This window comes from Streptomyces speibonae (genome assembly GCF_984686075.1).
On sequence record NZ_OZ480260.1, the window covers coordinates 4,754,805 to 4,810,893 of the forward strand.

The 56,089-nt window shown below is 67.4% G+C and carries 53 protein-coding genes and 2 pseudogenes (2 of these 55 only partly in view); 36 read left to right on the forward strand and 19 right to left on the reverse strand.

The window, feature by feature from the left end; genetic code table 11:
• The 3 genes in view from AC5L3C_RS21585 to AC5L3C_RS21595 are tightly spaced (at most 4 nt apart) and all read right to left on the reverse strand, a layout consistent with a single transcriptional unit that may run on beyond the window.
• On the reverse strand, window positions 1-2,109 hold the 5' portion of the coding sequence (locus AC5L3C_RS21585; RefSeq protein ID WP_493650391.1) for an amino acid adenylation domain-containing protein. 2,940 nt of this gene lie to the left of the window's left edge; only the first 2,109 of its 5,049 coding nucleotides appear in the window; the start codon lies at window positions 2,107-2,109; its stop codon lies off the left edge, out of view.
• A gap of 4 nt (window positions 2,110-2,113) precedes the next feature.
• The gene (locus AC5L3C_RS21590; protein ID WP_493650392.1) at window positions 2,114-2,347 is read right to left on the reverse strand and encodes an MbtH family protein; all 234 of its coding nucleotides are present in this window, start codon (window positions 2,345-2,347) and stop codon (window positions 2,114-2,116) included.
• Window positions 2,344-6,348, reverse strand: a complete 4,005-nt coding sequence (locus AC5L3C_RS21595) for a non-ribosomal peptide synthetase (protein ID WP_493650393.1) — start codon at window positions 6,346-6,348, stop codon at window positions 2,344-2,346. The genes AC5L3C_RS21590 and AC5L3C_RS21595 overlap by 4 nt, the downstream gene beginning before the upstream one ends.
• 1,135 nt (window positions 6,349-7,483) lie before the next feature.
• Here AC5L3C_RS21595 and AC5L3C_RS21600 point away from each other — a divergent pair.
• The 16 genes from AC5L3C_RS21600 (at window position 7,484) to AC5L3C_RS21675 (ending at window position 21,847) form a co-directional block, all read left to right on the forward strand.
• A complete protein-coding gene (locus AC5L3C_RS21600) occupies window positions 7,484-8,233 on the forward strand; it encodes an acylneuraminate cytidylyltransferase family protein (protein ID WP_493650394.1) in 750 nt (249 codons plus the stop codon).
• A gap of 53 nt (window positions 8,234-8,286) precedes the next feature.
• Entirely contained in the window at window positions 8,287-8,547 is a 261-nt protein-coding gene (locus AC5L3C_RS21605; protein ID WP_493650395.1) for a phosphopantetheine-binding protein, read from the forward strand.
• Window positions 8,544-9,797 (forward strand): class-II aminoacyl-tRNA synthetase family protein, encoded by a 1,254-nt coding sequence (locus AC5L3C_RS21610; RefSeq protein ID WP_493650396.1) that lies wholly within the window; start codon window positions 8,544-8,546, stop codon window positions 9,795-9,797. The genes AC5L3C_RS21605 and AC5L3C_RS21610 overlap by 4 nt, the downstream gene beginning before the upstream one ends.
• Complete coding sequence (locus AC5L3C_RS21615) at window positions 9,782-10,933, forward strand: acyl-CoA dehydrogenase family protein (protein WP_493650397.1); 1,152 nt, start codon at window positions 9,782-9,784, stop codon at window positions 10,931-10,933. Before AC5L3C_RS21610 ends, AC5L3C_RS21615 begins: the two co-directional genes overlap by 16 nt.
• Window positions 10,917-11,633 carry a glycosyltransferase family 29 protein gene (locus AC5L3C_RS21620; RefSeq protein WP_493650398.1) on the forward strand — a complete coding sequence of 239 codons (717 nt, stop codon included), beginning with the start codon at window positions 10,917-10,919 and terminating at the stop codon, window positions 11,631-11,633. Before AC5L3C_RS21615 ends, AC5L3C_RS21620 begins: the two co-directional genes overlap by 17 nt.
• Window positions 11,634-11,657: 24 nt before the next feature.
• Window positions 11,658-13,052: a coproporphyrinogen-III oxidase family protein gene (locus AC5L3C_RS21625; protein ID WP_493650399.1), complete on the forward strand. Its 1,395-nt coding sequence runs from the start codon at window positions 11,658-11,660 to the stop codon at window positions 13,050-13,052.
• Window positions 13,053-13,075: 23 nt separating this feature from the next.
• Complete coding sequence (locus tag AC5L3C_RS21630) at window positions 13,076-13,582, forward strand: DinB family protein (RefSeq protein ID WP_493650400.1); 507 nt, start codon at window positions 13,076-13,078, stop codon at window positions 13,580-13,582.
• On the forward strand, window positions 13,579-14,391 hold the full coding sequence (locus tag AC5L3C_RS21635) for a sugar phosphate isomerase/epimerase family protein (RefSeq protein ID WP_493650401.1): 813 nt from the start codon (window positions 13,579-13,581) through the stop codon (window positions 14,389-14,391). The genes AC5L3C_RS21630 and AC5L3C_RS21635 overlap by 4 nt, the downstream gene beginning before the upstream one ends.
• A 149-nt stretch (window positions 14,392-14,540) precedes the next feature.
• Window positions 14,541-15,353: a hypothetical protein gene (locus AC5L3C_RS21640; protein WP_493650402.1), complete on the forward strand. Its 813-nt coding sequence runs from the start codon at window positions 14,541-14,543 to the stop codon at window positions 15,351-15,353.
• Window positions 15,350-16,393 carry an NAD(P)-dependent oxidoreductase gene (locus AC5L3C_RS21645; protein WP_493650403.1) on the forward strand — a complete coding sequence of 348 codons (1,044 nt, stop codon included), beginning with the start codon at window positions 15,350-15,352 and terminating at the stop codon, window positions 16,391-16,393. The genes AC5L3C_RS21640 and AC5L3C_RS21645 overlap by 4 nt, the downstream gene beginning before the upstream one ends.
• A complete protein-coding gene (rpiB, locus tag AC5L3C_RS21650) occupies window positions 16,390-16,944 on the forward strand; it encodes a ribose 5-phosphate isomerase B (protein WP_493650404.1) in 555 nt (184 codons plus the stop codon). Before AC5L3C_RS21645 ends, rpiB begins: the two co-directional genes overlap by 4 nt.
• Entirely contained in the window at window positions 16,941-17,915 is a 975-nt protein-coding gene (locus AC5L3C_RS21655; RefSeq protein WP_493650405.1) for an ABC transporter ATP-binding protein, read from the forward strand. Before rpiB ends, AC5L3C_RS21655 begins: the two co-directional genes overlap by 4 nt.
• Window positions 17,916-17,974: 59 nt before the next feature.
• Window positions 17,975-18,712 carry an ABC transporter permease gene (locus AC5L3C_RS21660; RefSeq protein ID WP_493653963.1) on the forward strand — a complete coding sequence of 246 codons (738 nt, stop codon included), beginning with the start codon at window positions 17,975-17,977 and terminating at the stop codon, window positions 18,710-18,712.
• The gene (locus AC5L3C_RS21665) at window positions 18,712-19,485 is read left to right on the forward strand and encodes an ABC transporter permease (RefSeq protein WP_493650406.1); all 774 of its coding nucleotides are present in this window, start codon (window positions 18,712-18,714) and stop codon (window positions 19,483-19,485) included. Before AC5L3C_RS21660 ends, AC5L3C_RS21665 begins: the two co-directional genes overlap by 1 nt.
• Window positions 19,486-19,561: 76 nt before the next feature.
• Window positions 19,562-20,863 carry a condensation domain-containing protein gene (locus AC5L3C_RS21670; RefSeq protein ID WP_493650407.1) on the forward strand — a complete coding sequence of 434 codons (1,302 nt, stop codon included), beginning with the start codon at window positions 19,562-19,564 and terminating at the stop codon, window positions 20,861-20,863.
• Between the two features lie 183 nt (window positions 20,864-21,046).
• Complete coding sequence (locus tag AC5L3C_RS21675) at window positions 21,047-21,847, forward strand: HARBI1 family protein (protein WP_493653965.1); 801 nt, start codon at window positions 21,047-21,049, stop codon at window positions 21,845-21,847.
• A 513-nt stretch (window positions 21,848-22,360) separates the two neighbouring features.
• Here AC5L3C_RS21675 and AC5L3C_RS21680 read toward each other — a convergent pair.
• Complete coding sequence (locus AC5L3C_RS21680; RefSeq protein WP_493650408.1) at window positions 22,361-22,684, reverse strand: helix-turn-helix domain-containing protein; 324 nt, start codon at window positions 22,682-22,684, stop codon at window positions 22,361-22,363.
• Window positions 22,685-24,390: 1,706 nt separating this feature from the next.
• Here AC5L3C_RS21680 and AC5L3C_RS21685 point away from each other — a divergent pair.
• From AC5L3C_RS21685 to AC5L3C_RS21695, 3 genes are all read left to right on the forward strand, one after another.
• The gene (locus tag AC5L3C_RS21685) at window positions 24,391-24,969 is read left to right on the forward strand and encodes a TetR/AcrR family transcriptional regulator (RefSeq protein ID WP_493650409.1); all 579 of its coding nucleotides are present in this window, start codon (window positions 24,391-24,393) and stop codon (window positions 24,967-24,969) included.
• 111 nt (window positions 24,970-25,080) lie between these two features.
• Window positions 25,081-25,575, forward strand: a complete 495-nt coding sequence (locus AC5L3C_RS21690) for a hypothetical protein (protein ID WP_493650410.1) — start codon at window positions 25,081-25,083, stop codon at window positions 25,573-25,575.
• Window positions 25,576-25,621: 46 nt separating this feature from the next.
• Window positions 25,622-26,503, forward strand: coding sequence for an alpha/beta fold hydrolase (locus AC5L3C_RS21695; protein WP_493650411.1), 882 nt, complete (start codon window positions 25,622-25,624; stop codon window positions 26,501-26,503).
• Window positions 26,504-26,575: 72 nt separating this feature from the next.
• On the opposite strand, the gene AC5L3C_RS21700 is transcribed toward AC5L3C_RS21695, so the two are convergent.
• From AC5L3C_RS21700 to AC5L3C_RS21715, 4 genes are all read right to left on the reverse strand, one after another.
• Window positions 26,576-27,856, reverse strand: a complete 1,281-nt coding sequence (locus AC5L3C_RS21700; protein WP_493653967.1) for a hypothetical protein — start codon at window positions 27,854-27,856, stop codon at window positions 26,576-26,578.
• A gap of 420 nt (window positions 27,857-28,276) precedes the next feature.
• Entirely contained in the window at window positions 28,277-28,771 is a 495-nt protein-coding gene (locus AC5L3C_RS21705) for a DUF6644 family protein (protein WP_493650412.1), read from the reverse strand.
• Window positions 28,768-29,466 (reverse strand): hypothetical protein, encoded by a 699-nt coding sequence (locus AC5L3C_RS21710; RefSeq protein ID WP_493650413.1) that lies wholly within the window; start codon window positions 29,464-29,466, stop codon window positions 28,768-28,770. Before AC5L3C_RS21710 ends, AC5L3C_RS21705 begins: the two co-directional genes overlap by 4 nt.
• Before the next feature lie 513 nt (window positions 29,467-29,979).
• Complete coding sequence (locus AC5L3C_RS21715; RefSeq protein ID WP_493650414.1) at window positions 29,980-30,231, reverse strand: hypothetical protein; 252 nt, start codon at window positions 30,229-30,231, stop codon at window positions 29,980-29,982.
• On the opposite strand from AC5L3C_RS21715, the pseudogene AC5L3C_RS21720 reads away from it, so the two are divergent.
• Both AC5L3C_RS21720 and AC5L3C_RS21725 read left to right on the forward strand, forming a co-directional pair.
• A pseudogene (locus AC5L3C_RS21720) lies at window positions 30,163-30,456 on the forward strand (VOC family protein); the annotation flags it as partial. The gene AC5L3C_RS21715 and the pseudogene AC5L3C_RS21720 overlap by 69 nt on opposite strands.
• A gap of 312 nt (window positions 30,457-30,768) precedes the next feature.
• A complete protein-coding gene (locus AC5L3C_RS21725) occupies window positions 30,769-31,740 on the forward strand; it encodes an ABC transporter permease (protein ID WP_493650415.1) in 972 nt (323 codons plus the stop codon).
• Between the two features lie 96 nt (window positions 31,741-31,836).
• Here the strand turns inward: AC5L3C_RS21725 and AC5L3C_RS21730 are convergent, their stop codons facing one another.
• Window positions 31,837-32,466 (reverse strand): TetR/AcrR family transcriptional regulator, encoded by a 630-nt coding sequence (locus tag AC5L3C_RS21730; protein WP_493650416.1) that lies wholly within the window; start codon window positions 32,464-32,466, stop codon window positions 31,837-31,839.
• 120 nt (window positions 32,467-32,586) lie between these two features.
• On the opposite strand from AC5L3C_RS21730, the gene AC5L3C_RS21735 reads away from it, so the two are divergent.
• Genes AC5L3C_RS21735 through AC5L3C_RS21750 form a run of 4 tightly spaced genes read left to right on the forward strand, consistent with a single transcriptional unit; the run spans window position 32,587 to window position 38,001 of the window.
• Window positions 32,587-33,261, forward strand: a complete 675-nt coding sequence (locus AC5L3C_RS21735) for a (2Fe-2S)-binding protein (protein WP_493650417.1) — start codon at window positions 32,587-32,589, stop codon at window positions 33,259-33,261.
• The gene (locus AC5L3C_RS21740) at window positions 33,261-34,241 is read left to right on the forward strand and encodes an FAD binding domain-containing protein (protein ID WP_493653969.1); all 981 of its coding nucleotides are present in this window, start codon (window positions 33,261-33,263) and stop codon (window positions 34,239-34,241) included. The genes AC5L3C_RS21735 and AC5L3C_RS21740 overlap by 1 nt, the downstream gene beginning before the upstream one ends.
• Window positions 34,238-36,451 (forward strand): xanthine dehydrogenase family protein molybdopterin-binding subunit, encoded by a 2,214-nt coding sequence (locus AC5L3C_RS21745; protein WP_493650418.1) that lies wholly within the window; start codon window positions 34,238-34,240, stop codon window positions 36,449-36,451. The genes AC5L3C_RS21740 and AC5L3C_RS21745 overlap by 4 nt, the downstream gene beginning before the upstream one ends.
• A 20-nt stretch (window positions 36,452-36,471) precedes the next feature.
• On the forward strand, window positions 36,472-38,001 hold the full coding sequence (locus AC5L3C_RS21750) for an aldehyde dehydrogenase family protein (RefSeq protein ID WP_493650419.1): 1,530 nt from the start codon (window positions 36,472-36,474) through the stop codon (window positions 37,999-38,001).
• Window positions 38,002-38,162: 161 nt separating this feature from the next.
• Here AC5L3C_RS21750 and AC5L3C_RS21755 read toward each other — a convergent pair whose 3' ends face one another.
• The 4 genes from AC5L3C_RS21755 to AC5L3C_RS21770 all read right to left on the reverse strand — a co-directional run bounded on the left by AC5L3C_RS21755 (window position 38,163) and on the right by AC5L3C_RS21770 (window position 40,905).
• Complete coding sequence (locus AC5L3C_RS21755) at window positions 38,163-38,729, reverse strand: MFS transporter (RefSeq protein ID WP_493650420.1); 567 nt, start codon at window positions 38,727-38,729, stop codon at window positions 38,163-38,165.
• 225 nt (window positions 38,730-38,954) lie between these two features.
• On the reverse strand, window positions 38,955-39,644 hold the full coding sequence (locus AC5L3C_RS21760) for a GntR family transcriptional regulator (RefSeq protein WP_493650421.1): 690 nt from the start codon (window positions 39,642-39,644) through the stop codon (window positions 38,955-38,957).
• A gap of 68 nt (window positions 39,645-39,712) precedes the next feature.
• Window positions 39,713-40,291, reverse strand: a complete 579-nt coding sequence (locus AC5L3C_RS21765) for an NAD(P)-dependent oxidoreductase (RefSeq protein ID WP_493650422.1) — start codon at window positions 40,289-40,291, stop codon at window positions 39,713-39,715.
• The gene (locus AC5L3C_RS21770; protein WP_493650423.1) at window positions 40,288-40,905 is read right to left on the reverse strand and encodes a TetR/AcrR family transcriptional regulator; all 618 of its coding nucleotides are present in this window, start codon (window positions 40,903-40,905) and stop codon (window positions 40,288-40,290) included. The genes AC5L3C_RS21765 and AC5L3C_RS21770 overlap by 4 nt, the downstream gene beginning before the upstream one ends.
• 308 nt (window positions 40,906-41,213) lie before the next feature.
• On the opposite strand from AC5L3C_RS21770, the gene AC5L3C_RS21775 reads away from it, so the two are divergent.
• From AC5L3C_RS21775 to AC5L3C_RS21785, 3 genes are all read left to right on the forward strand, one after another.
• The gene (locus tag AC5L3C_RS21775) at window positions 41,214-41,693 is read left to right on the forward strand and encodes an ATP-binding protein (protein ID WP_493653970.1); all 480 of its coding nucleotides are present in this window, start codon (window positions 41,214-41,216) and stop codon (window positions 41,691-41,693) included.
• Window positions 41,694-41,991: 298 nt separating this feature from the next.
• Window positions 41,992-43,032, forward strand: coding sequence for an alpha/beta hydrolase (locus AC5L3C_RS21780; RefSeq protein ID WP_493650424.1), 1,041 nt, complete (start codon window positions 41,992-41,994; stop codon window positions 43,030-43,032).
• A gap of 3 nt (window positions 43,033-43,035) precedes the next feature.
• The gene (locus tag AC5L3C_RS21785) at window positions 43,036-43,509 is read left to right on the forward strand and encodes a Rossmann-fold NAD(P)-binding domain-containing protein (RefSeq protein ID WP_493650425.1); all 474 of its coding nucleotides are present in this window, start codon (window positions 43,036-43,038) and stop codon (window positions 43,507-43,509) included.
• Window positions 43,510-43,652: 143 nt separating this feature from the next.
• Here the strand turns inward: AC5L3C_RS21785 and AC5L3C_RS21790 are convergent, their stop codons facing one another.
• Entirely contained in the window at window positions 43,653-44,816 is a 1,164-nt protein-coding gene (locus tag AC5L3C_RS21790) for an ISAs1 family transposase (RefSeq protein WP_493650426.1), read from the reverse strand.
• Window positions 44,817-45,096: 280 nt separating this feature from the next.
• Between AC5L3C_RS21790 and AC5L3C_RS21795 the strand changes: the two genes are divergently transcribed.
• Window positions 45,097-45,627 carry a sigma-70 family RNA polymerase sigma factor gene (locus tag AC5L3C_RS21795; RefSeq protein WP_493650427.1) on the forward strand — a complete coding sequence of 177 codons (531 nt, stop codon included), beginning with the start codon at window positions 45,097-45,099 and terminating at the stop codon, window positions 45,625-45,627.
• Between the two features lie 422 nt (window positions 45,628-46,049).
• Complete coding sequence (locus AC5L3C_RS21800) at window positions 46,050-46,370, forward strand: hypothetical protein (RefSeq protein WP_493650428.1); 321 nt, start codon at window positions 46,050-46,052, stop codon at window positions 46,368-46,370.
• 126 nt (window positions 46,371-46,496) lie between these two features.
• On the opposite strand, the gene AC5L3C_RS21805 is transcribed toward AC5L3C_RS21800, so the two are convergent.
• Window positions 46,497-47,651, reverse strand: coding sequence for an XdhC family protein (locus AC5L3C_RS21805; protein WP_493650429.1), 1,155 nt, complete (start codon window positions 47,649-47,651; stop codon window positions 46,497-46,499).
• A 418-nt stretch (window positions 47,652-48,069) separates the two neighbouring features.
• Entirely contained in the window at window positions 48,070-48,240 is a 171-nt protein-coding gene (locus AC5L3C_RS21810; protein WP_493650430.1) for a hypothetical protein, read from the reverse strand.
• Window positions 48,241-48,758: 518 nt separating this feature from the next.
• Here AC5L3C_RS21810 and AC5L3C_RS21815 point away from each other — a divergent pair.
• Both AC5L3C_RS21815 and AC5L3C_RS21820 read left to right on the forward strand, forming a co-directional pair.
• Window positions 48,759-48,881 (forward strand): annotated as a pseudogene (locus AC5L3C_RS21815) (IS982 family transposase); the annotation flags it as partial.
• Between the two features lie 65 nt (window positions 48,882-48,946).
• The gene (locus AC5L3C_RS21820; protein WP_493650431.1) at window positions 48,947-49,396 is read left to right on the forward strand and encodes a hypothetical protein; all 450 of its coding nucleotides are present in this window, start codon (window positions 48,947-48,949) and stop codon (window positions 49,394-49,396) included.
• 64 nt (window positions 49,397-49,460) lie between these two features.
• Here AC5L3C_RS21820 and AC5L3C_RS21825 read toward each other — a convergent pair whose 3' ends face one another.
• Entirely contained in the window at window positions 49,461-50,798 is a 1,338-nt protein-coding gene (locus tag AC5L3C_RS21825; protein ID WP_493650432.1) for a M6 family metalloprotease domain-containing protein, read from the reverse strand.
• Window positions 50,799-51,112: 314 nt separating this feature from the next.
• Between AC5L3C_RS21825 and AC5L3C_RS21830 the strand changes: the two genes are divergently transcribed.
• On the forward strand, window positions 51,113-51,754 hold the full coding sequence (locus AC5L3C_RS21830; RefSeq protein WP_493650433.1) for a TetR/AcrR family transcriptional regulator: 642 nt from the start codon (window positions 51,113-51,115) through the stop codon (window positions 51,752-51,754).
• Between the two features lie 153 nt (window positions 51,755-51,907).
• Window positions 51,908-53,446 carry an MFS transporter gene (locus AC5L3C_RS21835; RefSeq protein ID WP_493650434.1) on the forward strand — a complete coding sequence of 513 codons (1,539 nt, stop codon included), beginning with the start codon at window positions 51,908-51,910 and terminating at the stop codon, window positions 53,444-53,446.
• A 120-nt stretch (window positions 53,447-53,566) separates the two neighbouring features.
• Here AC5L3C_RS21835 and AC5L3C_RS21840 read toward each other — a convergent pair whose 3' ends face one another.
• Complete coding sequence (locus AC5L3C_RS21840) at window positions 53,567-54,082, reverse strand: MarR family winged helix-turn-helix transcriptional regulator (RefSeq protein WP_493650435.1); 516 nt, start codon at window positions 54,080-54,082, stop codon at window positions 53,567-53,569.
• A 140-nt stretch (window positions 54,083-54,222) separates the two neighbouring features.
• On the opposite strand from AC5L3C_RS21840, the gene AC5L3C_RS21845 reads away from it, so the two are divergent.
• Window positions 54,223-54,984 (forward strand): dioxygenase family protein, encoded by a 762-nt coding sequence (locus AC5L3C_RS21845; protein ID WP_493653971.1) that lies wholly within the window; start codon window positions 54,223-54,225, stop codon window positions 54,982-54,984.
• 33 nt (window positions 54,985-55,017) lie between these two features.
• Here AC5L3C_RS21845 and AC5L3C_RS21850 read toward each other — a convergent pair whose 3' ends face one another.
• Entirely contained in the window at window positions 55,018-55,536 is a 519-nt protein-coding gene (locus AC5L3C_RS21850) for a GNAT family N-acetyltransferase (RefSeq protein ID WP_493650436.1), read from the reverse strand.
• Between the two features lie 192 nt (window positions 55,537-55,728).
• On the opposite strand from AC5L3C_RS21850, the gene AC5L3C_RS21855 reads away from it, so the two are divergent.
• Window positions 55,729-56,089: the 5' portion of a sigma-70 family RNA polymerase sigma factor gene (locus AC5L3C_RS21855; protein WP_493650437.1), read on the forward strand. 638 nt of this gene lie beyond the right edge of the window; 361 of the gene's 999 nt are visible here — the first part of the coding sequence; the start codon lies at window positions 55,729-55,731; its stop codon lies beyond the right edge, outside the window.

Consider the following 56,089-nt stretch of genomic DNA (forward strand, 5'->3'; position numbering starts at 1 on the left):
CTGGGTGGTCTCCTTGAGGCCTGAGCTCTCATCGACAGTCAGTCGTGGGAAGGCCTCGGCTGGTTCGAGAATGCGTTGCCAGGGCTCGCCCGCGTCGTCGGGGAAGATCGTGCGTAGGCTTTCGTGGCGTGCAACAAGGTCGCGGAGTGCGGCATCCAGCGCTGCTTGATCCACTGGTCCACGCAGGCGGAGCGTCAGTGGCATGTTGTACGTGATGCTGCGTCCTTCCAGCCGGTTGAGGAACCAGAGCCGCCGCTGTGCAAAGGACAGTGGGACGCGCTCAGGACGCCGGGTGCTAGCTGGCGTCGGCCGAGGTATGGCTGGCCGGGCGAGTTGGGCACTGGCCCCCCGCACGGTGGGATCATCAAAAAACTCGCGAATTCCCAGCTCAAGTCCTAGTTCCTTGCGGATCCGGCTGATCAGCCGGGTGGCCAGCAGGGAGTGGCCGCCCAGGTCGAAGAAGGCATCCTCCGGCCCCACTCGGGGGAGGCTGAGCACCTCGGCGAACAAGCGGCATAAGGTCTCCTCCCGGACCGATCCCGGTGCGTGGCCTGGCGCTGTTGGCGCCTGGCCAGGTGCGGGCAGGGCTAAGCGGTCAAGCTTGCCGTTCGGGGTGAGGGGTATCTGGTCCAGCACCACGACGGCCGAGGGGACCATGTGTTCCGGCAGCCTCTGCGACAGCAGGCGGCGCAACGGCAGTGGATCCGGGTCGCCGCCAGAGGCGGGCAGCACATATGCCACGAGCCGTTTGTCGCCGGGACGGTCTTCCCGGACCGTCGCCACCGCCCGGGCCACTGCGGGCAGCCGCGCGACGGCCGCTTCGACTTCGCCCAGCTCCACCCGGAAGCCGCGGATCTTTACTTGGTGGTCGGATCGCCCCATGAATTCCAGGCAGCCGTCCGCCCGGCGCCGCACCAAGTCGCCTGTGCGGTACATGCGCGAGCCGGGATGGCCGTAGAGATCAGCCACGAACCGCTCGGCGGTCAGCCCGGCACGGTTGAGATAGCCCCGAGCGACACCGGCGCCGGCTATGTATAGCTCGCCGGTGACACCATCGGCCACCGGACGCAGCGCATCGTCGAGGACATAGATCATGGTCTCGTGAAGAGGTGACCCGATGGGCGGCGGTGCGCCGTTCGGTTCACTCTCGCCGAGCGTTATCGCCGTAGACCAAACGGTAGTTTCGGTCGGGCCGTAGACGTTGGTCACCTCGCGTGCCGCGGCTCGCAGCCCGTCGGCGAGCCCGCCCGGCAGCGGCTCGCCCCCGACCAGTACCCGTACACCGGACAGGTCCGCGTCGGTGGTGTCGAGGAGAGATTGCCACAGGGTCGGGGTCGCCTGCATGACTGTGACGGCCTGCTGCTCGATGAGGGTGGCCAGGCGAGCTGGGTCGCGCTGGTCCCGGCCGGTGGCCAGCACCACTGCAGCTCCGCTCAGCAGAGGGATGAAGAGCTCCAAGCCTGCGATGTCGAAGCCCAGTGTGGTGACGGCCAGGAGCCGATCTGAGGGGTTGAGTTGCAGTCGGTCCTGGAACGTGACGAGGAGATGGGTGAAATTCCTGAAGGCCACAACGACGCCTTTTGGCACACCGGTGGATCCCGAAGTGTGGAGCACGTAGGCGGGGTGCGCTGAGTGCGGCTCTGAGGTCCGTTCCGCATCGCTGATGTCCGTGGCAGATCGGTCCGCTACCAGACCGGTGGTGTCGAGCATGATCCGTGGCACGGCCGAGCCGTTCTCATCGGCCGAGATCATTCCAGGAGATGTTACGTACCGGGAGTCCGTCAACATGAGGACGGGGCAGGCATCCTGGAGAATGCGAGCGTTCCGCGCGGCAGGGTGGTCCGGGTCAATAGGAACGTAGGCAGCGCCGGTCTTGGCCACGGCTAGCAGCGCCACTACGAGTTCTAGGGAGCGCGGCAGCGCCAGAGCGACGAAACGCTCCGGCCCCGCGCCGCGCTGGATGAGCAGCCTCGCGAGGCGGTTGGCCCGGGCGTTCAGTTCGGCGTAGGTCAGTGTGCGAGCACCGCAAATGAGGGCAGTGTGCTCCGGTGTACGGCGGACCTGGTGTTCGAACAGATCAGCTGGCGTCCTTACATCACTAGTCCGCACCGGATCACCGGTCCTGGACTGTGGAGGCGGTCCCGCTCATGGCCGAGACGAGGCTGAGCGGACGCATGTCGGTCCACTCGGCCTCGATATGAGAGACACACTCGGCCCGCGGGCGGTCACGTAGTACCCCAGACCAGCCGTTGGGGATGGGCAGGTGTGCCGGCCACAGCGAGTACTGCCCCTCGTCGTTGACGAGGACGTGGAAGGACGCGTCGGTGTCGTCAAAGGGGTTACTCATGCGGGCTCCTCGGATGTCGGTGCGGAGGCGGTGCCGCGGAGGACGGCGGACAGCAGGGAGCCGGTGTCCTCGGCGGCCGTGGTGAACATCTCGTCGTGGCTGGAGTCGACGGGATGGATGTCAAGGCGTCCGGAGACGAATTCCCGCCAGGCGCTCGCGGGTGCGCACTCGGCCGGCCTGTCCGACCCCGCTGTGATCAGAGTCAGGTCGCCGTCGAAAACGTCCGGGACGAAGGCGCGCTGCAGGCGGAGGTTGTTCATGCCCACGCGAATCGCGGACCTAATCTGCTCATCGTCGGCATCCGCTAGCGGAGAGAACCGCGTGCGCACCTCCTCGATGACAGTTTCGTGGAGCCGGTCCGGGTCCCGGACCGCTATGACGCTCTCAAGTGGCCCGCCGAGCATGTTCCGCAGTGCTTGCGACAACAGCACCTCTTCGTCAACGGTCTCCGAAGGGGCATCCGGTAGAGGGGGATAACTGTCGAACATGACAAGGAGGTTCACCTCCTCTCCGGCCTTCTGCAGCCGGGTCGCCATGGCATGGGCGCCATGCCCACCGAAGGACCAGCCCAGTAGGTGATAGGGACCTTCGGGCTGGACCTTCTTAATCTGGGCGAGGTAGTCCTCGGCCATCTCGTGCAGTGACTGGGGAAGTTTCGGGGGCAACCGGGTCCCTTCAGCCTCTAATTTCATGCCGCGGGCTTGCAGCCCGTAGACCGGCCGGTTGATGTCGATGTGCGCCAGGACGCGGAAGTAGCACCAGCTCAGCCCGGCTCCCGGATGTATGAAAAACAGTGGAACACCGTTGCCTTGGGTGCGCAGTCCGAGCAGCGTTCTGAACATGTCGTGAGCCGCTTCTTCCCCGGACAGATGCCGGGCCAGCGTCGCAACACTGGGCCACCGGAAGAGACTTTGCAGCGGCAGGTCCACCCCCAGCGACCGCTGGATGCGCCGGACGAGTTGGACAGCCAACAGGGAGTGGCCGCCAAGGCCGAAGAAGTCGTCATAGATGCCCACTTGCGGTATACCGAGCGAAGTCGCGAAGTGCTGGGCGAGGGTCGCTTCCAGAGGGGTCCGCGGGCGGCGTCCGCCCGGTCGGTGCATACGGGGGGTGGGCAGGGCCGCACGGTCGAGCTTGCCATTGGGACTGAGGGGAAAGCGGTCCAACACCATGACAGCCGAAGGCACCATGTAGTGCGGAAGCTGGTCCGCCAGGGCGTCTCTGAGTACGGCAGGACTGAGCGTGGACGTCCCAGGTGCAGCCGTGACGTAAGCGATCAGCCGCTGATCTCCAGGCCGGTCCTCGCTGACTGTGGCGCATGCCGCGCTCACACCCTCCTGGGCGGCTAGCACGCTCTCGACCTCCCCGAGTTCCACTCTCTGGCCCCGGATTTTGACCTGATCATCATTGCGCCTGAGGTACTCAAGCGTGCCGTCTGGCCGCCAGCGGGCAATGTCCCCGGTGCGGTACATGCGGGTGCCAGGCAGCCCGAACGGGTCGGCGATGAAGCGGGCGGCGGTCAGTGCCGGGCGGCCAAGGTATCCGTCAGCGACCTGGACGCCGGCTAGATATAGCTCGCCCGGAACTCCGATGGGGCAAGGCCTCAGGCTCCTGTCCAGCACATGAACCCGCGTGTTCCACACCGGTTGCCCGATGGGCACCGGACCCCGCTCACCTGGGCGACATTCGTGGTGGGTGACGTCGACAGCAGCCTCGGTGGGACCGTATAGGTTCTCCAGACGGGCACCGGAAAGGATCCGGTGGAACTCCTCTGCTGACTCGCGCGTAAGCGCCTCACCACTACAGAACACCTGACGCAGGCTGTTGCAGGTGGCAGCCGACGGTTCGGCCAGGAACAGCCGCAGCATCGACGGCACGAAGTGCACGGTGGTTACCCTGTGTTCCCGGATGGTGCGGACCATCCGTACGGGGTCCTGGTGCTCGCCGGGCGCGGCGAGCACCAGTGCGGCTCCCACGCGTAGAGGCCAGAAGAACTCCCAGACCGACACGTCGAAGCCGACAGGGGTCTTCTGCAGGACCCGGTCCTGAGAGTTGAGAGGGAAGGCCGCTTGCATCCAGCGCAGCCGGTTGTCGATCGCACGGTGGGAGACCACCACGCCCTTGGGCAGGCCAGTGGAGCCCGATGTATAGATGACATAGGCCGGGTGGTGGGGCGTGAGCGCAGGGGCGGGATGCGCCGCTGAGGCAGCGTCCGACGGCGGGATAAACACCTGGTCGTCAACAATCAACGTGCGCAGGCCGTCCAGGGGCAGGGAGTCCCCAAGGGTGCCATCGGTCAACATACACGCAGGCCCGGCGTCGCGGAGCATATGAGCGAGGCGCTCGGCAGGATGCCCAGGGTCCATCGGGAGATACGCGCCTCCAGCCTTTAGGACCGCAAGCAGCGAGATGACCAATGCGGGCGATCGGGGCAGAGCGACCGCCACGAGCATGCCCGGCACCACCCCGCTCTTCGCCAGGCACCGGGCTAGGTGATCGGCCCGGGCGTTCAGCTCTGCGTAGCTAAGTTGGACGTCGCCCGAGATCAGGGCAGGCGCGTCGGGAGTCCGCGACACCTGCGCCTGGAACGCCTCGTGAAGCGTGGTCACCGGGACATGCCGGTCCGTAGCATTCCAGTCCAACAGCACCTTTCGGCGTTCCTCGGCGGACAGAAGGTCGATCTGCCCTATCGGCACGTCAGGTGTGTCAAGGACCGCATCGAGCACGCGCGACAGCCGCGCCACGATGGCCTCGGCCGTGCCCCGGTCGTAGAGGTCTGTGGCGTACTCCAGTACGCCGTGCAACCCTTGCGGCGCTCCGCTCTCGTCGTACCGCTCCACTATCTGGAAGGTGAGGTCGACCTTTGCCGCAGGAAGGTCTACATCCTTCAGTGTTGCGCTGACCGGGCCGAAGTCCGGGCGAGCCTGGGCGTTGTTCTCGAACGCGAGCATGACCTGGAACAACGGAGGGTGCGCCAGGGAACGCGGCGGGTTGAGCGCCTCCACCACACTGTCGAAAGGGAGGTCTTGGTGGGCATACGCCGCCAGGTCGGTCTCGCGAACGCGGCGCAGCAGCTCTGCGAATGTCGGATCGCCAGACAAGTCCGTCCGCAGAACCAGGGTGTTGACGAAGTGTCCGACGAGGCCGTCCAGCGCCTCCTCCGTACGACCAGCAACCACGGAGCCGATGGGTATGTCGGTACCTCCCCCCAGCCGGGACAGCAGCGTGGCCAGGGACGCGTGGAGCATCATGAATGGCGTGCAACTGTGCTGCTGTGCCCGGGTGAGCAACTCCCGATGTTGCTGTGGTCCCCAGTGGATCGGAACGGCATCCCCACAGCGGCTCGCCACCGCAGGGCGGGGGCGATCCGCAGGCAGCGCCAGGCTCGCCGGAATCCCCTTCAGCACGGCCGTCCAGTAGGCCAGTTGAGTGGCGTGCACGCTGCCCGGGTCGTCGGCGCTGCCTAGGAGCTCCCGCTGCCACAGAGCGTAGTCAGCAAACTGGACCGGGAGCTCTTGCCAGGATGTAGCGCCGGCCCTCGCGGCGCGCGACCGGTAGGCCTTCGAGAGGTCGTGTAGCAGAGGGGACAAGGACCAGCCGTCCGCAATGATGTGATGCAGCACTATCAGCAGGACGAAATCCTGTGCGCCCACTTCGAACAGCACTGCTCGGAAGGGCGGTTCGCATCCGATGTCAAACGGTGCGGCGGCGGCCTCGCGCAGCGCCGCGCCGAGCCTTTCCTCCGGCATCGGGACGACGGGCAACTCAGGCCGCGCTGAGGCGGGCTCCAGAATATGCTGGCGGGGCTCCCCATCGGCCTCTGGGAAGATCGTACGCAGCGTCTCGTGCCGCTCCGCCAGATCGGCCAGTGCCACGCGCAGGGCTGACGCGTCCACGGAGCCGCGCAGCCTCAGCGCGACCGGTACGTGGTAGGTCGCGTCGGCTCCTTGCAGGCGGTCGAGGAACCATAAACGTTGCTGGGCGAAAGACAAAGGAAGCACTCACGGTCTCCTCGGTCGGATGCGCTGGCCGGGTCGCCCGCGGAAGCGGGGCGTGAAACCGCTTTTACCTGCATCCCTGCTCCCGGCTCGGGCAGACTGCGGCAGTGTGCAGGCGTGCGAGCAGCCGCCACGCAGCTCTCGGTCTGCCGAGAGGGAAGAAGCTAGGGGCTAGGGCGGGTCTCGTACGGCTTCGGATATCCGTCCGAAGACGGGAGGGGAACGGTCGTCGGTGGGTCGCCGGCGGTGGTGGAGACAGTCGTTACCCCACCCCTACTCGACGGGATCCGGTGGACGGCACATTAGGGGCTCAGGAATGCGAAATCAACCACCGCATTCCGAGTTGACCAGAAAGCACTCGCCACCAACCGGAACCACCGAATCACCCCATCCCACCGAATGTGAAAGCATCCCGCTTTAACATGTAACGGAAGAAACGGACAAAGTCACCATCGCGCCATAAGCCTTCAGTCGCCATGTTCTGCACCCGTTAACAAGCGGCTAACACAATGAGCCGATTTCCCGGTGGATCAGGAGGTAGCGGACGAGTTCGAGGAACCTCCTACCGATAGATGAAGTGGCCGTGGTCGGCGATGAGGAAGTCGAGTCGGCGGTAAGGGTGGCAACGTAGCCGCGGTCCGACGGGATCACAACAGGGTCAGCAGCTCGGTGGCACGGTTGCGGTTGTCGCTGGTCAGGACGGTAACAAGCGGTGCACCGCGGAGCATGCTACCCGTTCGTTGAAGATTAACACTGGCCCGCGAGTAAGTGGCCAGAACCCTCCCAGCATGGCTGGAAAACCGTGGATCAGCGCCCTGGACAAGGATCTGACTCCAACATATTCTCTAGATCGCTCAGCACCGTTGGGGCGACTTTGGGTGCCCCATGTCGTGCTCTCCGTCTATCTTATCCACCAGTTCCCGACCATTGACTGATCTCCTCCACAGTAGGTAATGGGGAGTCGTGCGCGGGAGATGGTGGATGCCATGTGAACTCCATTACCCCGGAGGCGGGGTCGCTCTTTTCCTGGAAGAGAGTCACTCGCCTGTCTGACTAAGACGGGCGGCTCACCGGTGACGTTCAGTCGCCTGGACGACACCTGTCCCGCGGCGAACACTCGCAGTGAAAGGGAGGATCCATGTACCCTGCACTCCTTATCGGCCGGGGCGGCAGCCGAGGGCTGCCCCGGAAGAATACGAGCAAGGTTTTGGACCGGCCCATGATGGCCTATCCGCTGATGGCTGCCGCCAACAGCACCTTCATTGATGAGGTCTACCTAAGTACCGACGACGCAGAGATAGCGTCGATCGGCCGCGCCCATGGCACCGAGATCATCGACAGACCTCCGGAACTGGCCACCAGCGACGCCTTGGTCGAGGATGTCGTGGTACACGGATATCAGACGATGGTCCGTCGGCGTGGACCGTTCGGAATCTTCGTGCTCCTGCTGTGCAATTCAGCGACCGTTACCCCTGGAATTATCGACAAGGGTGTTGCCATGCTGGAGGCCGACTCTGAGCTCGACAGCGCCCTCACCGTATCCCGCTATAACGAATACTCCCCGGTGCGGGCCCGGCGCATCGACGAGAACGGGCTCATCGCACCCTTTGTAGACGTGGATTCGATCGCCGGCGCGTCATGCGACCGCGATTCGCAAGGGGACGTCTACTTCTGCGATGGGTCGGTCTGGGTACTGCGCGACAGATGCACCGACCTCTCCGCAGGCCAGCTCCCCTTCCGCTGGACTGGTCGCCGCATGGCCCCGCTCTACCAGACCGGGGGGCTGGACATCGATAACCCCGACGGCGCGGCGCGGACGGAATGGTGGCTGCGGGAGAACGGATTCACCGCCACCACTACACCGTACGACCAGGATATGAGCGGGTGATTCTTCGAGTACGGCGGAAAAATCACGCAGGCGCTATAATAGGAGGGTATCCCATGGAGCACAACGAGTTTCTGGACCGTATCCTAGAGTTCCTGGTGACAATGCCGGGCTGGCGCGGCGAGGTGACAGCGGACACGCGGATTCTCGACACAGGCCAACTGGACTCACTCGGAATCATCACACTCCTGAGCTACATAGAAAACTCGCTTAGCGTTTCTATACCTGAGAGCGATTTCCGCTTTGAGCGGTTCTCGACTCCGCGATCGATCGCCCAACTCGTGCAGGAAAACTCGAACGGGCCGGTAGTTGCATGAATTATGCAGACCTGGCCTTCCCGGAGGGAATTCCAGCCAAGTTCGGTCCGGAAATCGCACGCCGGGTGCTCTATCTAGACGAAGGCATCGATGATTTTTCCCTGGTCGAGGACGCTGGGCAGATCGTCGGGCTGCGACTGAGCGGATCTGTCACGGCGGAACAGCCGTCCGCCCGGCTAATCGAGACGCTGATGGCGGAGGTCCAAGGACTACGTTCCGTCGAGGCCAAGCAGATCTGGACGTCGCGCCGGCCCCCAGAAGCGGCGCCGGAAGTCCGGGCCGATGCCATCATCGACGAGCTGGTCTCGGCTGGCCACGCTCGGATCCACGGGCCCGGGACGGTCAGTTTCAGAGGGATCTACGCCGACCTCGTCAGCGTCCTGGACGATCTTTTCACTGCGCTGTCCACGGACCTCATGGCAGCCGAGCGCCACCGCTTCCCGACGTTGCTCGGCTCATCAGTCCTGGAGCGGGGTGGCTACCTCGACTCCTTCCCCAACCTCCTCATGACTGTGCACCGGCTGCGCAATACCCCAGGGGACTTCGAAAGTTTCCGTGAGCACCGTCGCGGCGGTGGAACGCTGCAGGACCTTGACTCAGCGACGGTGCCACTCGAGTACTGTCTGCCGCCGACCATGTGTTACTACGTGTATGACAGCATATCCGACACCCAGGTGGACGACCTTCGGGTGTTCACCGCCGTCGGCAGCTCGTTCCGTTTTGAGCATCGTTATGAGTCGCCCTTCCGTCGGCTCTGGGACTTCACCATCAGAGAGACGGTTTGGGTCGGCGGCAGGGAGGAAGTGCGGGCCGGCCTGCACCGGTACCGCGAACTCGTCACGGCGCTCTGCGACGACCTGGACCTAGTCGGTGTCTGCGAAACGGCGCACGATCCCTTTTTCCTCGCAGACAACGGCGCCGCTATGGCAGCTGCGCAGCGAATGATCGGATCGAAATCGGAGCTGCAGCTGTTCCTGGGAGATGGCGACTCGGTTGCCGCCGCGTCGTTCAACGCGCACGGGGAGTACCTGGCGACCGCTTACGGAATCAGCCTTGACGACGGTTCGCCCGCCTCGACTGCGTGTGTCGGCATCGGGCTCGAGCGTGTTGTCCTGGCGTTCCTCGCGCAACATGGCATTGATCCGAATTCCTGGCCGGCCATGGTCGGCGACGCCGTCCGAGCGGAGTACGATCGCCCGGGCCGCCGGGCTGTACGGCAGTGGGCGGAGGCGCGATGGCCAACGCGGTAGTCGCCTCCCCCTCCGGGGAGGACCTGCGGTGCCTGATACGCGGCTGGGCAGAGACCGCCGAGGACGGTGCACCGCCGCTTTCACAGTCCAGGCTGCGGCGCCTGTGGGAGGAGGCCGCCTCGGCTGGCTGTTTGATGGGGGCCCAGACGACCGATGTGGACACACGACGCCACTCGTTGATGGTGGCCGAAGAACTAGGGCGCAACTGGTTGCTAGACCTGCCACTGTGGATGCAAAGCGACGTAGTGGCCTCGGCGATCCGCAGACACGGGGTGGTGGACCAGGACGCGCTCCTCTCCGGATTCGCCCGCGGCTCTGCAATCGTCGCTGTGGCGCTGAGTGAGACCGACACCGCGTCCTCCCTCATTGGATTGTCGTCTACGGCTCGGGCTGTGGAGGGCGGATACAAAATCGACGCGGAGAAGCGGTTCGTCAGCAATGCCGTGATTGCCGACTACCTACTCGTCTCTGCGACTGTCGGCGCAAAGCGCGACAGGACCGGGCTGTTTCTGGTCCCCCGACATTCCCCCGGAGTTCAGGTGACCCCGACGCCAATGGGCCGCGGTCTGGAGCTGCTGGGTACCGGTACCGTCAGCCTCACCGAGGTATGCGTTCCTTCCGGCGCGCTGCTCGGCGGCACGCCGATAGCAGCCTTTCAACTCGGTCCGGTGCTCTCCGTGGAGCGGTTGTTCCTGGCCCTGATGAGTTGCGGAGCAGCCTGGTCAGTGGTGTCCGACATTCATAGCCGTGGGCAGGCCACTCGGCCAGCCGGGACCTTACTGAGCCATTCTTCGGTGGAACATCGGGTGGCCGAACTTGTCGGTCGGCTAACGGCGGTTACATCACTGGTCCGTGTTCTGTGCTCCGGCTATGCCAACCGCGGTACGGTTCCAGCCGACCAGGCGGCCATCGGCAAATTCGAGGCCGTGAATGTCCTGACCGCTGCCCTCGATGTACTCGGTGGCCTGAGCGGGGCAGCCGACCTGGTGGAGGACCACGGCAGTGGCCGGTCCGGTTTGGAGAGCCGCCGCAGGGCTGCCACCGCCCAGGCACTGGCCGGGGGCGCCCCGCACGCCCTCCACGCGATCACCATCGCCGGCCTTACCGGAAGGGGCGGCAGTGTTCAGATCGTATGACGCCACATGGCTGGAGGAACGGTTTGGCCATGTTGAATCCGTCGCGCTGGTGGGGAACGGCCCCTCAGTTGGCCGTTCGGAATTCGGGCACGTGATTGATGGCTGCGACCTTGTTGTCCGCATGAACAGCTATGTCGTGCAGGGATTCGAGAAGCACACTGGCGAGAGGACAGACCTGTTCGTCTCGCATCTCCTGCACACTTACACCTCCGAACGGCTGCGCTCCGACGGTGTGCGAGCGGCTCTCATCTCCAGGCCTGCAGGGCCAGCCTTCGCCCACAATGCTGGACTTGGCGTCATGCTGCGCAATCGCCCCCAACTAGGCGACTTGCCCACCTCCTGGATCTCTGAGCGGAGCTTCGCCGAGTTGTACGCCATGCTGGACATACCGGCCGACGACGCCTCAGGAAGGAATCCATCGTCCGGGCTGGTCGCCACGCAGGCGATGACGAGTCATCCGGCCATTCGCCGTCTGGTCCTTGCCGGATTCGACTGCTTCCCCGTGCACGAGCCCATGCACTACTTCGATGATCCGGTCTACGACGCCGCCGAATTGCGCAAGGTGGTCGCGCACAGCCACCGGACGGACGCCGAGCGGGCAGCGCTCAGGCGCCTCTTGACCGAGTTCACCGGAGATGTCGACCTGCCGACCGAGCTCGCCAGAGCTCTCGCTCCACAAGGACTTCGCGACAACCCGTGACCGTGACGCTCTCTGGGGAGAAACATGAACACCAGTTTGGAATTTAATAACAGGCTGCGCGAATTCTTCTACTACCCCAAGCTTAGTCGGCACACCGATGCCGTCACCGACGCTCGAGGGTTCGCGGAGTTCCTTAACAATCCGGGGGATAGGCGCGATCCGTATTCGATGTACATTCACGTTCCGTTTTGCGACTATCTATGCCACTTCTGCCCGTTCATGAAGGTGCTGAACCAGGCGACGGCACCGGAGCTCAAAGAGCGCTTCTTCGACGCCATGGTCCGTGAACTGCGGATGCTCGGCGAGTCGGCCTACCTTCAGGGGCGGACCCTCGAATGGGTCGAGTTCGGCGGCGGTACGCCCACGTCCGTGGAACCACGGTACTTGGAAAGAGTGCTGCAGACCTTACACGAGAGCTTCCCTCTCAAGAAGGACGCAGTCATCACCATGGAGGGCGATGCCCTCACGCTTGGCCGCCCCGACCTGCTGCGGACGCTGCTGTCTTTCGGCGTCAATCGGGTCAGCTTCGGCGTGCAGACGTTCAAGGAGGAGCTGCGACGGAAGCTCGGCGTGAAGCCCACGATCCCGGACCTGATCCGCGCAGCGGACACCATCCGCGACATTGGGATCGGCGAGTTCGCCATCGACATCCTGTACAACCTTCCGGACCAGACTCAGGAGACACTCGACAACGACATCACCCGAGGGCTGGAACTGGGCCCCGACTACATCGACTTCTATCCGTTGACGCTGTGGGAGAACACGACATTCAAGGAACGGGTGGAGGATGGGAAGGCCTACTCCCACCGGCCCTCGAACCAGCAGAATTTGGCAATGTTCCAGCAGATCAAGGCACGGATGGCGGGCATCGGTTGGCGACCCGCCAGGTCGTACACGTTCGTTACGCCAGCTCACCACGAATTCATTGAGGTGAGCCAGGGGCGTCTGCGACAGCGCGCGGAGGCGTTGGGTGTCGGCCCTTCAGCCCGGGGCTTCGTGGGCCGCCGCCACTTCATCAACACCAGTTCCATCACTCAGTACGTCGAGATGCTGGAAGCCGGCAGGCTGCCACTGGAGCTCGGAGCCGTCTGCACGCCCGAGGAGGAAGCACACCGGCTCATGGTGCTCTTCCCGTCGATGCTGCTGGAGATCGACATCGTAGACATCCCCTTCTACGACTCCCTCTTCGCCCCAACCGTGGAAAGGCTTGTTCAATCGGGCTACCTGTGGCGCGACGCCAGGCGCATTGGGCTTACCGACTCTGGCATGCTGTGGGCAGGCAACGTCTCACGTGAGTTCTTCAGTGCGGCACAGAAAGCACGCATGACCGACTCCTTCCTGTACTCCGTACGCAGCAAGGTCAACCCCTACAACCAGGACACGACAGGTGTCCGCAAGAGCGCTAAGGCACAGCATTGAGTTCCACGTCATGGCAATCTATCGTGCTACGCCAGTTCCAGAAAGCTGGCGCCGAGTTTGCCGCGGCGTTGCGGGCATTAGACGACCTGCAACTAAGAGCACGCGGACACAGGGACGTCAACTCCATCGGGTGGACCGCTTGGCACCTCTCACGGGGCATGGACCGTAATCTGTCGGAGATCGCGGGCAACCCGCAGCTATGGACGGCAGGCAACTGGGCGGGCCGGTTCGGACGCCCGGCCGACCCGGCGGACACTGGTTTGGGGCACTCGGTGTCCGAGGCGGCGTCCTTCGCACCGCCGACCGCGGAAGTCCTGCTGGCATACCACGAGGCCGTCCAGCGCATGGCCACGGCGTATCTGCGGTCGGCTCCCGACACCGACGCGGCACGCATGGTCACCAGCCCGACTCTGGGCAACGTCCACACAGTCGAGGAACGACTCGTCGCACTCCTGGCCGACACATTCCTGCACTTGGGGCAGATCAGCGTGCTGCGGCAATGGGCAGGCGAGGAGGCCGAGATTCAGTGACGGAGCGTGCGCATTTTGACCGCATCAGCCTCGGTGTTTCGAGTTACGGCGACGAACTGCGCGGCGGCACCATGTCTCGGGCCGACTTCGTGAACCAAGCGGCCCGGTTGGGTTTCACCTCTGTGGAACTGTGCGACCGCATCGTGCCGTCGGCCGCTCAGGCTCTGCCGACCCTTGAGGAGCTGGACGGCTGCCAACTGGCCTCTCCCAGCTTCGCTATACGCAACGACTTCACTGATCCATCCCGCTCCCTGGAACAGGAGATCTGTAAAGCTCGGGAGGGGATACGCACTGCCCACCGGCTGCACGCGCGGACGGTCCGTATCTGGACCGGGGCCTCAGACATCTCGCGGTCGGCGATGGAGCGCGTTGCGACCGCTTTCACTGAGCTCGCCGATTACTCTGCGATGCTAGGAGTGACGCTCGCAGTAGAGACCCACGGGGGTCTGTCCAGCGACCTCGACCTGCTTCCGAAGCTGCTCGACACGATCGGCCGCGCGAACCTGGGCGTCTGCATAGACGGCGGTTACCTTCCCGGGGAGGACTTCGCCCGAGCCTTCCACACACTGGCCACCCGGATCGTGCACATTCATGTGAAGGTCCACGACCCAGATGGCCCGGATGGGTCCGACAAGGCCCGCCACACGCCACTGATCGATTACGTGCGCAATTCGGGATACCAGGGCGGGCTGATCGTGGAGTACGAAGGCTCGGGTCCGCGTGACACTGGTGTGCTGTGGACCCGGGAGCTGGCCGCCAGCGCACTCGGCGGCACGACCCGGCCGAACAGCGAGGAGTACGCGCGGTGACCGCGGCAGCGGAGGGTCTGTCAGTTCCCCATATTTCCCGAGTCGTCACCGCTGGCCCTGGCCAACACAACGCATCGTCCATCTACTACGTCGGCATCACCGCCCACGAGTCAGCTGGTGTACGGTGCCTTCCACTGTGGGCCCAAGCCATGGGCCTGCCAGCACGGCTGGTCTGTGTCAACGCGCCGCCGGGCAGTTCCCGCGACTCATTGCTGTCGTTGGTCCTCGCGGACGACAGCGCTGTCGGAGCACTCTTCACCGGCCACAAGGCAGAGCTGGGTCGGTATCTCGGCGGATACGCGTCCGTGACTGATGACGTCCGGCGGCTGAGCGAAGTCGGAACCCTTCGCGTCAAGGACGGCGGCCTGCACGCCTCGGCGCACGATGTCGCCGCAGGCCGGCACATTATCGAGGAACTCCTCAGCCACACCCTGCGGCGGCATGGCGGGCAGCAAGCGGTGATGCTGGGCGCGGGGGGCGCAGGGCTAGCCCTGGCGACGGAGCTGGCCCGGCACCCCGCGGTCGAGGGCGTGGTGGTCACCGAGGCGTCCGCAGAACGACGGCGAGAGGTTCGCCGTATTCTCGCCCTCGATCCAGCCGGTGCCCGAATCGAGCTGCTGCCCGCAGACCGAAACGACGATGTCGTCTCCGCGGCGCCGCCAGGGACGCTGGTCGTCAACGCGACCGGCATGGGCAAGGACGTTCCAGGCTCCCCGCTCGCCGAGGCAACCGTACTGCCAGCCCGGTCGCTGTTTTGGGACCTGAATTACCGTGGCGAGCGGCCCTTCCTCACCCGTGCGCGTGCCGCTGCGGCACGTGACGGCGGACGAGCCGCCGACGGGTGGGACTTCTTCGTGCGCAGCTGGTACGAGGCCCTCCGGACGATCTTCGACACCGACTGGGGTCCCGACGAGCTCGCTGTCTTTTATGAGTGCGCTACTCAGGCCAAAGGGGGGACATGACTCCCAGGACAATTTTGTGGCAGTCCGACCAGGAGCCGTGCCAGGCGGCGCGGGATGCCATCACCACGGCGGGCTTCGACCTAATAGTGGCCGAATGGTCGGACGATGTGCCTCAGCCGGACGAGGTCGTCGGCATCATCGCCGACCACCGGGAGCGGTGGGACCGTCGACGGCTGGGCCTGTTCCCACGTGCCGCAGCTATCGTCCGGCTGGGCGTAGGCATCGACAACGTCGACATACCCGCTGCCGAAGCAGCAGGCTTCCGGTTCGACTCGGTACCGGCCTACGGCACAACTGATGTCGCGGACCACACCCTCGCCATGATTCTAGACCTGAGCCGCCACCTGACGGCGCGGTCCGAAAATTTACGCAAGGGGGGAGCGCGCGCCTGGCGAGCAGACCTCCAGCACGGATTCCGACTCCGCGGGCGGGAGTTGGCCGTCGTGGGACTCGGTCGCATCGGCACGAGCGTGGCTCTCCGGGCGCAGGCATTCGGGATGCAGATCGTCTTCTACGACCCCTATAAGGACGAGGGCATCGAGCTCGCCCACGGCTGGCGGCGGGCGCACTCATTACGCGAGGTCGCAGCGGCAGACATCGTTACCCTGCACTGCCCGGCCACGGACGAGACTCGCCACCTGATCGACGCAGCCTACTGGCAGGACGTCAGCGAGATCGGACCGCCCAACGGACAGGTAGCGGTCAACACGGCCAGAGGAAGCCTTGTGGACTGGGCCGCGTTCACCCGCGCCTTCGACGCCGGTCTGGTCCGCGGCGCCGCGTTCGACGTCCTCGAGCACGAGCCCTTTCTCGATAACGATCCGATGATCCACCGCTGGAGAGCAGCGGATCCCTCGGTACACGGACGCCTCCTGCTGACCCCACACGTCGCCTTCGCCTCTCCCGAGGCGGTGCTCGACCTACATCATGGGGCAGCCACCCGTCTCGTCCGCTCGCTCACCGATGCGCCATATCCGAATGCCGGCACGCGCCGCAGCGAGGGACATCCCACGCCTGCCCTTCTGGAGCGCCTCTCGTGAAGATCGCCATCGGATCCGACCACGTCGGACTGGACCTGAAGACCCACCTGATCGAGCTGTTGACCCACTGGGGTCACGACGTGCGCGACTGCGGCACTGGCGACAGCGCACGGACGGACTACCCACCCATCATGGAGGCAGTCGCGCGCAACGTGGCCGATGGCCTAACCGACCGCGGAATCGTACTCGGCGGGTCGGGTCAGGGCGAACAGATCACAGCGAACAAGGTCTGCGGCGTCCGCGCAGCCCTTTGCCACGATGTCTACCTCGCCCGGATGAGTCGTGCCCACAACGATGCCAACGTCCTGGCCATGGGAGCCCGCGTGGTCACCCCCACTATCGCGGAGACCGTCGTGCGGACCTGGCTGACCGAGCCCTATGAAGGCGGCCGTCACGACCGTCGGCTCCAGCAGATTGCCGATTTGGAGGCGCGGGAGCGCAGCGAAGGCCGCGTGCCCAGGAATTCCCGGGCACCGCTGCCGGGACTCCAAAAGGGCACCGGACCAGCGATTGACCAGCACCCCCCTGCCGACCTATCGAGGGACCGATGATTGCGGAGCCTACGGGATCAGCGATTGCCATCAACGATCTGACCCGAACCTTCCGTGGCCCGCAAGGGCGCCTTAAACATGCGGTAGATGGGCTCACTCTGCACGTCGAACGTGGCGAGATGATGGGACTACTCGGGCCCAACGGAGCAGGCAAGACCAGTATGGCCAAGATATTGATGACCGTTCTGCTGCCGACGTCCGGCAGCGCCCGGATATTGGGCCACGACGTGGTGTCGCAAGCGCAATCCGTGCGCCGGCTCACCGGCGTCATTTTGGGCGGTGATGCTGGCCTGTACGCCAGATTGTCCGCACGGGACAACCTCGCCCTGTTCGCGGACCTATACGGCATCCCCTACCGCAAGCAGAAACGCCGGATATCAGAACTGCTCGACCTCGTCGGCCTGTCGAAGGATGAGCGCAAGCGCGTGGAATCCTTCTCCCGGGGAATGAAACAGCGCCTGCACATCGCCCGCGGTCTACTTCACGACCCGGAGGTGGTCATCCTCGACGAGCCGAGCAACGGCATCGACCCAGTAGGAGCCCGCGAACTCCGGGCGCTAGTACGGGAGCAGGTGAGGACAGGACGGACCGTGCTGCTCACCACCCACTACATGTTCGAGGCCGACGAACTCTGCGACAGAGTGGCCGTGATGCGCGACGGCAAAAAAATAGCGGAGGGGACCCCGGAATTACTCAGGAAACAGACCGACGGGCAGGTTGTGCTGACAGTGGAGGTGGACGGTGCCGCCGAAGAGCACATGCCTCGTCTGCGCGCGGTGCCGGGAGTACGGTCGGTAGCCATAACTGAACTGGATGGAAGACAGCTCATCCGGGTGCAGAGTGGACAGAGGACAGATGTAACGGCGGCCGTCCTCGATCGGCTACAGGACCTGACGATCCGGCAGGTCTCCAAACGCGAGCCCACTCTCGAGGACGCCTACGTGTCGCTCATCTCGGGCGGCCAGCCATGACGATGACACGTCCCGAGGCGCTGCGGTCATTAGCCGGTTACTTGCTGCGCGCCTGGATAATGGAGCTCCGCCAACTACTCCAGTCCCGCATGTACATCTTCCTGTCCGTCGTCCTGCCGCTGATCTTCGCTTCCATGGCGTTCTACATGTTCCGTAATTCGGCGCGGCATGAGAATCAGATGGCGGTGGCGCTGAGCGCCGGGCTAATGGGCATGTGGTCGGCCACCCTGCTGGGCTCCGGCAATGCTATCAACCGGCTACGTTGGATGCAGCTCCTGGAACCGTTGATCGCCAGCCCTCGCTCCACCTTCTTGATCACGCTCCCCTACACCGTCGCCACCGCTTCACTCGGAGTGTTCGGCTTGATCACGACACTCATCTGGAGCGCGCTTCTCTTCGACATGCCACTTCATTTCGCCCGCCCCTCATTGTTCACTGCTGCGGTGCTGGTGACGGTGATGGCAGTAGGACTGCTGGGGCTCTTGCTGGCCTCGCTGTTCATCTTGTACCCCACCGCACAGTCGCTGGCCAACTTCTTTGAATACCCCGTCTGGATGCTCAGCGGCATGCTCGTGCCGATCTCCACGCTCCCCGGGCCCGTACAGGCGTTCTCCTACGCCCTCGCCCCAACCTGGGGGGTCAAGGCCCTGACCGAGGCGGCCGACGGCTCGGGCTCCCCGGCCAGGGCGATCAGTATGTGCGCCCTGCTCTGCGCTGTCTACGTCGGTGTCACCTTGCTGCTGCAAAGGAGGTTCGAGTGGCTGGCCCGATCCAGCGGGACTCTTTCCCTGCAGTGATGCTCCGGCTCTTCTTCGTCGCTGGCTGGCGGTCTCACCTGGCTCTGTTCCGCTGGCTGCGGCCTTCCGCCTTCTTTCCAACCATCATCGGCGTACCGGTTGTGCAGCTCGTCTGGTTCGTTCACCTAGGCCGCTACGTAGACACCTACCCGGTGGCCTACTACGTCGTAGGCAATTCCCTGCACGCGTGCGCTATGGCAGGCCTGTTCGCCCCTGCCATGTCAATCCAAGGGGAGCGCTTCAGCGGCACCCTCGGCGCGGTCCTGGCCACGCCAGCCAACCGTGCGGTGATGTTCGGCGGTCGTATCGCGCCAGCCGTCGCCCTCGGCGTGTGCACCTCCTCTGTGATGCTCGCGACCGGTTTCGCCCTCGGCTGGGTACACATTCCGCTCACGGCTATTCCGGAGCTGGCCGCAGCCATTCTGGTAACGGCCCTGTCCTGCAGTGCCTGCGGCCTGGTGATCGGCGCCATCGGCCTACGGACTCGCGACGCGACATTCCTGGCCAATGCGTTTCTTTACACCATGCTTCTTGTATCTGGGGTGAACATCCCCGCCGACCGGCTGCCCACCTGGTTGGCGGGCATCGGGGCTGTCATGCCGATGTCCCAGGGCATCGAGGCAGCCCGTCGCGCTCTGTCGGGTGCAGGAGGCGTTCCTAGCCTGCTGGGCTGGGAGGCACTCAAGGCCGTTCTGTTCGTCGTACTCGCCCTGGCCATGCTCCGGGTACTGGAACAGGCCAGTCGCGCTAAAGCCACCCTTGATGACCTGTAAGGTCCTGGAAGCGAGAACGATGTCGCATAGCACGAGCACTCCTCTCACCTTTGGCCAGCTTTCGGTGTGGCGGGTCATGGCCAACTGGCCCCGTGGCCGATGGCCGGAGACGTACCTCAGCTCCACCCTCGCCCTGCCAGCCGGCTCGTCCGTGCGGCAGGTCATCGAGGCGTTCGCCGTGCTGTGCCGCAGGCACGAAACTCTCCGCACGCATTTCGCAGACACGCCCGAGGGCCCTGTTCAGCACGTCATGGCTGCCGAGGCACCGGTACGCGTAGCTGTCGTCGAACGGCCGGGAGCCACCGAAACGGACGCCATGGCACTCGGTCGCGACCAGGCCCAGGACCCCATAGACCGGGAGACCGACTTCGGCCGCCGTTTCACGGTGATCACCGACGGCGGTCGACCCATCTATGCCGTGCTGCTGGTGGATCACATTGTCGCCGACGGATTCGGTCTGCGGCGGCTGCGGTCCGAGCTGAACGCCTTGATCGGCGGTACCGACCCGGACGGGGCCCGGTGGCTACGGGAGACCCCAGCACAGCCTCGGGCACTGGCCCTGCACCAACGCTCGGAGCCCGGTCGATCCGGTCGCGAGGCGACCCTCTCATACTGGAACCGACTGCTACACACGGTGCCTGCCAGCTTGTTCCCGCTGCCGGAAGAAGCTGGCGGTACTCCGGGCCGGATTGAAGCCGTCCTGCACTCCAGGGCAGCACGACGGGCCCTCATCACTGCCGCCCGGCAGCGACAGGTGTCCCCACACACAGTTCTGCTGGCGCTGAGCTCCGTGGTCACCGCGACCGCAACTGGCTCCGCTCAAGTAGTACTCACCCTGCAGGCAGGCAATCGGTTCATCGAACCATGGCGGAGCATCGTCAGCTCGATGAATCAGTACGCGCCTCTGCCACTGACCATACGAGCCGATAACAGTACATTCGCCGACTATGCCAGATATGTCCATCGTGCCGCGCTCAACGTGTACCGGTTCGGCTCCTACGACTTCGATGCGGTCACCGAACTCGTGCGCCGCGAACGCGGTGCCGCCCTGGAGTTCGACCACTTCTACAACTTCCTGCCCGAAAATATCGAGGGCTACCCGGAGAACCCCGCAGACGACGCGGCAGGGTGGATCGAGTCGACCGTCCCCCACCGTCAGATCGGTCCTCGTCTAGATATCAAGGTTCGCAACGGCCCTGCAATGCCAATCGTCATCCGCACTGACCCCGCCCTGCTCACCCGGCCCAGTGTGCATCAAGTACTCTCCTGGTTCGAAAAGCAACTGTGTCGTCTCGCGACCGACAACAGCGTTCCTTTGTCCGAGGTGGTTCTGGATTGTGAGAAAGCTGTCGGCCGGCAGATTGGCGCACCTTCCTGACGGTTCAGGATGCTACTGAGGTCTTCTCGGCAACGTGACGGTTGCGGTCCGTGACGGTCGGCTGGGAGGCGTGATGGTGTCGGTGTCAGATATGCGTGAAGCCCCTGGTAGGAACAGGTCTGCGAAGATCACGTTCCGTACGCCCAGAGGCCTCACACATTGACCAGTATCACGTACACCGCCGTGCTCGATGTCCGGCGGGAGACCGCCCAGCACCTCGCGAAACTCCTGCGGGAGCACAGGGGTCGGCTCAACACCCGCAGGGGCACCCGCGCGCTGGGCGTCTTCAAGCAGGCGGTCCTGGTCCTGCGGTGGTTCGTCGACGGCAGTCGACTCGTCCAAATCGCCCGGGACAACGGCATTTCGGCGCCCACCGCGTACCGCTACCTGCACGAGGGGATGACCGTGCTCGCCGACCACGCCCCGGACCTGTCCACCGCGCTGGAGCGCGCGACGGCTGCCGGGTACACCCACCTCAACCTGGACGGCACCGTGATCCGCACCGACCGCGTCGCTGCTCCCGGCCCGAACAAGGCCGACCTGTGGTGGTCGGGGAAACACAAGCACCATGGCGGGAACGTGCAGGTCATCTCCGCCCCGGACGGCTGGCCGCTGTGGGGCGCCCCGGTCCGCCCCGGCCGCGAGCACGACACCACCTGCGCCCGTCGCTACGGTCTGGTCGACGCGCTGAACCGCTTCGCCGCCACCTTGGGCATCCCCACACTGACCGACCTCGGCTACGAGAACTTCGGGCCCGGCTTCCGCCACCCCGTCAAAAAGCCCCAGGGCCGTGAACTCACCGCCCGGCAGGAGACGTTCAACAAAGTGATCCGCGGCATCCACGGCGTGGCCGAACGCGCCAAAGCCCTGCTCAAAGTCACCTTCAAGGCACTACGCAGAGTCAGCCTCGACCCCGTGAGCATCACCCGCATCGCCCGAGCAGCCCTCGTCCTGCTCCAACTGGAACACGGCCGCACCACCTGAACGGAGATCACAAACCGTCACGAGACGTTGCCGAGAAGACCTCACTGTAATCTCTTGCGACGCTTTTCCGCTGCGCCTACTCGGCTGCTGCAGCTTCACCGCCCGCACTTCGATGACGGGCCACCTTCCGCCCGGCGCACCCTCGCACGGCCACCAACTATGACTTCGCGATCACGCGGAGTGGTGGACGAGGGTGGCGAGGCGTGGCAGCCGATGACCAGGGCGATACTACTCCAGTTCCAGGGCAAGGATGTGTTCGCCGACGGCCAGGGCCGCCAGGCCGATTGTAGGCTTCGAGGGATAGCGTGGTCGCGGCGGAATCGCCGACTGCTCTACTCGGAGGGTGGGTCAGGACGTGGACGAGCGATGCGAGCAGGGCGGCGACCGCGCCGAGCAAGGTCCAGAAGTACACCCTCCATGCCGAGCTGATCCCAGACGGATGAGCCCTTGGCGTCGGCATCTGCCGTCAAAGGCAAGAGTGTTGCACGCAGCGGGACGCCATCGCGGGTTCACTCAGAGCGTGTGATTCCGCTCCGTCCAGGAGGACAGGCCGGGCCAGAGACTCTTGCCGAGCGCGACCTCCAGGCGGGCGAGTGTCCCCAGGTCGGGCAGAACCACTCCCCGGAGTAGGCGGCTGATCGTCGCGTGAGAGACGCCCGCCCTGTCGCCGAGGGCTCGCAGGCCGATCTTCGACGACTCCATTGCGGTCGTCAGGTTGCGTGCGAAGGCCTGGCCGTAGTGCGCGCTGACGGGAGCGTCTTCGACGAGTCGGGCATACGGCCAGTCGCCGGACGCGACATAGGTCGCCGGCAGTTGGTCGTTGTTGCTCCGGGGCATGCCGAAATGATCCCACGTCGCCATGGGTCCCGTCCCTCCGTGCCGGTTGAGTCGGCACACACATCGCCGAGTGGTGCAAGTACACACCACTTTATGTGATGACGAGTGCTGCGGAGTCGATTCCGTGGTTCCTCGTGCTACGTGCCGGGCTCAGCCAGGATTCGCATGATGTCGGCCGCCAGCTCCGCGGTCGCGGAGCCATGACCCGCGCGGACCGTCAATCCGGCCCCGTGGCCCGACGTACGTATGTGTGTCGAGCGCGTAGCCGACCTCTGACAGGAAGCCGAACAGCATCGCATGCACATGGCGTCGCGCTGCCTCGTGGGCGCGGTCGGCCGCAGCTATGGGCAGCCCCCTCAATTGTTCGTCGGCGGCGGCACGTCGCAAAGCGTGCGACACGAACCACTCCACGCCCACCCAGTCACTGTGATCGGTGACTCTCACGCCATGGGAGCGGTATCGGTCGCCGTTCTCGGCATCAAGAAGGACGGCAGCCGCCAAAATGGTCCTCACTTCCAGCGCCAGAGGATCTCGGCGCGGCGGCCGGCGGCGATACGGCGCAGACGACATAAGTCAGCTCCTCTGTGATCGGTTCCGCTGTATCGAATGAGCGAAGGCTGTTCATTCCACGAGAGTGATGGGGCCGTCCGGGATCCATCCCTCCAGATATCCGCGCAGGAGTGCACCGAGCTCGCGCGGGCGCATATCCAGGTCATTCTCAACCTCGGCCAGCGGATGCCAGACGTATTCGGCATCCGGCACCGGGCCGGACCGAGGACGAATTCTGAGGGCCTTCATCCTTGTGCGACGGACGACGAAGATGTGCCCTGTCCCGACGTGAGCGCACGGAGGAGATGGCGGCGTATACCTCCCGAGGACGGGAGTCACGGCCACGTACCAGTGGCTGAAGAGCGGGTCCAGAACCCGAATGACGGAATATCCGGTGGGGCGGAGACGGATCACTGTGGCCCGCAGGGGCGTCCATGAACTCTCACCGTGCGTGCGGCACAGCAGAACGCGCTCCCGAGCATCGATGACTGCAAGCTCGGTCGACGTCCGCTTCTGCCGGTTAAACCGTCTCATGCCCTGAGAGTCCGTCAACCGTCACCGTCGCGCGCCTGATGGACACCGGAGCGGGTGAAGGCGATAGTCGAGAGGTGAGGGGCTCAGCTGAGCAAGTATCTCGACTGTCGGCCGTGACAGGCCCTGACCTGCAGTGATGCTCAACGCGTTCCCAGATCACCCGCAGCGCGTTTTGAGTGATGCTCCGACACTGGCTGTGACCTGCACGGTAGGAGTTTCGATCAAGCCCCACGAAGGCGGCGAGTGCCCGCCCGGGCGCTCGATCCACAGGGTACCGGATCGGGGGCCGGGCGGGCGCTGGTGTGGGGTGGTCGGCGGCTGAGGCGGGCAGGCCGTGCGGCTTGGCGGGCGCGACTGGTGGGGTTCTGGGTGAGGGCGAAGCCGAGGGCGTGAAGCTTCTGGGCCTGGACGCCGTAGGAGGCCGTACCGCGCACGGCGGTCGCGAGCGTCGAGCTCCTGGTGCTGGCCGGGGCAGAGGGTCTGCGTCCGCTGTGCGCCCCGGACACCGCCGAGGACGGCGACGATGAGTAGGCGTGAGGCCGTCGGACTGCAGGTCAGCGCATGGCCAGGCGGCCACGGGCCCTTTTCTTGAGCGATCGATCCAGATGGGTTACGGTGGCGCCATGGCAAGGACCCGGGAGTTCGACACGGAGGCGGCGGTGAGCCGCGCGATGGAGCTGTTCTGGACGCGTGGCTACGAGGCCACCTCGGTGCGCGACCTGACCGGGCACCTGGGGATCGGACAGGGGTCCTTGTACGCCGCGTTCGGTGACAAGGACGGCCTCTACCGGGCGGCGCTGGAGCACTACCGCACCACCCTCGCGGCGGCCGCCCTGCGCAGCCTGGAAGAGGGGGCGGACGCCCGGTCGGCGATCCGCGCGATGCTGGTCGAGCGGGTCAGGATCGCCGTGGGGGACAACGGCCGGGGCTGCCTGGTGGTCAATGCCGCCTGTGAGCGCCTGCCGGAGGATGCGGTGACCCGGCGCACCGTGCGCGACATGCAGGACGCCAGCCGGGACGCGCTCGCCGAAGTGCTGCGGGTCGCGGCGGAGCGGGGCGAGATCGCGCAGCGGTACGACCCGGATGCATTCGCCGCTTTCCTCGTCACCTTCCTCAACGGACTGCTGGTCTCCGCGAAGATCACGCCGGATGTCCGCGCCCTCGAACCCCTTGTGGAGGTCGCGCTGGCCGCCCTCGACTGATTTTTTCATGCCCGGAATATGTATCGGGCGATCCAGAAAAGCCGCCAGTGCTCGCTCGGACACGGGATCCGGCGACCCCACCCCGCTGCAATCGAAGCCTTCGGAGGCACCATGCCCACCGCAGCCACCCCGAGTACGCCCGCTCTCGGCGGAAGCCGCTGGAACACCTTCCCCGCGGCCGGCACCACCCTCACTGCCCGCACCCGCACCGGGCCGGTCGCCGACGGGACCCGCACCGCCCGCATCGAGGTCACCCACGACGGCACCACCACCGCCCACGTCGATCTCGGCCAAGCCCTGCGCGGCCACCGCTTCGCCCAGCGTGAGAGCCCCGCCGCAGGCGACGCACCCGGCACCGCCGACGCACCCGGCACCGCCGACGTCCGGTCCGCGCTGCGCGCGCCGGGACTGGTGTGGACGCGGAGCGGCGACGCGACCCTCGATGCCCGCGGTCAGAAAGACCTCGTCGTACTGGCCCTGCTCGGCAGGCTCTACCCGGACCACGTCACCCTGCGCCCCGCCGGCCGTTCCGCTGCCCGGACACCCGCGGACGGCACCGGGCCGAGCCGCCTGCTGACCCTCGTCGGCCCTCCGCAAGCCCACTGACGCTCAGACGCCCAGATCGCGAAGCACACCAGGAAGGTGCGAGAACATGATGTTCGACCATGAAGGAGCGCCCGTCCACACGGGCCGAGCCGCCGTCAACGGGACGAGTCTGCACTACCGCACAGCCGGGTCCGGCCCCGCCGTGGTGCTCCTGCACGGCGTGCCCAAGACCGGCTACCACTGGCGTCACCTCGTCCCGAAGCTGACGCCCCATTACACCGTCGTCGCCCCCGACCTTCGCGGTCTCGGCGACTCCTCCCGCCCGCCGGACGGCTACGACTCCGCGACGATGAGCGACGACATCGCCGAGCTGATGAACCACCTCGGACACGAGAGGTACGCCGTGGTGGGCGAGGACTGGGGAGCGGTGATCGGCTACCAGCTCGCCGCCCGCCACCGCGACCGCGTCACCACGCTCGTGTTCGCCGAGGCGCTGTTCCCCGGATTCGGCTTCGAGGACCACACGGCCCTCACCCCCGAGAACGTCTCCAGCGGCATGCACCTGTGGCATCTGGGCTTCTACTTCCAGCCCGACGTACCCGAGATGCTGATCAGCGGACACGAGCGCGAGCTGATCACCTACATGATCAAGTACGAGCGCAGCCGGCCCGACACCGCCACCCCTGACGCGGTCGACGAATACGTGCGCTGCTACTCCATGCCCGGCGGCATCCGCGCGATGCTCTCCATCTACCGGGCCATGCTCGTCGACGCCGAACAGAACCGGCAGACCGCACGGAAGAAGCTGGACATCCCGGTCCTGGCGCTGGGCGGATCCGCGTTCATCGGCGACCGCAACGAGTCCCAGATGCGACTCATGGCTCACGACGTCACCGGACATGTCTTCGACGCCGGTCACGACCTCGCGGAGGAGGTCCCCGACGAGATGGCCGACGTCCTTCTGCCGTTCCTGGCCACGCACCGGTAACCGCGCCCGGCCGCCGGGCCGGCGATGTGGAGCGGCCGGCCCGGCGAGGGCCTCGTGCCTGAAGACGAACGATCAGTCACTGTCGCCCAACCGGCTTCCGTCGTTCGGCCGGCTCGGCGCGGCGGACGCCGGCGCCACCGATGAGGTGCGGGTGGGGCGACGCCTGTGCCACCTCACCAGTGCGGGCAGCCAGGGCGCGGCACCGAGCAGGGCCAGTAGCGAGAGCAGAGGGACGCGCCACCACCCGGAGACCATTGCCTGTGGCGGGTCCGGCGCCTTCGACACCCACGGCCGGGCGGTTTTGGACCAGGCCAGGAACGCGTCGCCGATAGGGAGGAGACCGAAGGCGTACCGCTTGGTCCACGGAGTGTCGACCGGAGCGCCGACCAGTTCACTGACGCTCGCCAGCGCCGCAGCGAGCGAGGTATCACCGTAGACCTGGGCCGAACCGATGGTGACCACGCTTGCGGGAGCGCTGACGCCGAGCGGGAGCGGACCGGAGTCGACGTCGGCCGGACCGTCCATGCCCTCGGGGTACTCCCGCACCGTCGGCGCCAAGCCGAGCGGAGAAGTGACGTACCGCTCGCGGAAGCGGAGATACTGCTCACCGGCGAACTCCGGGTCAATGTCGATGAGGAAGCGGAGGGTGAGGCTCTGTGAGCTGCCCCGGGCGACCTCGAGCGGTTCTCCGGTCTCCGGGGCAGCGCGGTGCGGGAGCAAGCCGGTGCGGGGGTCGAGTCGCTGCCGCACGTTCCCCAGCCACTCCCGTACGGTCCTGTTGAATCGATCGGGCAGCAGGCGGTCGTGCAACCGCAGTGACGCGATCGCCACGGTCGAGTCGACGGGCCATGCCTGCTCGGGGTACGCCTCGAGGTATGGCGACGGTGATGCGTCGAAGGCCGAGCCCAGTTCGGCCGAGTCGCGCGCGAACCGGCGAACCTCGGCGGCATCTCGATCCCCGGCCGCCTGCAGACTCAGCACTCCGCCGCGCAGCCAGTTGCTCCAGCCGCGGTGGAACACACCGTAAGGCGGTGACAAGTCGGGGCTGAAGGGGGCACGGCCGTCGGGAGAGTCCAAACGCTCCAGGGCCCACCGAGCCTCTCGCAAAGCTGTCGATCGTTTGCCGGCCGGGGTGCGCATTCCGAGTTCGACCCAACTCAGGCCGTAGAGAGCGTGCAGGAAGAAGTAGCCCTCAGGAAACAGCTCCTGCGCCTCTCCACCCGCCCCGTCGTCCAACTCCTCACGCAGGAAGGTCAGCTGCCGGGCGACTCCGGGCGGCTCGCCCTGTGGACCAGCGGTCACGGGCATCACGAGCCGCACGACGCCGAGGAGCGCGGACAGTGTGGTCAGCACAGCGATCAACCGACGCAATGTGCGCAGTGCCCGACCTCGCCCCGTCCCTGATGAGGGAGCTCCGTCCGCGCTGAACTCCGTGCCGTGAACGATGGTCCCTTGCAACTGTCGTCACTTCCTCAGCCTCATGGTCCTACCGGTGCAGTGCTTCCCACCAAAAACGCGCCATCCGGTCGAACGGTTCACGACATCGCTCGTCCAACGGCAGGGTTACGGACGCGGAACGCCGACGAGGCTCTCCCGCATGACGCAAGAAGTTCCGGCACGACACTCAGCTGTACGTGTCACGGGGCGCGGGCGCCTGGGGACCACCGGTACGCGTCGGGGCGCCCTCCGACAGCACCGTCGTCGAACTGCCCTCGACGCGGGCCGGGCCGGGCCGCCTGTCCGGCTGGGCACCTGTGCCTCTACCTGGGCTGCCTATACGTAGGCGATCAGCCGGCCGCACACGGTGACGACCGTCCAGACCAGCAGGGACACCACGGCCACCGCTTTCGCCGGCAGAGGTGCGGCCGTCGCGGTGTCCCAGACGGCCACCCGCCGGTACGGTCCGAGGCGGAAAACGAGTGCGTTCGCCCCGGCGAGCAGGATCAGGGCCAGCTTGAGTTGGAACGCGGGATTCTCCGCCAGGAGTGTGGCGTTGGCGGAGAACATCAGCATCCCGGTCAGGGCGACCAGGCCGAAGCCGGCCCAGGAGACGGGCAGCAGCCAGCGGGCCGCGCTGGTCACCGGGACATGCCGGCCGGCGGCGCCCAGCAGCCGCAGGTCGAAGAGCATGGCCGCGCCGACCATGACCGCGATCCCGACGACGTGCAGCGACTCGGCCATCGGATACGTCCATTGCCCGCTGCGCACCGCACGGGCCGGCGCCAGTGTCTCCAGCCACCGGAGCAGCGGTTCCGGGAAGGGGTTCATCGGCCGTTCCCGTCATTCGTGCGCCTGCGGAGCCTGGTCGTGCCGTACCGGACGGCAAGTACTCCCAGGGCGAACACGGCCACCACACCGCCGATGAGGGTGACCGTGTCACCTATCCCGGAGTCGTCGGCGGCCGCGATCCCGTCCCCGTTGTCCTGGCCCTGGTCTTCGCCGTCGGCGGCGCCTTCTTCCTCGTCATGGTGCTCGCATTCGTCCACGATGCGAGTGATACGGAAACCCGCGGGGAACTGCTGCTCGGCGGCGTAGAGCATCTGCACCCGCAGCTCCCCGGTGTAGGTGTTGTCCTCCTCGTCGCAGCGGCGGTACGCGACAAGGGAGATCTCGTCCCCCGGCCCCGGCCGATCGGACAGGGCGCCGACCTGGGAAGTGATGTCGGGCGGCAGCAGAATCTCCCGCTCCTCCCCCGCGCCCTCGACCTGGGGGCGGCCGTCCCAGTGCTCATAACCGCGCAGTTCCTCGGTGCCGGGGAGTTCTTGCGGCACTTGCAGGTCACTCGGCACACGCACGGTGATGATGCCGTGCGGTGCCGTGTAGCGCGCCTCGACCACCTCACCGGCGATGTAGAGAGGGCGGCTGGCCTCGTAATCGCCCGTACCACCGTGGTGCGCGACAGCAGGTGGAGCGGCGAGGACCAGCAGGGCCAAGGCGGACAGGGCACTCCGCATCCGGATCATTCTCAACCTCCGTGTGTACGTCGTGGGAGACAGCGGGCGTGTCCCGGCCTCGCGGCGCTGCGAGAACGAGAATGTCGGCAATCGCCGGGTGAGGGTGTGGCCCTTGCCACGCCGACGTCAGGGTCATGACCTCGACGGATCTGGAACGTCCGTGGCCGCACGCCTGGGAGGTCGCCCTCCTGGCACGGTCGATGTGGTCACGGGTCCGAAGGCAGTAAGAAATATGGACCAGCTGTCCACTAGTCACGATACACAGAAATATACAAGAGGTCCATATAGAGGATTGTTCATGTCCCGGGGCCCGTTGACATCGGCCCGCGGGAGTCGGCACGCCCAGCGGGGATGCGCGGTGCCCTCCGTGGCGGGAGAGGGGTTACGCCCAGCCGGCGAGGAGCCTGAGCCGCTCCTCCGGGGCGGCACCGGGTTCGCGGCCGCCTCCGCCCTGTCCTTGCCGGAGGCGTATCGCCGGGCGGCCGGCCATGGCCGGCGATGGGGGTGCAGCCAGTCCTACCATCAGTACTTCTCTGGTTGCGGTGTCGACGGCCAGCCATGCTCATTCACATGAACCTCCCCATCGCACACGACCACGTCGGTATCAGCGTCACGGCCGAGGACCTCGACGCCGGCATCGAGTAGTACTCCAGCAAGCTCGGGTTCTCGGTTGAACAGCGGTTCGAGAACCACGGCACGACGTTCGTCTTCATCGTCAACGGGAACCTCAAGATCGAGCTGCTCGCCGGCGCGTCGCATCGCAACGAGGTACACCCCGACAACGTGCTCGCGAGCTTCGACCCCGAACGCCTGCACCACTTCTGCCTCGCCGTCGACGACCTCGACGCGATGGTGTCCCAACTGCTCGACCGGGAAGTGCAGTTGATCGGCGGGCCCATGGACGTGCCCGTGATCGGCCGCCGCATCGCGTTCGTCACCGACAACGTCGGCACCGTCATCGAACTCAGCGGGCCGCTGACCTCATCCCCCGGCGAGTAGGGCCCGGACAACTCTCGCGGCACGCCGCCGTGAGGCTCCCGACCACGGGTCGCACGGCGATCGGCGGGAGCGCTGCCGTCGACCGGCCGGGCCACGCCATCGGCGAGTGCCTGCCGGACGGGCTTGCCGGACACCGACCCCACGTACACGTTCCCAGGACCGACCAGGCCCGGGACCACCACGCCCCGGAGGGCAAGACCCGTCATGACAGTCCCCAGCACGCGGCCGGAACACAAGGCGCCCCGCCCCAGGGAGGACGGCGCCCCACCCGCACGCGGCCCCGGCATCCGGAAGGCGATCGTGATCCCGACCATGACCGGGCTCCTGATCGGCACACTGTTCGTGACGATCTTCCTGGCCGCGTTCCACAGCCCCGAGCCGCACGACCTGCCGGTCGGGATCGTCGGCTCGGGCCGGCAGGTCGCGTCCGTCGAGCAGTCGGTCGACACGAGCTCGCCGGGAACCATCGCGTTCACCGCCTACCCGTCGGCCGTCGCGGCCCAGGAAGCCGTCGAGCACCGTCAGGTGTACGGCGCGTATGTCATCGCCGCAGACGGTGCGAGCGCCCGGCTGCTGTACGCGGGAGCCAACGGTCCCGGCGTCACCAGCACCTTGCAAGGCATACTCGGAGGAGTCGCGCAGTCCTCCGGTACGACCATGAGGAGCCAGGACGTCGCTCCCACCGCCGGCGGTGACACCCGCAGTCTGTCGATCTTCTACGCCGGATTCGGCCTCGTGCTGGCGGGTTATCTGTTCGGCATCGTCTCCTCGCAGATGGCGCCCCGGCTGCCCATGCGCTGGCGTCTGGCGAGCCTGACCGGCTTTTCCGTCGTCGTCGGCGTCACCGCCGCACTCATCGCGGGCAGCACCGGTTTCGACGCACTGCCCGGGAGCGTCGCCGCGATCGCGGCGGTCACGATCCTGCTCGCGATGGCCGTCGGGTCGGCCACACTGCTGCTGATGCGCACGGCAGGTCCCGCCGGAACCCTCATGGCCCCGCTGCTGCTGCTCATCCTCGGCAACGCCACCAGCGGTGGCACTCTCCCTCCGGAGTACCTGCCGGACTGGCTGCGCCCGCTCTCCGAGGTCCTCCCCGTCGGCCTGGGTGTCCGCGCGCTGCAGGGCGCGTGCTACTTCGGAGGCGACGGCTATGTGCGCGGTATCGTCCTGCTGGCCTCGTGGGCCCTCGGAAGCATCTGCGTCATGCACGCCGTCGACCGCGCCGCTGCCCGCCGGCCCGGCAACCTCCGGGCCACCGCCACATCACCGCCGGCATTGCCGTGACGACCTGGTCTTCCGCGTCAGGAACGCTGTTCAGGCGGCCGGTGAGGCGTTCGAAGGTGGACGGCTTGAACGTCTCGGAATTCCTGGCTCAGAAGACTAGGGAGCGCTCGATGTGCTGGGCGGCAGGAGTTCTGTGACGGCGTTTCTGATGGGGGTGAAGTCGATGTCGGTGGTGAGGGTGCTTTCGTCGGCTGTGACGGCGAGGGGTGGTTCGACGCCCAGGAGGGCGCGGAAGAGGCGCGGGTGGAGTGTGCGGGCGAGCAGCTGCCCGGCGATGTCGGTGCTCTGGGCCGCGGTGATCCGGTGGTGCTGGGTGAGGAATGCGGTGAGGCGTGTGCGTGAGGTTTCGAAGATGGCCTGGTGGTATTGGGCCGATGCGTCGGGGAGTCGTTCGGCTTCGGCGATGCCGAGGCGGCAGGTGCGCAGTGCGGGTTCGCGGAGGATGAGTTGGAGGAATCTGCCGCAGTAGAGGATGACGGCTTCGGTGGTGTCCTGGTGGTAGGCGTCGGGGGTTTTGAGCCTGCCGAGGTAGAGCTCTCGGGCGAGGTCGACGACGGCGAGGAAGAGTTTTTCCTTGCTTTCGAAGTGTGCGTAGAGGGAGCGCTTGGAGGTCTCGGCGCGGGCGGCCACGACGTCCATGGACGCGCGGTCGAAGCCCATTTCGAGGAAGACGTCCTTGGCGGTCCACAGGATGTGTTCCCGTAGCTCGGCCCCACGCCTGGCCATGTGTCTTGCCACCCCACAAAGTAAACGGTACGGTCGAGTTTACTCTTCCCGGTGAGTGTTGCCGCTTGGGCATGTGCCGTCGTGCCAGTCAAGATCTTCTGCTGAACCTAGCGAGGTCGTATGTCTCCAGAACAGTCCGAATCCCCCTCTTCCTCCTCTGTTGATTCGCCTTCCTCCCGTCCTCCTTCCCACCGGCTGCCGTCGTGGATGCTGACCCGGCGCACGTTCACCGCGGTGACGGGCGTCGCGATCGGCGGTGTCGTCGCGGGCTACGCGGCCACTGCGGTAATCGGTGCCGAGGCCGAAGACCGAACACAGACCGCTGTCGCGCTGAAAGTCAATGGTGAGCCCGTCTCCGTCACGGTCGACAACCGTACATCGCTCCTGGATCTGCTGCGCGAGCACTTGAATCTGCCCGGGATGAAGAAGGGCTGCGATGCCGGGGCGTGCGGAGCCTGCACGGTGCTGGTGGACGGCCGTCGGGTCAACTCGTGTCTTACGCTCGCGGTGCGCCTGGAGGACGCGGAGGTCCTCACCATCGAAGGGCTGGCACCCGGCGAAGACGACGCACTTCACCCGCTGCAACAGGCGTTCGTCGACCAGGATGCGTTCCAGTGCGGCTACTGCACCCCGGGCCAGATCATGTCCGGTATCGGCTGCATCCGAGAAGGTCACGCCGGGTCGCCCGAGGAGATCCGCGAGTGGATGAGCGGCAACCTGTGCCGCTGCGGCTGCTACCCCAAGATCGTCAAAGCGGTCGGTCAGGCCGCCGCACAAGGAAGGAAGGGCAACTGATGTTCCCCTTCTCGTATACGAAGGTCTCCAGCGCCCGGGAGGCCATCGACGCAGGCCGGCGCGGCGGCCGTTACATCGCCGGCGGCACCACCCTGGTCGACCTGATGCGCGAAACCGTGGAACGCCCCGACACGCTTGTCGACATCACCGCCCTGCCCCTCAACGACATCAAGAGCACCTCGGGCGGCGGACTGCGGATCGGCGCGCTGGTGACGATGGCGGAAGCGGCCGCGCACCGTGTTGTGCGGACGGCTTTCCCCGTCATCTCCGAAGCGCTGGAACTGAGCGCGTCCGCGCAGCTGCGCAACATGGCCACCATCGGCGGCAACATCATGCAACGTACCCGGTGTTCGTACTTCCGGGACGTCACCGCGGCGTGCAACAAGCGCGACCCGGGCTCGGGATGTGCCGCGCTGGAAGGGTACAACCGTTCACACGCCATTCACGGCACCTCGGACGCGTGCGTGTGCGCCCATCCCTCGGACGTCTGCGTGGCGTTCGCCGCGCTGGACGCGTACGTGCACCTGCAGGGTCCGCAGGGAGAGCGGAAAGTGGCATTCGCCGACTTCATCCTGCAGCCGGGGGACACGCCGAACCGGGAGCACGACCTCCGCCGAGGGGAGCTGATCACCGCTGTCGAGATTCCCGCCCATCCCCGGCCTCTGAAGTCCGGCTACCTGAAGGTGCGGGACAGGCAGAGCTACGAGTTCGCCCTGACCTCGGCGGCCGTCGCACTGCACATCCAGGGCGGGGTCATCCGTACCGCGAAGGTCGCGGCGGGCGGTGTCGGCACCGTGCCGTGGAAACTGCCCGCCGTGGAACGCCGGTTGACCGGCCGGCGGCCCTCGTCCCAGCTGTGGGCCGAGGCGGCCGAGGAGTCGGTGCGAGGAGCGAAGCCTCTGACGCACAACAAGTTCAAGGTGGCACTGCTCCGACGCACCGTCGAACGTCAGCTCCGCATCGTGGGAGGCACCGAGTGAGTCCGCAACCGGATATTGCCGTCGGCAAACCGCAGTCCCGTGTCGACGGACGGCTGAAGGTGACCGGCCGGGCGAAATTCGCCGCCGACCACGGCTCGGGCGATGGCGTCGACGGTATCGTGCACGCCGTCCTCGTCGAGAGTTCCATCGGCCGGGGCCGGATCACCGGCATCGACACCGAGGCCGCGCGGGACCTGCCCGGCGTGCTCGCCGTGTACGACCACACCAACGCGCCCCGGCTGCCCTACCGGGAGAATCCGTTCCCGGACTCGATCCACCCGGAGGGCGAGCGGCTGCACGCCCTCCAGGACGACCGGGTGTGGTTCTTCGGTCAGCCGGTGGCCGCGGTGGTGGCGACCACCTTGGAGACGGCACGGCACGCCGCCCGCCTGGTCAGGGTCGAATACGCCACCCAGGAGCCCGAGTTCGACCTTTCCTCCGCCGATACCCGCGAGGCCGAGACCTATGAACGCGGTGACGCGGACGCCGCGCTGGAGTCCGCGGACATCCAGCTGGAGGCCACCTTTCGGCTGGCCCGCAACCACCACAACCCGATGGAGACCCACTCCATCATCGCCCGGTGGAAGGGCGGCAACCTCACCGTCTGGGACAAGACCCAGTGGGTGAACGACTCGAGGAACGAACTCGCCGCCGTCTTCGGCATCTCCAAGGACGCGGTGCGCTGCTTCTCGTCCTTCGTGGGCGGTGCGTTCGGCAGCGGCGGGCGGACCTGGGTGCACTCCGTCATCGCGGCGCTGGCCGCACGCGAGCTGGGCCGACCGGTGAAACTGGTGCTGACCCGCCGGCAGCAGTTCTTCACCACCGGGTTCCGTCCCGCCTACGAGTACAAGGCACGCCTGGGCAGCGACCGGCGCGGACGGGTCACCTCACTGATCCACGAGATCAGGGGAGAGTCCGCGCGGTACGAGTTCCACACCGAGGACGCCGCCACCCCGGCGCGGGTGCTCTACGACACGCCGAACGTCCGCTCGTCCTACCACCTCGTGCCCCTCGACATCGGCGGCCCGACCTGGATGCGCGGCCCCGGCTGGGGCACCGGCACCTGCGTCATCGAGTGCATGATGGACGAGCTCGCGCACCGGCTGCGTATCGACCCCGTCGAACTGCGCCTGCGCAATGTGCCGGAGGACGACCCGGAGACCGGGCTGCCGTACTCCACCCTGCGGCTGCGGGAGTGCCTCACCACCGGCGCCAGGGAGTTCGGCTGGCACCGGCGCAACGCCACCCCCCGGGCCCGGCGGGACGGTGACTGGCTGGTGGGCATGGGCATGGCCACGGGCATCTACGCGACCGAGCGGATGTTCGCCCAGGCCCACGCCCGGCTCAATGCCGACGGCTCCGCCGTGATCCAGTCCGCGACCAGCGACATCGGACCCGGTACGTACACGTCCATGTCGCAGGTCGGCGCGGACACCCTCGGCCTGGACATCCGCGCTGTGGACTTCCGCCTCGGCGACACCAACATGCCGCCCGCTCCCGTGCAGGCCGTGGCCTGGACCATGACCAGCGTCGGCGCCGCCGTGAAGGCGGCGTGCGACCACATCCGCGACCAGGCCGTGGCCATGGCGGTCGGCGACGAACGCTCCCCCCTGCACGGAGTCCCCGCCGCGGACGTCGTCGTCCGGCGCGGCCGGCTCCAGGTGCGCGACAACCCCGGCCGCAGCGAGACGTACGAGCAGCTTCTGCGGCGCAACAACCGGTCGCACCTGGAGCACGTCGGCACCTTCTCGCCGCCGGACGAGCCCGAGTACTCCATGTACAACCACGCTGCGATCTTCGCCGAGGTCGGCGTCGACGCGCAGCTGAACCACATACGGCTCCGCCGGATGGTCGGGGTGTTCGACGCCGGCAAGATCGTCAATCCGCGGCTGGCGGACAGTCAGGCCATCGGCGGAATGATCGGCGGTCTGGGCCAGGCACTGCTGGAGCACACCGTCACCGACCCCCGCGACGGCCGGCTCGTCAACGCCAACTTCGCCGACTACCTCATCCCGGTCAACGCCGATGTCCCGGACATCCGCGGCATCTATGTCGACAGTGTCGACACCCGGGTGGGCCCGCTCGGGGTCAAGGGGCTCGGCGAGATCGTCATCGTCGGTGTGGCGCCCGCGATCGCCAACGCGGTCTTCAACGCCACGGGGCGGCGGGTGCACGAACTCCCCATCACGCCCGAATCGATCATTCAGTGAGCCTGCGAAAGGCTGGAAGCATGTCCGACAGCACCCTTGTCACGCGGGACGGCGTCCTCGGCGCCGACGCGGCAGAGGTGATCACCATCGACCAGGCCACGGGTGCGGAACTCGCCCGCTATCCCGTGGCCGGGAGCAAAGAGGCGGCTGCCGCCGTCACCGCCGCCCGCTCGACCGTCGAGACCTGGTGGAATCTGGGCTTCGAGGGCCGGGCGCGGCGCCTTCGGGCCTGGCGGCGGGAGATCGCCGTGGGCGGCGAGGAGGTGGCCGCCCTCATCCACGCCGAGAACGGCAAGCCCCTCGACGACGCCCGCTCGGAAGTCCTCGCCGTCCTCGCGCACCTGCAGTTCGTCATCGGTAACGCCGAGCGCGTTCTGGGGCGTCGGGACGTTCCCTCCGCGGCAGGCGAGGACGCGTGGGTGGAGTACCAGCCGTACGGCGTCGTCGCCGTCATCGGTCCCTGGAACTTCCCGCTGGCGACGCCGGGCGCCATCGTGGTGCACGCCATCGCGGCCGGCAACGCGGTCGTGCTCAAGCCCAGCCAGCTCACGCCCGGAGTGGGGGAGTGGCTGGCACAGGCCTGGCAGCGGGCCGTTCCCGACCTGCCGGACGTCTTGCAGAACCTCGTCGGTTTCGCGGCCACCGGCCAGGCGCTCATCTGGGCGGGTGTGGACAAGGTCGCGTTCACCGGCAGTGTCCGCTCAGGACAGGCGGTGGCCGCACAGTGCGTCCAGACCCTGACCCCGACGCTGCTGGAGCTCGGGGGCAAGGACGGTGCGATCGTGGCCGAGGACGCCGATCTCGACGAGGCCGCCGCCCACATCGTCTGGGGAGCCCTCCAGAACACCGGGTGCGGCTGCATCAGCCTGGAAGTGGCCTATGTCGTGGAGTCCGTCCACGACGCCTTCGTCGAGCGGGTCACTGCTCTGGCCCAGCAGGTCCGGGCGGGCAGCGACGAGGGTGCGCAGATGGGCCCCATACCGCTGACCAGCCAGATCCCGGTTGTCCGGCACCACATCGAGGACGCCATCGCCAAGGGCGCGACGGCTCCCGTCGGTGGTCCCGGGGTCGTGGAGGACGGAAACCGCTACGTCGGGCCCACCATCCTCGTCGGTGTGACTCCGGACGCCCTCGCGGCGACGGAGGAGACCTTCGGCCCGACGCTCGCCGTGGTCAAGGTCGCCGACACGGCCGAAGCCGTCGCGCGCGTCAACGCCGGCCGGTACGGACTGGGCAGCGCGGTCTTCAGCCGCGGCAGAGGTCAGGAGATCGCCCGCCGTCTCCGCGTCGGAATGACCAGTGTCAATGACGCCCTGAAGTTCTCGATGAACCCCGCGCTGCCCTTCGGGGGCCGGGCCGACAGCGGGTACGGGCGCAAGCACGGCGACGAGGGACTGCTGGAGTTCGCCTACCCGCACGCCTTCACCGAGCAGACCGACCCCGCCGCGCTGTCGCACACGCGATTCGGCCGGCCGGCCGGCGCGATGGCGGGCGCCCTCGCCGCCGTCCGGGGCCGCATCCTCGCCGAGGACGGGCCCGAGACCGCCTAGAACCGCGGAATGAGGAGGGACGGACGGCCGGATCCGGATGAACCGGCCGGTCCCTCGGCCGTCCGGAAAGACCGGTGCCGTGGCCGGCCCCAGAAGCATGCAGCTCCTGCGGGTCGGCCACGGCACCGGTTCCTTTTGTGTTTCCTTCTTGCCCGAGGCGCTCAGGTGAGCTCGGCTCCGCGGGTCTCCGGCAGCCGCAGCATGATGAGGAACATGGCCACACCGCTGGCCGCCACGTACCAGAAGAAGAGCGTGGACTGGCCGGCCGCGTTCAGCGCGGTGAGGATCAGCGGCGCCGTACCGCCGAAGGCGGCGACGGTCACGTTGTACCAGGCGCCGATGCCGAGGGCGCGGAGCTCCGTCGGGAAGAGCTCACTCATGATCGCCGGCAGAATGGACGTGACCATGCTGTAGAAGCCCAGACCGACCAGGAAGCAGATGAAGAGGCCGGCCACATTGGGCCCGATCAGGTAGGACAGCGGCACGATCGTGATGGCGATGGCCGCGGCGGCGAAGAGCAGCACCGGCTTGCGTCCGATGCGGTCCGACAGGTACGCCGCCGGATACTGAAGCGCGACGAACACGGCCGTCGACACGGACAGCACCATGAAGACATCGGTCGGATCGGCACCACGGCCCTGCACGGCGAACGGCGTCATGGCCGCGAAGAAGCTGTAGAAGCACAGGGTGGACAGCGCCGAGATCCCGACGACCCGCAGCACGCTCATCGGGTGCCTCTTGAGCGTGGTCACCAGCGGCCGGCGCGCTCGACGGTCCCGACCCGCCGGCGCCGGCCCCGGCGCTCTGGTCGGCGGCTCCGCTGTGGCAGTGCCGGCGCGGTGCGTCCACGCGTCATGCGTCCGGGAGAGGCATCGCCCATGCGGCGGTGTTGAGCCCGGCCCGGTCCTGAGGGCTCTCCCGGATGCCGTCCGGTTTCGTGCGGGCCGTCCGGATCAGCCGGTCCGCTGGGCGAGGCCGAACTGCTTCTCCAGTTCGGCCAGCCGCGCCAGGGCTGCCTTCTCGGCCTTGGCGACATGGTCCCGGCACAGCTGTTCCACCGCGTCGGCCTCGCCGAGTTCCGCTTTTTCCACGATGGCACGCAGTTCCCTCAGAGTCTCCTGAGGGCGGCCCGGAGCCGACAGCGACTTCGACCGGAGCAGGCTGGTACGCCGCTGGAGCGACGCCAGCATCTGGTACGCGACCTCGTTGCCGGCTCCTTCGAACAGCACCCGATAGAACTCGTCCTTGATCGGGATCAGATTGCCCTGTTCCTCGATCTCCGCCTCGAACCGGTCGACGACGGCGGCCAGCTCCCGGCGCTGCTCCCCGGTCGCCTGTTCGGCGAACAGGCGACCGGCCAGACCCTCGAGGGAGGCCCGTACCTGGTACAGCTGCCTGGCCTCGTCCTCCGTCACCGACGCGACGACCGTGCCCTTGCCGGTGACCGAGATGACGAGGCCTTCCGATTCCAGCTGGCGCAGCGCCTCACGGACGGACGGGCGGCTTGCCCCGGTCAGCTCGCACAGTTCCCTCTCGATCAGCAGGGAGCCCGGCTTGAACCGGAGGTCGGCGATGGCAGCACGAATGACCCGAGCAACCTGGTGACGGATCGGCTCCACTCGCTTGACCCGCATGTTGTCCATGGTGCTGCCACCTCGAAATGCCTGGGACGATTTGTCATCTAGCATACAGCGGCTGACTGACAAGCGGTTCAGCCGTAGAGGGTGCCGTTGAGTATTTCGACGTACTTGGCGATCTCGGTATGGTCGAGATCACTTCCGCCCCCGAGGCGGTCCAGCGCCTGGTCCCACTGGCTGACGCAGGCTTCCGTGAACGGTACTACCGCACCTTCCGCGGCGGCGACGTTCTGCGCGGTCCGGAGGTCCTTGACCATCAGATCCAGACGGAAGTTGGAGTCGTAGGCGCCGGAGAGCACGAACTGCTTGAACTTCAGCTTCGTCGAATTGTTCATGCCCGTGGACGCGTTGAGCACATCCACCATCAACGCGGGGTCCAGTCCGAAGCGTTTGCCGATCATCAGGACCTCCAGGCCGATGAGCATGCCGCCCGCCGAGCACAGGTTGTTCAACGCCTTCATCGCGTGCGCGTTGCCCGTGGCGCCGACCGGGGTCACTCGCGAGCCCATCGCGCTCAGAATCGCCGTCGCCTCCTCGACGTCGGCGTCCTCCCCGCTCACCATGATGGCGAGGTCGCCCTTCTGGGCACGCGCGATTCCGCCGGACACGGGGGCGACGACGTGCTCGCCCGCCGCCCGTGACCTCGAGCTCACGCCGTCGCTGGGAGGAGTTCTGTGACGGCGTTTCTGATGGGGGTGAAGTCGACGTCGGTGGTGAGGGTGGTTTCGTCGACTTCGATGGGGAGGGGTGGTTCGACGCCGAGGAGGGCGCGGTGGAGGCGGGGGTAGAGGGTGCGGGCCAGGAGTTGGGTGGCGATGTCGTCGGCGGTGGTGGGGGTGAGGTTGTGGTGCTGGGTGAGGAATGCGGTGAGCCGCGTGCGTGAGGTTTCGAAGATGGCGTCGTGGTATTGGGCTGATGCGTCGGGGAGTCGTTCGGCTTCGGCGATGCCGAGGCGGCAGGTGCGCAGTGCGGGTTCTCGGAGGATGAGCTGGAGGAATCTGCCGCAGTAGAGGATGACGGCTTCGGTGGTGTCCTCGTTGTAGGCGTCGGGGGTTTTGAGTCTGCCGAGGTAGAGCTCCCGGGCGAGGTCGACGACGGCGAGGAAGAGTTTTTCCTTGCTTTCGAAGTGTGCGTAGAGGGAGCGCTTGGAGGTCTCGGCGCGGGCGGCCACGACGTCCATGGACGCGCGGTCGAAGCCCATTTCGAGGAAGAGGTCCTTGGCGGTCCACAGGATGTGCTCCCGTAGCTCGGCCCCACGCCTGGCCATGTGTCTTGCCACCCCACAAAGTAAACGGTACGGTTGAGTTTAGTTCCCTCGAGTCAACCCGGGAGGCTGCTCGCATGATTCCCGCCACCATGCTCAAGGGTGCCGTGGGTTCCCAAGTTACCGCGCATCTACTTGCCGGCGGTCGGCCGGTGTGGGAGATGGTGCGTGCAATGCCCGGGAGAGTCATGATTCATCCGGTTCGACGGGGCTGCGCCGCCCGGACGGGGTGAAGCTCTGTGGCTGCCACCGCCGTCAACCGGTTCGACGTCCTCCATCAGTGGAACGGTCGCGGTCCCGCGGGCGCCTTCGTGGCCGACGCCCGCTCGGTCCTCCGCCGCTCTCTGGCCGAACGGCAGATCCCGCAGGCGGCCGTCGATGACTGTGTGCCGGCCGCTTCGGAACTCGTGGCCAATGCGAGTGAACATGCCCTCGGCCCGTACGGGATGCGACTCCGCCACACCGCCTGCTGCCTGATCTGCGAAGTGCAGGACCGGAGCCCGGCCACCCCGGGCCTGCTGTCCTGTCCGGAGGCATGGGCCTCGGTCCCCGGTGCGCACCCGTACCGCGATCACCCGGGCGATCCGCTGGACCTGCTCTCCGGGCGAGGGCGGGGCCTGCGTGTCGTGCATGCCCTCACGCACGGACGGTGGGGTTTCCGGCAGCTCACAGGCGAAGCCAAGGTCGTCTGGTGCGTTCTGCCGGGAGTCCGGGGGTGTACCGCGACGCACCGACCGTGGTTCGAGCGGCCGAGAACGCCGAGGGGAGTCGAGACTGCCCGACGTCCTTGACGATTCCGTGCGGCCGATGTGCGTTCCGGATCCTGCACCACCGGCGAGGCCCCGACTCGCCGCATCGCGTTTCACCGGGTGATCCGGTTCGTCACCCAGGGTCGCAGGAACCCGTTCGGCGTCCGGGCCGACCACACCCCCCGTACGGCGACTGCCCGTCGCCGCGGCGACGCTGAGACGACGGACCTGCGACGCCCACAGGCCCGCGCGTCCCCCTGTCGCGCGCTCCCTCCCGGCGGTCCTCCGTCGATCTCGCATGCGCTTCGCATGCTCACTAAAAAGGAGAAATCAGAACATCATGGGTAATCCACTCGACAGGCGTCAGGTGCTGAACACCTCAGTGGGGGCGGCCACCGCCCTGGGGCTGGGGGGCGCCATGCTCACCGCAGCGCCGAATGCCGCCGCTGCCGCCGCAGCGGGGGACGAGAGCGACGCGATGCTGGAGCGATTCGCCGAGGCATTCAGTTACCAGCGGCAGAGGTCCCCGATCCTGCACACGCCGGCCGAACACGATCTCGACTATGAGGACATCACCTTCCCCGCCCGCGACGGGGTGGCACTGGAGGGCTGGTGGATCCCCGCCCGGCGGTCGAACAAGCTGATCATCGCCAACCACCCCATGGGTTTCAGCCGCTCCGGCATCCCCGCCCACCTTGAGCCCTGGCACTCGATCTGGGCACCCAGTGGCAACGGGTTCGAGGTCGACCTCACCCCCGACTACAAGATCCTCCATGACGCCGGCTACAACGTCCTCACCTACGACATGCGCAACTCGGGGCACAGCGGTGACGCCAACGGCACGATCTCCTCGAGCGGCATCTTCGAGGCCCGCGATGTCGTCGGCTCGCTGGATTACGTGCGAGGGCGCAGCGACACCCGGAGGATGACGATCGGCCTCTTCAGCCGTTGCATGGGCGGCAGTTCCACCTTCGCCGCGATGACCCAGTTCCCCGAGGAGTTCCATGACGTGCGCTGCCTGGTCTCGCCCCAGCCGGTGACGGCCAGGATCATCCTCCAGCGCAGGCTGACGGCCATGGGAATCGGGGAGGAGCGGATCGACGACCTCGACCGGCTCATCACCCTGCGGACGAGCATCGGGCTCGACCGGCGGAGCCCGCAGGAATGGGCGAGGAACGTCAGGGTGCCGACGTTCCTCTACGGTGTGCGGGACGACGTTCTCACCGACCCCAGCGACGTGCAGACGATGTACGACAACATCCCTGTGCGGCAGAAGCGCCTCCAGTGGATCACGGGGACCACCCGCCGGTGGGACGGCTATCTGGAGTTCCAGCGCAACCCGGAGCCGATGCTCGATTGGTTCGGGACGTACATGGGCTGAGCGGTGGCATCGCTCCGCGACTTCACACTCCCGGCCTGCGAGGCTTTCCGGCGGCACGGCGTCAGCCGGGTCGTGGGAGTGTCGGCCCTGGGCCGCGGGGTGGCCGAGAACGCCGGATTCGTGTCGGCGTCGCTCGCCATGGACGACCTGATCGCCGGTACGGGGGTGCACTACCGGGCACTGGCCCTCCCCTCGTTCATGGACAACATCGTGCGCCAGGCCGAGGTCATCAAGAGGCCGGGGCGGTTCTTCGGGCCGATCTCCGAGGACCGCGCACTGCCGACCTGCGCCACCCGTGACATCGCCGCGGTCGCCGCCGGGCTGCTCTTCGACCGCTCCTGGAGCGGAGTGGACAGTGTCGCCGTACTCGGTCCCGAGGACCTTTCCTTCAACGACATGGCGCGGATCATGTCCGAGGGCTGGGCAAGCCCGTCCAGTACACCCGGATCCCGGGTGAGGCGTATCGGGCACGGATGATCGAGAACGGGATGTCCGAGGCGATGGCCCAGGGCATGCTCGACATGGCGGTGGCCAAGGACAACGGCATCGACACCGCTCTACCGCGAACGCCGGAGTCCTCTTCCCCCAGGGTCCTTTGCATGGTCGGGTTCTGTCCGGGTTCATCCGGTGAGACCGAGGGAGGCCAGAGGGCGGTGGTAGTCGCGGGCGGCCTGGCGGAGGGCGGCGGCGATGTTGGCGTGGCCGTCCTGGCGATGGACGCCGATGGCGAGGTTGCGCAGTCCGGCCATGACCCGGGGAAGACGGCCGGTGCGGATCTTGGAGTCGTCTTCGCGGAAGGTGCGGTCCCGGACGTGGTGGAGAAGATTCTCGATGCCCCAGTGGCCGCGGATCCAGGCGGCGAGTTGGGCGCCGGTCGCGGCGCCGGGCGGCAGGCTGGTGATCAGGTAGACGCGTTCGATGGTGAGCTTGCCGGTGGTGAAGTCCTGCCTCCAGCGCACGACTTGGAGGGCCTGCTGAGCGTCGGGGTAGTCGAGGTGGGCGAAGGCGGCGGTCTTCAGGCGCCGGATCTCGTGGCGGTGGTGGGCCCGGGCGCGGTCGTAGTGGTCGAGAACGATATCGCGCCAGGGCAGGCGGCGGACCGTGTTGAACAGACCGGGGTGGTTGGCCTTGACCTGCGCGATGTAGTGGGCGCCGCGGCCTCGTAGGTAGGCGCCGTGGGCGTGCTGGGTGTGCAGGGCGTCGGCGGTGATGACAGTGCCGGTGAGGTCCATGCTGTCCAGCAGCGGGGCGAAGGCGGGGATCTCGTTGCTCTTGTCGGCGACCTGCCGTTGAGCGAGGACGCTTCCGGTGTGGTCCATCGCGGCGAGCAGGGCGACGGCCGGGACGGTGGCGGTGCGCGAGCCGCGCAACACGTTCCCGTCGACCGCGATGGCCCGCAGCCCGGAGCCGTCCGGCGCGGCGCGGGCGGTGAGGAAGGCGCCCACCGCTTGGTCCAGGGCATCACCGTCGAGTTGGACCAGCAGGCGGCGCAGGGTGTGAGGGTGCGGGGCGGACACCGTGCCGGTCAGCGGGTCGATCGGGAAGCCGAGGGCTCGGCGGGCCCACCCGGGAGCGTCGGATATCCACTCGGTGATCGCGGTCAGCGACCGGGCACCGGCCAGCACACTTGCTGCGGCAGCGGCCACCAGCGCGGACAGCGGATAGCGACGGCCGCGGGCGCCTCGCGGATCAGGCACCAGGCCCAGAAATCCGGGCAGACGGACCGCGTCCGCCAGCGGGGCAGGGGCGGAAGCCCGGGCCAGTTGGCCCAGGCCGGCGGGCATGAGGGAAGATGCAGGAGCAGGCACGGACTCGCCAAGTGTTCATGGGACTTCGACACTCACATGATCACCGAGACCGTGCCTGTACTGCGTTCGTTCCCTGCCCGAACGGGGACATTCTGCCTGTTTCCGTGCCACTCCGGTGAACCGGACGAAGTCCAATCTTGCAAGGGACCCTGATCCATGAACAGCCTTGTCCGCGAGGACATGTAGCCCAGGGGGCATCCACGTGAGCTGGACTGTGATGGGTTCGCTGGGAGCTGCCAGCGCCCAGGAACGTGCCATGCGTGCGCTCTACGACGAGCAGGTCGGCGCACTTTTCGCCTACGTCGTGAGGTTGGTGGGAGGCGACAGGCACAGGGCCGAGGACATCGTCCAGGAGACTCTGCTGCGGTGCTGGCGCACGCAGGACATCGAAGCGGGCAGGCCTTTGCGTGCCTGGCTGTTCCGGGTGGCATGCAACCTCGTCGTCGACGAGTACCGGCAGCGCATGACCCGCCCTCAAGAAGTCAACGGCAACGACTGGCTGCCCGATCTCTTCACGGCGGGCGACGAGGTGGACAACTTGCTGTCGTCCATCCTGCTTCAGGAAGCCTTCCAGCAACTGTCGCCCAAGCACAGGGAGGCGCTGTACGAGACGTACTACACCGGCAGGTCGATGCGCCAGGCGGGCCTGGTCCTCGGTGTACCGCCGGGTACGGTCAAGTCCCGTGTGTTCCACGCGGTCCGCGCTCTGCGGAGCGCTCTCGGGCTGGTCGAACATCCCGCTGAGGAGGTCGATCGGCCTGTGTGGTACGAGGCATCTGCCGCGTGAGGCGTGCGCGGCGGCGTAGCCGCCGGCAGGCAACGTCCGGGCTCCATCGTCGCCGTGGAGGGACGCCGCGCCGGCCGGACTCATCCCGCGGTCCGGGAGTCGGTCGCGGGCCGTTCCCGGACGGCACGATCGCGGAATCCTCGCGGTGGTGACCGGCGTCGAACCGCTGGGCCTCGTGGTCGTCGCCGATGCGCCGATGCACCCGGCTGCCGCCCCGGAGTACTGCGAGCGAGTGCGGCTGGTTTCCGGTGCTGTGCCGCGACTCCGGCAGATCCCATGGGCGGAGCCGTGGAGCCGTGGAGCCGTGGAGCCGTGGAGCCGTGGAGCCGTGGAGACTCGGCGAGCCGTACCTGTTCGACGCATACGTTTCGCCGGTTCGCGACCTGAGCCGACTCTTCCAAACCGCAGAGTAGGGAGCCGACTTGTCCATCCTGCCGGCGAGCGTGACAGACCTCGCGCCCTATGTGGTCCACGCCGCTGCTGCTGCCCCGCGGCCTTCGGGCGTGCCCGATGCCGGCGGAGGGGAAGCGCCGCCTGGAGCAGAAGACCTGCTGCACATCCTGAGATGGGTGGCCTGGACTGTTACCGCCCTGTGTGTCGGTGGCATCTTCGGCGTCGCCGCTCGCATGGCGACGGACTACGCCCACGGCGGTGGTCGTGACCACGTACGAGGGCTGGGTTTCGTCATGGCGGCATGCCTGCTTGTCGGCTCCGCCTCGGGGATCGTCGGCGCGCTCGTCTGAAAGCTGTCGCGATCGATCGACCCAGGGCCGATGGAACGGGTCGAACAGGCAAGCCGGAGCCGGAGCCGGCGCGCGCAGGGCAAGAGGCTCCTCTGCGAGCGTGGACGCCGGCGTGGCGTGTACCGGTTAGCTTGCCGCGGGTCGGCAGACCACAGGCGCCGGTGACATCCGGTGGATGGCGCCCTCGGTCTCCGAGAGCCGAGAGCCTGTGCCCCCGTGGCGGTGGAGGAGTACCTCGGCGGCGATCGACAGAGCCGTCTCCGCCGGGTCGGCGCCGCCGAGATCGATCCCCGCGGGAGAACTGAGCCGTTCCAACCGGTCGTCCCGCACCCCCGCGCCGCGCAGCGATGCCGTGCGCTGCTCGGCCGTTCGGCGTGAGCCGAGTGCGCCGATGTAGGCGAGGTCCATCTGCAGCGCGGCCTGCAGCAAGGGCACGTCGAACTTGGGGTCGTGAGTGAGTGAGACGACCACGGTGCTGTGGTCGATCCGTCCCGCTGCCGCTTCGGCGGCGAGGTGCCGGTGGGGCCAGTCCACCACGACCTCCTCGGCCTCCGGGAAGCGTTCGGGGGTGGTGAACACCGGCCGGGCGTCGCACACCGTCACCCGGTAACCGAGGAGCGCGCCCTGGCGGGTGAGGGCCGAGGCGAACTCGGTGGCACCGTAGACCAGCATGCGGGGCGGGGGAGCCAGGCAGTTGACGAACACCCGCGGGGCGGCGGCCTCGCTGCCCGCGTCATCGGACCTGGGACGGAACATGTGGGAGCGGCCCTGCGCGAGCAGTTGCCGGGCCGCCTCGGCGACTTCGGCGTCGACACCGGAATCACCGGTGGTTCCGGAGAGGGTGCCGGACCGGTACACCAGGTGTGCTCCCGCGGGAACGGACCCGTGCGGCTCCACGACGGTGGCCAGGGCGACGGCGTCCCCCGCCCGCAGATGCTTCAGCAGGACGCCCAGTTCGGGGAAGGTCTGACGGTCGACGCGTTCGACGAAGACCTCGATGGTTCCGCCGCACGTCAGGCCTACCGCTCCGGCGTCGTCATCACTCACCGCGTAGCGTTCGAGCACCGGGATGCCGTCCAGTACGGCCTGCTGTGCCAGGTCGTACACCGCGCCTTCCACGCAGCCGCCCGACACGCTGCCGGTGACGGTGCCGTCCGGAGCGCAGACCATGAGGGCTCCGGGCTGCCGGGGGGCCGAGCCGTACGCCGATACGACCGTCGCGAGTCCGCACGGTGTGCCTGCCTCCCACCAGCGGTGGAGCTGCTCCCACATGTCCTTCATCGGTCTCATTCCTCCCTGATGATCTTGTCCTGGGTGGTGGGCAGGTCACGGACACGAGACGTCCGGTGGCGTGGTGGACGGCGTTGCCGATGGCGGCCGTCATGCCGGGCATCGGGTTTCCCCGAAACCCCATGTGCCTCTCGGGGACCGGTACCAGGTAGCCTGACGGGTTCGGATGGACGATCCGCCCAGGTGCTGGTCGACCATGGTGTGCTCGGACAGGGCGAAACCGACGGCCCGGACCGCGCCGCCGCCCCCTGGCTGCGCAGCGTCAGCAAGCATCACCGATGACGAGTTCGATGCATCGACGGTAACACATCACTGATGTCGGTCAAGTGTTATCGCTGCTGCATAAGCGGTGCCCGGCTCACGGCCTTGTGCGTCAGTCTCTGCGGCCGGCGCGGCCTCGACGACTGCTCTACGCGTCCCCGCCGCCACCGAGGAAGAACGCACCGTTCCCCTGCCAGGCACGGCGCAACGGGCCGCAGCAGTACCAGCCCAGGAAACAGGCCGCGCCGAGCGTGATCCCGGCGCTCAGGAAGTCCTTCTTGCTGAGCATGACGATCCCCCATGCGCTGAAACCGAGCATGCAGGGCACCAGAACGATCAGAGCGAGCACGACCCAAGCCCGTCGTACGCGGAGCACCGTGTCCCCGACGACCTGTCGTGTCGCCTGTCCTGCCGCGTCGTCGTGTGCACCGCGTGTGGTGGTACCGGGCTGCCCGGGGACCAGGGGTGGACCGGCGGGCGGGCCGGACCTTCCTTCCTCCGGGACACCGATCCTTCCCAGAAGGGCCTGCGAGCCCCTCCAGGCGAAGGCGGCAGCGCCGAACCACAGTGCGAGCCCTCCCAACAAGCCGATACCGAGGCTCTCCTCGTTCCAGGCGAGAAGGCCGCAGACACCGGCCGGCCCGAAGAGGGACACCCCGATACGAACCCGGTCTCTCCACATGAAGACCTCCTAGGAAGGCTGCATTGTTTCCGTGGGGGATGTCCCTGTGCCTGGTTCAGGTTCTCCGGTTCCGGTCACTGTGACGGAACTGGACGAGTCAGTCCGAATGCTGACGGTGCGTCCGGGAACACAGACAGGGCGTCCAAGATCGATCTGTGACGAATGACCTGGACGCCCTGCTGACCGCACTGTACGCGAAGATCGATGACGAGATTGGAGATACCCGATGGCTGGGCCGCCCGCCGCGATTGACGGACTCCGAACTCGTCTGCCTCGCCGGCTCAGCGGAGGAGCGCCGGAGCCCTGTCGCCGGCATCCGGCGACGACGACCTGGGCGCCCTCCGTGACGCTGAGACCCATCAGGGACATCCGCTGGCGGATCGTCTCGGGGTCGGTGATCCGGCGGGCGCGCGCGTTCGGCCGGGACGCCGGTCTCGACGCCGCTGCCCCCCTGCGCCACCGGCTGTCGCACGCGATGCGCATGCTGGCCGCGGTGAGCACCTCCTCGCGATCCGAGACGGTGGCGCTGACCGAGCCGGCTCTGCGGATGCTGGACATTCTGAACGACCCTCCCCTCGCCTATTCGTTCAGCACGCTCATCCAGGACTCGGCCGATGAGGCGGCGCCGGATCTCGACGCACACCTGGCGGGCCAGACCCTGGCCGCCGGCTATTTCGCTGTGCTGCGTACCTGGGCCCGGCCCGGGCCGCCGCCCTTCGATCTGGAGGCTCGGCTGCTCGGGCTGGCCGACCTGGTGCTGCACGGGGCGATCAGGCCGGCGGCACCGCGATGATCCGCACTGCCCGAGCCGTGCAGGCCGGAGGCTTCTTCCACCGGCGGGTGAGCGAAGCTGTTCGCTACCCGGTCGCGGTGCTGGTGCGGCGGGGATGTGTCAGAAGCAGCCCTGTCCTCTCGGAGCGGGTCACGCGGACGCGGTAGGTGTCGGTGTCCGCCTTCAGGACCGTCACCTGGATCCCCTTCTTGCGGTCCACGAAGCTCTCGCCCGGGGTGAAGGTCGCGTCCGAGAGTTCCGCGTGGACGTTGGGGGCGCGGGTGCAGCCGCCGCTGTCCCGGCGGGAGTCGTGGACGGTGATCGGGCCCATGCCGGTGTCCACGTTCGCGTCGACGCGGTAGATGAGGATGCCGGGGCGGCAGACCGCCTCGTCGTTGCCGGCGCGGGTGCGCAGTTCGACGGCGTAGCCCGAGTGGGCGTTCAGGGGGATGAAGACGAGCTTCGGGCCGCCGGCGCGGGCGAGGGGGGTGAGCGCGTACTCCCGTGTGCCGCCGCTCGCCGCGCAGCCGACCTGGGACGCGTCCAGCCAGCCCAGTTTCCACTTGTGCCAGGCCAGGAGGTCGTTGTTGGCGCCCCAGTCCTCGCTCATGATGTCCCAGTGGCCGACCGCGCCGCCGCCCTCCGCGGTGTAGAGGTCGGGCAGGCCGAAGACGTGGCCGTTCTCGTGCGGCAGCACGCGGTAGCCGGTGCGGTCGTAGGAGCCGGAGCCGTCGTCCTGGCGGGAGTAGACGAAGGACGCGTTGGAGACGGGGATGCCGTCCGCGGTCGGGGCCTCCCTGTTGCCCGCGAAGGTGACGGACAGGACCGTGTCGAGGGCGGCCGGGCCCGCGTTGGGGGTCACCAGTACGTTCAGCAGGTCGTACTTCTGGAAGTCCACCTCGGGGTCGGCCTCGGCCACGATGTCGCGGACCAGTTCGCGGTAGCCGGGTTCGAAGGGGGCGCCGCGCTCTATGCCGTACGCGCGGAAGGACTTGGGCATGCGCAGCCAGTCGGGGACCGGGATCTCGGGGCGGTAGTCCAGGCGGCCGTAGGAACTGGTGGCGAACCACTCCCGGGTCTGGGGGAAGAACTCCCGGTAGCGGTCGAGGGCGTCGCCCTCACCGGGCGCGTCGGAGAAGTCGATCATCAGTGTGAGGGCGCGGACCGTGCCGGTGGAGCGGGTGTAACCGGAGTCCGTCGGGATGCCCTCGGACATCTGCACCTCGCGGTCGCTGCCGATCATGCAGGGGCCGTGTGCGGAGGTGCGGGAGAGGGCGCTCGGGCCGGCGCCGGCGGTGGAGGTGCCGGGGGAGAGGTGGCCGTTGCCCGCGGAGGTGCTGACGGCGAGGGTCAGGGCGGAGACGGAGGCCAGGGCGGCCAGGCGGCGCGGGGATATCCGGCGTCGGCTCGGCTGCCACAGCATGCGGGCACCTCCGCTCCACACGGCAGCCGCCGGTCTCCGACTGCACCCTCTCGATCACACTGCGTCGCCGGTCGGGGGTGCGCTCGCTGGGAGGGCCGATCGTGGGGTGCGGGGTGGGGCCGGCCGGGGGCCCAGGGGTGTAAGAGGGGCGGGGGGTTGGGGGGGCGTGCCCGGTCAGGGCGGTGACATGGTTCACAGAAAAGAATCCGGGGAGCGGGAAATAACCGGGGATCGTTTCCCCGTTTAGACAGATGTTCGCGCGAAACGGGGATGGACTCCCCGGATCGCCAAGCCAACCGTCCGAGGAGTGCACCGTGAAGACCGCACCGCCCCTTTCGCGCAAGGCGCCCCGGCCCCGTGCCGATGCCCTGCGCAACCGGGAGCGGATCGTCACCGCCGCCCGCGAGATGTTCGTCGAGTTCGGGCCGGACGTGCCGCTCGACGAGGTCGCCCGCCGGGCCGGTGTCGGCAATGCCACGGTGTACCGCAACTTCCCCGACCGTGACGCGCTGATGCGCGAGGTCGTCTGCTCCGTCATGGACCGTACGATGCAGGCGGCCGAGCGGGCGCTGACCGAGAGCGGGGACGCCTTCGAGGCACTGGAGAGCTTCGCGCACGCGGCCGCCGACGAGCGGATCAGCGCACTGTGCCCGATGATCTCCAGCGCCTTCGACCAGCACCACCCCGACCTGGAGGACGCGCGCCGGAGAACGGAGAGCCTCGTCGCGCAGCTGATGGACCGTGCCAAGGCGGCCGGTCAGCTCCGCGCCGACGTGGATTACGGCGATCTTCTGGTGGGCGTCGCCCAGCTGAGCCGGCCCCCGGCCGGTGCCGGCTGCATGAGCGCCGACCGCTTCGTCCACCGCCATCTGCAGCTGTTCCTGGACGGGATGCGGGCCCCCGCACCGAGCGTCCTCCCGGGTTCCGCCGTGACCGTGGAGGATCTGCGCCGCTGAGCGAGCCCTGACACCGCGTTCGCGCCGCCCGTCCGACCCACGGGCCTCGCACGGAACGGCCGTCCTGCACGGGGGCGCGTCGTTGCCTCAAGACACCCGATTTTTCGTTACACATTCTCGATTTCCGTCACAAGTACCGAAGTGGGTACCCCCATGTCTGAAACAGCCTCACTGGCGGCGAAGACCGCCAGTCCGGACGCCAACCGCTGGAAAGCGCTCGTCTTCATCGCGCTCGCCCAGCTGATGGTCGTCCTGGACGCGACCATCGTGAATATCGCGCTGCCCTCCGCCCAGCAGGACCTGGGCATCTCGGACGGCAACCGTCAGTGGGTCATCACCGCCTACGCACTCGCCTTCGGCGGTCTGCTGCTGTTCGGCGGCCGGGTGGCCGACCTGTGGGGACGCAAGTTCGCCTTCGTCCTCGGTCTGGGCGGCTTCGCGCTGGCCTCCGCACTCGGTGGCGCGGCCACCAACGGGGCCATGATGTTCGGCTCCCGTGCGCTGCAGGGTGTGTTCGGCGCGCTGCTCGCGCCCGCCGCGCTCTCCCTGCTCGCGGTGATGTTCACCGACGCCAAGGAGCGGGCCAAGGCGTTCGGCATCTACGGCGCGATCGCCGGTGGCGGTGGTGCCGTGGGTCTGATCCTCGGCGGCGTTCTCACCGAGTACCTGGACTGGCGCTGGACGTTCTTCGTGAACATCCCGTTCGCCGTCGTCGCCGCGGCCGGCGCGTACTTCGTCATCCGTGAGCCGGAGGGCGGACGCAACCGCTCGCCGCTCGACATCCCCGGCGTGGTCCTGTCCACCCTGGGCCTGGTCGCGCTCGTCTACGGCTTCACCCGCGCCGAGTCCGACGGCTGGAGCGACTCCGTGACCGTCGGCATGTTCGTCGTGTCGGCCGTGCTGCTGGTCACCTTCGTGGTCGTCGAGGCCCGGGTCAAGGCGCCGTTGCTGCCGCTGCGCGTGGTCACCGAACGCAACCGCGGCGGTGTCTTCCTCTCGCTGGGCCTGGCGATCATCGCGATGTTCGGCCTGTTCCTCTTCCTCACCTACTACCTCCAGGTCGTGCAGCAGTACTCCCCGGTCAAGACCGGCTTCGCCTTCCTGCCGATGATCGTGGGCATGATCGTGGGGTCGACGCAGATCGGCACCCGGCTGATGACCCGGGTCGCGCCCCGGCTGCTGATGGGCCCCGGCTTCCTGGTCGCCGCGCTCGGTATGCTGCTGCTGACCCGGATGGAGATCGACTCCTCGTACGCGACCGTGCTGCTGCCCGCGATGGTGCTGCTGGGTCTGGGCATGGGAACGGCGTTCATGCCGGCCATGTCGCTGGCCACCTTCGGTGTGGAGCCGCGTGACTCCGGTGTCGCCTCCGCGATGGTCAACACCTCGCAGCAGGTGGGCGGCGCGATCGGTACGGCCCTGCTGAACACGATCGCCGCCTCGGCCACCACGTCCTACATCGCCGATCACATCGGCGGCGCCGACAGCCGGTCGCAGCAGCAGCTGGTCCAGCTCCAGGGCCAGGTGGAGGGGTACACCAGCGCGATCTGGTTCGCCGTCGGGATCCTGGTCGCGGCCGGGGCCATCGCCCTCACCCTGATCAACGTGGGCAAGCCGGGCAGCACCGTCGCCGCGGGGTCCTCCGACGCCTCCGCCGAGGACGAGGCGGTCATGCCGGTGGCCATCCACTGACCGTGGCGCCGGTGGCCAGTGGCCATCCACTGACCGCAGGCGCGGCTCACGCCACCCGTACGGAGGAGGAGGGGACGCCTCCCCGTACGGCTTCCCCGGACCTGCCCCGGCTCCGCCTCGTCAGCGGAGCCAGGGCAGGTCCGCACCCGCTTCGCTCGGCTGAAGTCCCTCGGCGATGATCCCCATGATCTCGCCGAGGGACTTCTGCTGTTCCGGGGTGAGCCGGTCGAAGACCGCCTGGCGTACGGCCTCGACGTGGCCGGGCGCGTGCCGGCGCATCACCTCCTGGCCCTTCTCCGTCAGAACGGCGAACTGGCCCCGCTTGTCGGAGGGGCAGTCCTCGCGACGCACCCAGCCGCTCTTCTCCAGCCGGGCGACGGCGTGCGAGAGGCGGGAGCGGGTGATCTTCGCGGACATCGCCAGCTCCGTCATCCGCAGACGCCGGGACGGGGCCTCGGCGAGCTTGACCAGGAGGCCGTAGTACACGTGCGGCATCCCCGCGTCACGCTGGAGCTGCCGGTCCAGGTGGTCCTCCAGGAGGGTGGAGGCCTCGATGTACGCGCGCCAGACGCGCTGTTCCTCGTCGGTGAGCCAGCGGGGTGGTCCGGCGTCGGCCGATGCGGGTGCCCTCTTCATGTACTCCACTGTACGGCGAACCTCCTTGAACGTTAAACCAAATTGTCGTACAGTCGGTGGTGGAAGTTGAGAGTTCAAGTAATCATCGAGGAAGCCTGCCGAAGGGGGCCGCCGTCATGACCGCCGCCACTCAGGAGCGCATGCCCGCGCTCTACCTCAGCCACGGCGCCCCGCCCCTGGCCGACGACCCCGTCTGGCCCGGTGAGCTGGCCGGCTGGTCGGCCGGGCTGCCCCGGCCGAAGGCCGTCCTCGTGGTCTCCGCCCACTGGGAGGAGGCTCCGCTCGCCCTTGGCGCCACCGGCACCGTCCCCCTCGTCTACGACTTCTGGGGCTTCCCAGAGCACTACTACCGGGTAACCTACCCCGCCCCCGGCGCCCCCGACCTCGCCGACTCCGTGCGCAAGCTGCTGCGCGCCCCCGGCATGCCCGTGCAGGACGTCCCGGACCGGGGCCTGGACCACGGCGCGTACGTCCCGCTCGTCGAGATGTACCCCGCGGCCGACATCCCGGTGCTCCAGGTCTCCATGCCGACCCTGGACCCGGTGAGGCTGATGGAGATCGGGCGCCGGCTCGCGCCGCTGCGCGACGAGGGGGTGCTGATCATCGGCTCCGGGTTCTTCACCCACAACCTGGCCGCGCTGCGGCAGGGCGGCATCCCTGCCTGGTCGGCGGAGTTCGACGCCTGGGGCCGCGAGGCCCTGGAGGCGCGGGACGTGGACGCGCTGCTCGACTTCACCCGCAAGTCCCCGGCCGGTCTGCTCGCCCACCCGCGCACCGAGCACTTCGCCCCGCTCTTCGTGTCCATGGGCGCTGCGGACGCCGCCGGTGAGCTCGGGGAACAGAAGTCCGTGATCGACGGGTTCTGGATGGGGCTGGCCAAGCGGTCGGTGCAGTTCGGCTGAGTCGGCTGAGCGCGGCCTGCCGCGGCAGGGGTGTTACAGCTCCTTCTCGTACCAGGCCACGTCCCACCAGCGGCCGAACTTGCGGCCCACCTCGCGGTACGTACCGACGTACCGGAAGCCGAAGCGCTCGTGCAGGCGGGTCGAGGCGTCGTTCGGCTGGGCGATGCCGGCGTAGGCGCGGTGCAGCCCCTCGCCCGCCAGGGCCTCGAAGAGGGCCTTGTAGAGCAGGGTGCCGATGCCGCGCCCGCCCGCGTCCGGGGCGACGTAGACCGTCGTCTCCACGGAGGGGGCGTAGGCGGGCTTGGGGCGCAAGGGGCTGGACGTGGCGTAGCCGAGGATCCGCCCCTGACCTGCGCCCGTGGCAACCATCAGCCGGTGGGGGCCGTCTACAGGGTGGGAGAGCAGCCAGGGACGGCGCTCCTCGGGGGTGAACGGCGCTGTGTCGAATGTGATCGCCGTCCCACGGACGTAGTGGTTGTACAGGTCGGTGAGGGCCGCCAGGTCCTCCTCCCCGCCCGGCCTGACCTGGACCTCCGCGCGTTCCGCCGGCATCGCGCCTCCCCATGTGGGCCGACAGGGTACTGCATGATCAGAAAATCGGGGGTCGGGTTGGGAATTCTGTCCGGATTCCAGTCGTTGTTTCCATTGGATGCAGGGCACCCGACCAGAGTCCGGAGGGACCTGGGAGGCGTACCGAGCGTCCACAGGACCACCCGCTGACCTCATCATCGCAAGGGAGCACGCATGGCAACCCGCGCCGTCGCCCGTCGTCAGTCCGCCACCGGCGAGACGGCCGACTCGGCACGCACTGTCCGCGCCCAAGGCGGCGAGATCGCCGATCGCGACCTGGTCGGCATGTACCTCGACGAGATCGCGCGCACGCCGCTGCTCGACGCCGCCAAGGAGGTCGAGCTGTCGCAGATCATCGAGGCGGGTGTGTTCGCGCAGCAGATCCTCGACGGCCTCGAGGAGAACAAGGTGGGGGCGACCCCCGAGGAGCTCCGGGCGCTGGTCGACGCGAGCGAGCGGGCCAAGGACGTCTTCATACGTTCCAACCTGCGTCTGGTGGTCGCCGTGGCCCGGCGGTACCCGCGCAGCGGGCTGC

What these genes read in the sequence shown, in the direction of transcription:
- AC5L3C_RS21695 (WP_493650411.1), top strand. Translation starts at nt 25,622, where the DNA reads ATGATGTTCGACCATGAAGGAGCGCCCGTCCACACGGGCCGAGCCGCC.
- AC5L3C_RS21705 (WP_493650412.1), bottom strand. Translation starts at nt 28,771, where the DNA reads ATGAACCCCTTCCCGGAACCGCTGCTCCGGTGGCTGGAGACACTGGCG.
- AC5L3C_RS21840 (WP_493650435.1), bottom strand. Translation starts at nt 54,082, where the DNA reads ATGAAGAGGGCACCCGCATCGGCCGACGCCGGACCACCCCGCTGGCTC.
- AC5L3C_RS21770 (WP_493650423.1), bottom strand. Translation starts at nt 40,905, where the DNA reads ATGGCCAGGCGTGGGGCCGAGCTACGGGAGCACATCCTGTGGACCGCC.
- AC5L3C_RS21690 (WP_493650410.1), top strand. Translation starts at nt 25,081, where the DNA reads ATGCCCACCGCAGCCACCCCGAGTACGCCCGCTCTCGGCGGAAGCCGC.
- AC5L3C_RS21685 (WP_493650409.1), top strand. Translation starts at nt 24,391, where the DNA reads ATGGCAAGGACCCGGGAGTTCGACACGGAGGCGGCGGTGAGCCGCGCG.
- AC5L3C_RS21730 (WP_493650416.1), bottom strand. Translation starts at nt 32,466, where the DNA reads ATGGCCAGGCGTGGGGCCGAGCTACGGGAACACATCCTGTGGACCGCC.
- AC5L3C_RS21605 (WP_493650395.1), top strand. Translation starts at nt 8,287, where the DNA reads ATGGAGCACAACGAGTTTCTGGACCGTATCCTAGAGTTCCTGGTGACA.
- AC5L3C_RS21795 (WP_493650427.1), top strand. Translation starts at nt 45,097, where the DNA reads ATGCGTGCGCTCTACGACGAGCAGGTCGGCGCACTTTTCGCCTACGTC.
- AC5L3C_RS21835 (WP_493650434.1), top strand. Translation starts at nt 51,908, where the DNA reads ATGTCTGAAACAGCCTCACTGGCGGCGAAGACCGCCAGTCCGGACGCC.
- AC5L3C_RS21670 (WP_493650407.1), top strand. Translation starts at nt 19,562, where the DNA reads ATGGCCAACTGGCCCCGTGGCCGATGGCCGGAGACGTACCTCAGCTCC.
- AC5L3C_RS21590 (WP_493650392.1), bottom strand. Translation starts at nt 2,347, where the DNA reads ATGAGTAACCCCTTTGACGACACCGACGCGTCCTTCCACGTCCTCGTC.
- AC5L3C_RS21780 (WP_493650424.1), top strand. Translation starts at nt 41,992, where the DNA reads ATGGGTAATCCACTCGACAGGCGTCAGGTGCTGAACACCTCAGTGGGG.
- AC5L3C_RS21725 (WP_493650415.1), top strand. Translation starts at nt 30,769, where the DNA reads ATGACCGGGCTCCTGATCGGCACACTGTTCGTGACGATCTTCCTGGCC.
- AC5L3C_RS21850 (WP_493650436.1), bottom strand. Translation starts at nt 55,536, where the DNA reads ATGCCGGCGGAACGCGCGGAGGTCCAGGTCAGGCCGGGCGGGGAGGAG.
- AC5L3C_RS21625 (WP_493650399.1), top strand. Translation starts at nt 11,658, where the DNA reads ATGAACACCAGTTTGGAATTTAATAACAGGCTGCGCGAATTCTTCTAC.
- AC5L3C_RS21790 (WP_493650426.1), bottom strand. Translation starts at nt 44,816, where the DNA reads ATGCCCGCCGGCCTGGGCCAACTGGCCCGGGCTTCCGCCCCTGCCCCG.
- AC5L3C_RS21645 (WP_493650403.1), top strand. Translation starts at nt 15,350, where the DNA reads ATGACTCCCAGGACAATTTTGTGGCAGTCCGACCAGGAGCCGTGCCAG.
- AC5L3C_RS21805 (WP_493650429.1), bottom strand. Translation starts at nt 47,651, where the DNA reads ATGAAGGACATGTGGGAGCAGCTCCACCGCTGGTGGGAGGCAGGCACA.
- AC5L3C_RS21825 (WP_493650432.1), bottom strand. Translation starts at nt 50,798, where the DNA reads ATGCTGTGGCAGCCGAGCCGACGCCGGATATCCCCGCGCCGCCTGGCC.
- AC5L3C_RS21760 (WP_493650421.1), bottom strand. Translation starts at nt 39,644, where the DNA reads ATGGACAACATGCGGGTCAAGCGAGTGGAGCCGATCCGTCACCAGGTT.
- AC5L3C_RS21750 (WP_493650419.1), top strand. Translation starts at nt 36,472, where the DNA reads ATGTCCGACAGCACCCTTGTCACGCGGGACGGCGTCCTCGGCGCCGAC.
- AC5L3C_RS21655 (WP_493650405.1), top strand. Translation starts at nt 16,941, where the DNA reads ATGATTGCGGAGCCTACGGGATCAGCGATTGCCATCAACGATCTGACC.
- AC5L3C_RS21660 (WP_493653963.1), top strand. Translation starts at nt 17,975, where the DNA reads ATGGAGCTCCGCCAACTACTCCAGTCCCGCATGTACATCTTCCTGTCC.
- AC5L3C_RS21615 (WP_493650397.1), top strand. Translation starts at nt 9,782, where the DNA reads ATGGCCAACGCGGTAGTCGCCTCCCCCTCCGGGGAGGACCTGCGGTGC.
- AC5L3C_RS21810 (WP_493650430.1), bottom strand. Translation starts at nt 48,240, where the DNA reads ATGCTCGGTTTCAGCGCATGGGGGATCGTCATGCTCAGCAAGAAGGAC.
- AC5L3C_RS21600 (WP_493650394.1), top strand. Translation starts at nt 7,484, where the DNA reads ATGTACCCTGCACTCCTTATCGGCCGGGGCGGCAGCCGAGGGCTGCCC.
- AC5L3C_RS21665 (WP_493650406.1), top strand. Translation starts at nt 18,712, where the DNA reads ATGCTCCGGCTCTTCTTCGTCGCTGGCTGGCGGTCTCACCTGGCTCTG.
- AC5L3C_RS21845 (WP_493653971.1), top strand. Translation starts at nt 54,223, where the DNA reads ATGCCCGCGCTCTACCTCAGCCACGGCGCCCCGCCCCTGGCCGACGAC.
- AC5L3C_RS21735 (WP_493650417.1), top strand. Translation starts at nt 32,587, where the DNA reads ATGTCTCCAGAACAGTCCGAATCCCCCTCTTCCTCCTCTGTTGATTCG.
- AC5L3C_RS21740 (WP_493653969.1), top strand. Translation starts at nt 33,261, where the DNA reads ATGTTCCCCTTCTCGTATACGAAGGTCTCCAGCGCCCGGGAGGCCATC.
- AC5L3C_RS21755 (WP_493650420.1), bottom strand. Translation starts at nt 38,729, where the DNA reads ATGAGCGTGCTGCGGGTCGTCGGGATCTCGGCGCTGTCCACCCTGTGC.
- AC5L3C_RS21610 (WP_493650396.1), top strand. Translation starts at nt 8,544, where the DNA reads ATGAATTATGCAGACCTGGCCTTCCCGGAGGGAATTCCAGCCAAGTTC.
- AC5L3C_RS21640 (WP_493650402.1), top strand. Translation starts at nt 14,541, where the DNA reads ATGGGCCTGCCAGCACGGCTGGTCTGTGTCAACGCGCCGCCGGGCAGT.
- AC5L3C_RS21710 (WP_493650413.1), bottom strand. Translation starts at nt 29,466, where the DNA reads ATGATCCGGATGCGGAGTGCCCTGTCCGCCTTGGCCCTGCTGGTCCTC.
- AC5L3C_RS21680 (WP_493650408.1), bottom strand. Translation starts at nt 22,684, where the DNA reads ATGCCCCGGAGCAACAACGACCAACTGCCGGCGACCTATGTCGCGTCC.